At 67.4% G+C, this 53957-nt stretch carries 31 protein-coding genes and 1 pseudogene; 13 read left to right on the plus strand and 19 right to left on the minus strand.

What is annotated here, in order from left to right:
* Positions 1–166: 166 nt before the first annotated feature.
* Positions 167–580, plus strand: coding sequence for a hypothetical protein (locus tag NF4_RS35190; RefSeq protein ID WP_063131716.1), 414 nt, complete (start codon positions 167–169; stop codon positions 578–580).
* Positions 581–1163: 583 nt separating this feature from the next.
* On the opposite strand, the gene NF4_RS35195 is transcribed toward NF4_RS35190, so the two are convergent.
* The 7 genes from NF4_RS35195 to NF4_RS35225 all read right to left on the minus strand — a co-directional run bounded on the left by NF4_RS35195 (position 1164) and on the right by NF4_RS35225 (position 7962).
* Positions 1164–1484 carry an Atu4866 domain-containing protein gene (locus NF4_RS35195; protein ID WP_084533828.1) on the minus strand — a complete coding sequence of 107 codons (321 nt, stop codon included), beginning with the start codon at positions 1482–1484 and terminating at the stop codon, positions 1164–1166.
* A 169-nt stretch (positions 1485–1653) separates the two neighbouring features.
* Positions 1654–3021 carry an amidohydrolase family protein gene (locus tag NF4_RS35200; protein WP_157120773.1) on the minus strand — a complete coding sequence of 456 codons (1368 nt, stop codon included), beginning with the start codon at positions 3019–3021 and terminating at the stop codon, positions 1654–1656.
* A gap of 24 nt (positions 3022–3045) precedes the next feature.
* Positions 3046–3744, minus strand: coding sequence for a flavin reductase family protein (locus tag NF4_RS35205; RefSeq protein WP_198165596.1), 699 nt, complete (start codon positions 3742–3744; stop codon positions 3046–3048).
* A gap of 95 nt (positions 3745–3839) precedes the next feature.
* Positions 3840–4718 (minus strand): SDR family oxidoreductase, encoded by an 879-nt coding sequence (locus tag NF4_RS35210; protein WP_232330801.1) that lies wholly within the window; start codon positions 4716–4718, stop codon positions 3840–3842.
* 773 nt (positions 4719–5491) lie between these two features.
* Complete coding sequence (locus tag NF4_RS35215) at positions 5492–5800, minus strand: putative quinol monooxygenase (protein WP_063131720.1); 309 nt, start codon at positions 5798–5800, stop codon at positions 5492–5494.
* Between the two features lie 754 nt (positions 5801–6554).
* Positions 6555–7265 (minus strand): hypothetical protein, encoded by a 711-nt coding sequence (locus NF4_RS39695; protein WP_232330802.1) that lies wholly within the window; start codon positions 7263–7265, stop codon positions 6555–6557.
* Between the two features lie 112 nt (positions 7266–7377).
* Positions 7378–7962 carry a TetR family transcriptional regulator gene (locus NF4_RS35225; RefSeq protein ID WP_063131746.1) on the minus strand — a complete coding sequence of 195 codons (585 nt, stop codon included), beginning with the start codon at positions 7960–7962 and terminating at the stop codon, positions 7378–7380.
* A gap of 186 nt (positions 7963–8148) precedes the next feature.
* Between NF4_RS35225 and NF4_RS35230 the strand changes: the two genes are divergently transcribed.
* The 5 genes from NF4_RS35230 (at position 8149) to NF4_RS35250 (ending at position 12826) form a co-directional block, all read left to right on the plus strand.
* The gene (locus NF4_RS35230; RefSeq protein WP_063131721.1) at positions 8149–8979 is read left to right on the plus strand and encodes a mycofactocin-coupled SDR family oxidoreductase; all 831 of its coding nucleotides are present in this window, start codon (positions 8149–8151) and stop codon (positions 8977–8979) included.
* Positions 8980–8986: 7 nt separating this feature from the next.
* The gene (locus NF4_RS35235) at positions 8987–9808 is read left to right on the plus strand and encodes a mycofactocin-coupled SDR family oxidoreductase (RefSeq protein WP_063131722.1); all 822 of its coding nucleotides are present in this window, start codon (positions 8987–8989) and stop codon (positions 9806–9808) included.
* A gap of 11 nt (positions 9809–9819) precedes the next feature.
* Positions 9820–10641 (plus strand): carboxymuconolactone decarboxylase family protein, encoded by an 822-nt coding sequence (locus NF4_RS35240; protein WP_063131723.1) that lies wholly within the window; start codon positions 9820–9822, stop codon positions 10639–10641.
* Between the two features lie 8 nt (positions 10642–10649).
* Entirely contained in the window at positions 10650–12125 is a 1476-nt protein-coding gene (locus tag NF4_RS35245) for an aldehyde dehydrogenase family protein (RefSeq protein ID WP_063131724.1), read from the plus strand.
* A 110-nt stretch (positions 12126–12235) separates the two neighbouring features.
* Entirely contained in the window at positions 12236–12826 is a 591-nt protein-coding gene (locus tag NF4_RS35250; RefSeq protein ID WP_157120774.1) for a hypothetical protein, read from the plus strand.
* Positions 12827–13090: 264 nt separating this feature from the next.
* On the opposite strand, the pseudogene NF4_RS37335 reads toward NF4_RS35250, so the two are convergent.
* Positions 13091–13473 (minus strand): annotated as a pseudogene (locus NF4_RS37335) (NAD(P)-binding domain-containing protein); the annotation flags it as partial.
* A gap of 644 nt (positions 13474–14117) precedes the next feature.
* Between NF4_RS37335 and NF4_RS35260 the strand changes: the two are divergent.
* The 4 genes from NF4_RS35260 (at position 14118) to NF4_RS39900 (ending at position 16713) form a co-directional block, all read left to right on the plus strand.
* Positions 14118–15398 carry a cytochrome P450 gene (locus NF4_RS35260; protein ID WP_063131726.1) on the plus strand — a complete coding sequence of 427 codons (1281 nt, stop codon included), beginning with the start codon at positions 14118–14120 and terminating at the stop codon, positions 15396–15398.
* A 35-nt stretch (positions 15399–15433) separates the two neighbouring features.
* Entirely contained in the window at positions 15434–15622 is a 189-nt protein-coding gene (locus tag NF4_RS35265; protein ID WP_063131727.1) for a ferredoxin, read from the plus strand.
* A 113-nt stretch (positions 15623–15735) separates the two neighbouring features.
* On the plus strand, positions 15736–16554 hold the full coding sequence (locus NF4_RS35270) for a mycofactocin-coupled SDR family oxidoreductase (RefSeq protein ID WP_063131728.1): 819 nt from the start codon (positions 15736–15738) through the stop codon (positions 16552–16554).
* A 33-nt stretch (positions 16555–16587) separates the two neighbouring features.
* Positions 16588–16713, plus strand: a complete 126-nt coding sequence (locus tag NF4_RS39900; RefSeq protein WP_269749679.1) for a hypothetical protein — start codon at positions 16588–16590, stop codon at positions 16711–16713.
* 285 nt (positions 16714–16998) lie between these two features.
* Here NF4_RS39900 and NF4_RS35275 read toward each other — a convergent pair whose 3' ends face one another.
* The 4 genes from NF4_RS35275 to NF4_RS35290 all read right to left on the minus strand — a co-directional run bounded on the left by NF4_RS35275 (position 16999) and on the right by NF4_RS35290 (position 19026).
* The gene (locus tag NF4_RS35275; RefSeq protein WP_063131729.1) at positions 16999–17319 is read right to left on the minus strand and encodes a DUF1048 domain-containing protein; all 321 of its coding nucleotides are present in this window, start codon (positions 17317–17319) and stop codon (positions 16999–17001) included.
* A 1-nt stretch (position 17320) separates the two neighbouring features.
* Entirely contained in the window at positions 17321–17677 is a 357-nt protein-coding gene (locus tag NF4_RS35280) for a DUF1048 domain-containing protein (RefSeq protein ID WP_063131730.1), read from the minus strand.
* Positions 17674–17982, minus strand: coding sequence for a PadR family transcriptional regulator (locus tag NF4_RS35285; protein WP_063131731.1), 309 nt, complete (start codon positions 17980–17982; stop codon positions 17674–17676). The genes NF4_RS35280 and NF4_RS35285 overlap by 4 nt, the downstream gene beginning before the upstream one ends.
* A 243-nt stretch (positions 17983–18225) precedes the next feature.
* The gene (locus tag NF4_RS35290; RefSeq protein ID WP_063131732.1) at positions 18226–19026 is read right to left on the minus strand and encodes an alpha/beta fold hydrolase; all 801 of its coding nucleotides are present in this window, start codon (positions 19024–19026) and stop codon (positions 18226–18228) included.
* Between the two features lie 368 nt (positions 19027–19394).
* Here NF4_RS35290 and NF4_RS35295 point away from each other — a divergent pair, with 368 nt between their 5' ends.
* A complete protein-coding gene (locus NF4_RS35295) occupies positions 19395–20459 on the plus strand; it encodes a magnesium and cobalt transport protein CorA (RefSeq protein WP_232330803.1) in 1065 nt (354 codons plus the stop codon).
* 226 nt (positions 20460–20685) lie between these two features.
* Positions 20686–21078: a DUF3558 domain-containing protein gene (locus NF4_RS35300; RefSeq protein WP_063131734.1), complete on the plus strand. Its 393-nt coding sequence runs from the start codon at positions 20686–20688 to the stop codon at positions 21076–21078.
* 60 nt (positions 21079–21138) lie between these two features.
* On the opposite strand, the gene NF4_RS35305 is transcribed toward NF4_RS35300, so the two are convergent.
* From NF4_RS35305 to NF4_RS35345, 7 genes are all read right to left on the minus strand, one after another.
* Entirely contained in the window at positions 21139–21939 is an 801-nt protein-coding gene (locus tag NF4_RS35305; protein WP_198165597.1) for an alpha/beta fold hydrolase, read from the minus strand.
* Entirely contained in the window at positions 21936–22532 is a 597-nt protein-coding gene (locus NF4_RS35310) for a TetR/AcrR family transcriptional regulator (RefSeq protein WP_063131736.1), read from the minus strand. The genes NF4_RS35305 and NF4_RS35310 overlap by 4 nt, the downstream gene beginning before the upstream one ends.
* Before the next feature lie 38 nt (positions 22533–22570).
* On the minus strand, positions 22571–22951 hold the full coding sequence (locus tag NF4_RS38940; RefSeq protein ID WP_063131737.1) for a zinc-binding dehydrogenase: 381 nt from the start codon (positions 22949–22951) through the stop codon (positions 22571–22573).
* Positions 22952–23510: 559 nt separating this feature from the next.
* Entirely contained in the window at positions 23511–24464 is a 954-nt protein-coding gene (locus NF4_RS35325; protein WP_063131739.1) for an oxygenase MpaB family protein, read from the minus strand.
* Between the two features lie 423 nt (positions 24465–24887).
* Entirely contained in the window at positions 24888–35750 is a 10863-nt protein-coding gene (locus tag NF4_RS35330) for a type I polyketide synthase (RefSeq protein ID WP_063131740.1), read from the minus strand.
* 23 nt (positions 35751–35773) lie between these two features.
* Positions 35774–50485, minus strand: coding sequence for a type I polyketide synthase (locus NF4_RS35335; RefSeq protein ID WP_198165598.1), 14712 nt, complete (start codon positions 50483–50485; stop codon positions 35774–35776).
* 1165 nt (positions 50486–51650) lie between these two features.
* On the minus strand, positions 51651–52454 hold the full coding sequence (locus NF4_RS35345) for an alpha/beta fold hydrolase (RefSeq protein WP_063131743.1): 804 nt from the start codon (positions 52452–52454) through the stop codon (positions 51651–51653).
* Between the two features lie 199 nt (positions 52455–52653).
* Between NF4_RS35345 and NF4_RS35350 the strand changes: the two genes are divergently transcribed.
* Positions 52654–53904, plus strand: coding sequence for a helix-turn-helix domain-containing protein (locus tag NF4_RS35350; protein ID WP_157120776.1), 1251 nt, complete (start codon positions 52654–52656; stop codon positions 53902–53904).
* Positions 53905–53957 lie beyond the last annotated feature (53 nt).

Genomic DNA, 53957 nt, shown 5'->3' on the forward strand with positions numbered 1-53957 from the left:
TTTCCCGTTGTGCCGGGGCGTATAGGGAGTGATCCGCTGGTGGCAGGCCCCGAGAAGTGGTTCTGATCGTGGATTCGGGCACCGCTTGATCGTGAATCTCAGCACCGGCCGCTGGCGACGGATGTTGTGGTCGCGAATTTCGACACCGCCGGATACCTTCGCACTTGTGACAGAGCTCCGTGCCTTCCGTCAAGCGTGCTACCAAGCTGCTCGGCGCACCGGTGGCACGGTGATCGAGTTCCGCCTGGCTGATGGCAGGACTCCGAACTTCCACCAAGGAGTCATCACCTACCGCGGCCGGCACGTCACAGTGGTTGCGTTGCGCGACTCCGCGGTCCTCGCGATCGCCGAACCACGGGTGATCGAGACCGACGGCGTGATCGAGTCCGGCCCTCTCACCTTCGTAGAGGCTCCCGACCTGGTGACTGCCCTGTCCGAGCAAGCCGGGTTCGAAATACTCACTGCGGCCGAGCTCACTCGGCCTTTCGACGCAGCGGCGTGGCCGGAGCTGGACGAAGCCGACATCCGGTACTGGACACCAGAGACTGTCGGTGACGCTCTTTTCAACTACTGGGACTGAATCGGCCCACTCACCGGAGGCTCCCGGGTTGGTCGAGACGGTTCGCAAGACAGCGACCAGGCGCGCTGGAGATCCGTACTCACACGGCTTGTGAAGAGACGACTACGACACCGGTGTCGAGATTCTCGACCAGACTCCAGTGCGGAGTCCATCCGATCGACGCCCGAATTCGCGATCAACTGACTCCCGATTTCACGACCGAAGCCGCTCCCTCGATCGCTGGATATCGGGCACGCATATTTCCGGACAGCACCCTCTGTTCCGATTTTTGCTTTCGCGCCGTTCGATGGGGTCGATGCGGTGATTCGACAACTTGCCGACTACGGCCCCGCAGCGTCTCTCTTCCAGGAGTTCTGCGCGATCTGGGAGGTTTCGCTTTCACGGCTACATCGACCGAATCCCTGGATAGCCCGAAGCGCAGGAGAGTCCTGCTGTCTAGCGGGTAGCCCATGGCCTGTGGGAGTTCAGGCATGTGGCCGAAGCTCGTGCCGAAGACCTTGCCACTAGGTTGGTGACCAGTGTGTGTGGGGGGTGGGGGAGCTGGCCTGTCCTTTCGCCCGGTGGTGCCGCCCGGCGGGCGCGGTCAGCATTCGCGGTAGAGCACCAAGTGCTCGTGGTAGAGCACACCGTCTCGAACATCGCCGGTCGCGGTGAAGCCCAGATCGTCGTGATAGTCGAGATGGCTGCCGGTCACGGTGTAGCGGCCGGTGTAGGCGCGTTTGCGGCCGTCGCGTTCCTCTTCGTAGCGACCGCTCGCAAGGAGTTCCTGGCGGATGCGGCCGTCGGCGGTGACCCACATGCCGACGTACGAGTGGGGGGCGGGTGCCGATCGGCTGCCACCGATGGCGGCGAAGGCGAGCAGCGTAGTGAGCAATCCGAGAAGGCGCCGGGTGCTTGGGTACATGGGAGGGTCCTTCGAGCGGTGGTGAGGGGATGACGGACCGGTCGATCCAGGTTGCCGACCGGTCCGCAGGGTGGATGGGTGTCAGCCGTAGCCGACGGGCGGACGCCGATTCAGCGGGCGCGCCGGTCCCCGGCGCTGGTGTGGCCGGGCATGACGCTGGTGTGGCCGGTCATGAGGTGGCGTTCAGGATACGGTCGCGGGAGGCGTGCACGTCTTCGCGCAGAGCGGCCAGGTCGAGGTCGAGCACGGTCCCGGCCCACTTGCGGACCTGGCCGGCGATGAAGACAGCCTCGACATTGCGTGCGTCGGAGCCGAGGACGAGGGTGCCGATGGGGTCGTTGAGCGGCATGTTGTTGAGGTCCTCGGCGCGCACGACCAGCACGTCGGCCTGCTTTCCCGGGGTGAGGGAGCCGGTCACGTCGCCGAGGCCGATGCTCTTGGCGCCCTGCAGGGTGGCGAAGTCGAGCACGTCGTGTACGCCGATCCGGGCGGCGGGCTGATCGCCGGTGCCGTAGGCGGCGTGGACGGCGCGCATGCGCTGGATGGCGTGCAGGGCGCGCATCTGTGTGAACATGTCGCTGGCCAGCGCGACTTCGACATCGATGCTCAGGCCTGGCCGGATGCCGACGGCGAGCGCTTCGTCGATGGCCGGGATCGCGCTTTCCAAGCCGATCTGCGCGTCCGAAGTCGGAGCGAGCGCGACATTGGTGCCCGTGTCGGCCATCGCCTGCCAGGCCTGTGGGGTCAGGCCGGTGCAGTGGATGAGGGAGACGTCCGGGCCGAGCAGGTCCTGCTCGGCCCAGCCGAGGATGGCCGCGGAGGAGGGCAGGCCGAAGACGGCGTCGATGCTGACTCCGATGCCGAAGTCCCGGGCGATGCGTGCGAGGCGTTCGCCGTAGGCGAGGTCGGGGCCGGCGACCTCGTCGGTGGCCAGAGCGGCCAGGCGCAGGGTGAGCAGCCCGCCGGGAGCAAAGTAGGTGTCGTGTAGGCGGGTCAGGTCGGCCGGCCATTGGCCGTCCCAGTTTCCGAAGTGTGGCCGCATGGAGGCGTGCACGCCGCGGATGCCGGTCTCGGCCAGTGCGCGGATTGCGGCGTCGGAGTGGGCGGCGGTGCGGGAGTTGTGGGAGAAGTCGAGCATGGTGGTGATGCCGCTGTCGATGGCGGTCAGTGCGGCCAGGCGGGTGCCGATGTACATGTCGTGTGGCTGGTAAGCGGGGGCGATACCGGCCAGGGTGGAGGTGACGTACTGGCCGAGGTCGTTGACGTCCGGCATGATTCGGCGTAGTTGCGCCTCCCAGGCGTGGCGGTGGGTGTCGACGAAGCCGGGGGCCAGGATGGCGCCGGTGACGTCGAGGACCAGGGCGTCGTCGGCCGCGAGGTCCGGGCCGACGGCGGCGATCCGGTCGTCCTCGATGAGCAGGTCGGCGCCGGGGAGGACGCCCGACTCCGGGTCCATGCTGACGACAGCGGCGGCTCCGGTGAGCAGGATTCGTCGGCCGGGGGTGCGGCGGCGCAGGTCATCCAGGGTGGCGTTCATGGTGCTTCCTTCAGCGTGCAGGGGTCAGGCGTGGGTGAGGTACTGCCACTTGGTCATGCGATGTCGCAGGTCCACGGTGGCGGCGTTGGCGGAGAAGGTGCCGTTGCCGCGGTGGTGGAATTCGCCGGCGCCGCGCTTGCCCGGATCGATCCAGGCCTGCTCGGCTTTGAGGATCCACAGGTGGTGGTCGTCGGCGAGCCGGTCATCGGCCACCGTGCATTCGATGTTGGCGAAGCATTCGGCGACGAGCGGCGCCTCCACGGTGGCGGCGGGCACGGGCGTGAAGCCGAAGCGGCGCCATTTGTCGGTGTCGCGACCGGAGATGTTGCCGGTGTCGACCACTTTCTCGGCCAGTTCGATGGACGGGATCGCCAGCACGCATTGCCCGCGCTCGCGCAGGGCGGAGTGGCTGTGGTCCCAGGGGCCGATGATGAGCCCGATGAGCGGGGGCTCATGGGCGATGGGCATGTTGAAGCCGTTGGTCATCAGGTTGGCCTGGCGGCCGTCGAAGGTGGAAACGAGCAGTACGGGCCCGGGTTCGATGAGCCGGTGCACGTGCTGCAGGGGGTATGGCGAGAATCCGGTTGGGTTCATGGTGCGCTCCTTGGGGTGGGGGTCTGCCCGGCTCCGCGCGGGCCTGGGCAAGGCCAGACCGGTCGTGTCAGGTTGCGTCAGACGGCCTGCCGTGGCGGCCTCGATGCCTCCGGAGAGGCCCGCGACCACGGCGATGCGACATGTCAGCGAGTTCCGGTGAGCAGAACAGCAGTCATGAGAAAGACCTCTTCTCATGTCTGGGTTGAGCTGCCGGAAGCCGCTGGTCAGGCCGCGGCGTCGTCATGCAGGGTGGCGGCGGACTGGGCCCGCCATGGGGCCAGATCCTGCTCGATCTGCTCCAGCTTGACCTGTAGCCGCTCCAGGGTGTCGGGCCCCAGGTAGAGGTGCGTGGGCAGGCTGGCCTGACAGGTGACCTCGTAGATGAGGGCGGCGCCCTTGACCGGGTCGCCCAGCTGGGTGTGGTTGGCCGTGCTGACCCAATCGAGGGTCATGTGGGCCGGGGTGCCGTCGTAGGCGGCGATGCGGCCGGTGGGCATCGATAGGGAGCTGGCGTCCAGGAAGTCCGTGCGCAGCACACCCGGCTCGACCACCATCGACTGGATGCCGAATGGTTCCAGCTCTTTCGACAACGCCTCGCTGATGCCCGCGACCGCGAACTTCGAGGCGCAGTACATGCTCACCCCGGGTTCGCCCTCGAATCCCGACCGCGACCCGATGTGCACAAGCTTGCCCGAGCCCTGCCGACGCATGACGGGCAGCATCGCGCGGGTCATATCGATAAGCCCGAAGACGTTGAGGTCGAACAGGGACCGGGCCTCGACGTCGCTGATCTCCTCCAGGGCGCCGAGCAGGCCCCGGCCGGCGTTGTTGACCAACACGTCGATGGTGCCGAACCGGTCCACGGCGGCCTGGACGGCGGCGGGAATGGCCGCGCTGTCGGTGACGTCCAGGGCGACGGTGAGCACCTTGTCGGCCTTGTCGAGATCGTCCGGCACGCGGGCCGGGTTGCGGACCGCGATGACGACGTTGTCGCCCTGGGCGAGGGCGGTGCGGGCGATCTCAGCGCCCAGCCCACGGGAGGCTCCGGTGATGAACCAGGTGGCCATGATGGTGTCCTTCGTTCTGTCTCGCTTGACTGACATCTACGAGTTTTCCCAGTTCAGAGAGGCGAAAGAAGGTCATAACCTTCCTGGGAGTGATGTACCTAGGAACCGGCCGGAGCGGCGGGTAGCGCGCACAAGAAGAGCCGAGCACGGCCCGGCGTCCTTTGAACTCGCACAGCGGCAGTGCATTCTCAACGGGGAGCGACGCATCACCGCTCCCCGTTGAGCAGGCGTAGCCCCGCTCTTCACCGGTCCTGAGGCGGGATTCGCCCGGTCGTGTTGTCGACCGCGATCACGCGGCGGCCGGGTCGGTGACCGAATGTTTCGAGGAGGCAGCCAACCGGATGTATGGGTCGATCAGGAGTGGAGTCGCGGACGCATAGCGGCAGATAGCCCGTCGGGCCCCGAGCTGAGCCGGCTCTGCCTCGATATCGACCTCGACCTCGATCGCGCCGAAGAAGTTGCCGTTCTAACTGCGTTCTGGGGGTGTACGAGTCGGGCTGCGGGGAGACGGCAGCGCCGCAAATGCCGGATACCCGGCCGCCCCTGAGATGTCGAAGTACTCGCTCCTCACCGTCCCGAAGGCAGCCTGCAGTTCCTGGACAAGGCCCCGGTCCGCTTGGCCAGCACCAGTGGACGAACCCAAGAGTTCCGGCTCACTGTCAACGGAATTCTCCTCGCATGCCCTGCAGAGGGTGCGGATAGCCGTGAGGCGGGAGCGGGCGGCGGACGCCGGTGGAGCGGACGTGCCTGCGCCGCGGTATTGCGGTGGGACTCACTTGCTCCCCGGCTCGGTGGGGCTGCGGGGATTCTCAGGCAGTGTCGGCGTCGCGTACGCGGTGAAAGCGGATATCGATGTCCTGGGTGCTGGCTTCCGGAATCCAGGCCAGGAATTCGCGCACGTAGGGCGTCTGCATGTGAAAGTCGAACGCCTCCTTCGATTTCCACGTCTCAAAGATGAACCAGTCATTGTCGTTGTCGGTGGACTGGTAGACCTCGTAGCGGACGCAGCCTTCTTCCTTGCGGGTGGGCTGGACCAGGGCGAGCAGGCGCTGGCCGACGGTCTCCGCGAGGCCGTCCCTGGCCTGGACGAAGGCGGCATTGACCACGTACGAATCCATGGCTGCTTCCTCTCTGTTCGGTAGACTTTCGGGCCAGTGACGCGTGGGTGCGCCCGGACTGACTCGACCCTGTGGTGAGTAGAGCAGCACAGTCCAAACACTCGTGTCTTGTTTTCACCGGCAAGGTCGCGGTCACCACTGGTGGCGTTTTCGGTGTCGTGCGCCGCTCCCCGGCCCGGCACATACGAGTGTTCCCGCTCCTGCCTGGTGCATCAAGGCTGCGTTTCCTGAAGTGCCACACCAAGGCAGGCACTAACCAGGCCAGCGCGAAAAAGCGCGAACCGGCACAAAGATGGGCTGAGCACAGGGCGGCATGGTGGAACGGCACCGGAATTACCTCGGCCCCCGGCACGGCAAAGTCCAGCTCGAACATATCCAGGGGGCGACGAGAAACAGACGGGTTAATCGAACGCGGTCCATCGAACATGCGCTTGGCCCGCAGCTTCGGGAAGGCTAAGACTGTCGAGGGCGCCGGGTTCGGTCCGGGCGTCACACGGTAACAAAATCGGCCGGAGACCGGTATTAGGAGCTAATGGGGCTGCGGAAACGCAGCCGACTTTCGCGCGGGGTGACTTTCCCGAGGCCGCTGCTGGCCCCAGTAATCACTGTTATCTTGCTCTGCGTCATGGTTACCGGCCCCCTCGATGCAGACGACGCATGTCATCGGCGTAGTCCCGGGCAGGCGCATGCGCTGGTCGACGGAGCCGGGCAAGGATCGGATTGTCGATCAATGGCTGCGTTCGGCCACGCTCGATCAACTGATCCTGTCGAGGACTCCCCGGAGAGTGCGGGCGAAAGCCTCCGGTTGGCCCGGGTAGCCGGACTCAGGGCCGGTGAATCCGCCGTGATGGCTGGGGAAGAGCACCGCCTTTTGACCGAGGCGGTCGGCGATCGCCGTCGAGGTGCGGTCGGTGACCGTGCCCGCCGACTCCTCGCCGCAGCCGATGACGATCCGGGTCGGTGCCGCGGTGAGCGCGGCGATGTCGACGCGGTAATCGAGGACCGGCTGGCAACGCTCCGACAGCAGCGGGTGGTCGCGGGAACCGTCGTCATCGGCTCGTAGCGCGGGATCGAATGCATCTCGAATGTCATGCGGAAATAGACGTTCCGGCCGCGCAACTGGTTCCGCAAGCTCATACTGAAATGTCGTACCGGGGCGATGTTGGCGCCCCGGTACGGCTCCGAGGACCGGGGCGCCAGTGCGCGCCGGTCCTTCCTTACGCGCTCGCCCCGCCGGCGGCGACCCTCCTCCCAACTGCTCGTCACCCGGCGAGGTCTTCTCGCTATGCCAGGTGAGTGGTGCGAATCCGCTTTCGGCACGACGCTGCACACTCTCGGTACCGTTGACGATGATGCCGCTGTCGTCGCCGTAGCCGGAGTAGGCCACAGCGATGCGCATGATCATCGTCTTCGCTGAGTTCCAGGTGATCTCGACCCGGGCGTTTCCGGCTTCGACGCCACGCATTAGGTAGTGTCCGGCGGGCAAGAACAGACTGCCCGGGATAAGCGGGTCGCCGGTGGGTCGCAGGTTCGAGCGAAATCCGGAGAGTTGCGGTGATTCTGTCCGGCGCTCGGGGTTACGGCCGAGATCCGTGCGTCGCCTCGTAACCGGTGGTCAACCAGTACACGGCGCGGTCGATGGCGGGCACGATTGTCGCTGCCTCGATTTCGCCGCGCGCGACGCGTCCCGAAAGCCCGTAGACCAGGCTGGTGAGGATCATGTCCAGGTCCTGGATGAATTCCGCGTCGATATCGACCAGTACCGCCATCGCGGCGGGAACGACGGCGTCGAGTCCATGGCTGGCGAGCGTCTCCCCGCTTGCGGAGGAACGTGCGCGAAAGTAGGCGACGAGCAGGCCGGGGTGCCGCTCCCAGGGTTCGAAGATCGGGCGTAACACGTGCATGAGCGCGTTGTGGAGCGAGTCTCCGGGCCGCGGGCGCGATGTCGGTATTCCCGCGTAGCGGTTCTCCTTCATCCACCAGTCCAGTGCGGCGAGAATGAGTTCGTCGCGCGTGCTGTACAGCTTGTAGATCTTGGCCAGTGACACACGAGCACGCCGCGCGACCACCCGCACCTGCACTGCGTCGTACCCCTCGGCCTCGAGGATATCGATGACCGTTTCGCGGATGCGCTGCTCACCGTCGCCGACGGCTGATTCCATCACCACATCGTAGTGTTCGCTCAATTCTCGCGATTCCTTCCCTCTCGGCAGCGGAACTGCTATTCTCCATAAGTGGTATCCACGATACCACAGTTCAGGCGCATATTTGCGCTTCGCAGATCGTCGCGTCTGCCTCGTGAAGTAACCGGGGTGGAGCGAATTTACTCGGCACCGAAGCGAGGATCGATGGGTTCGTTAGATGGCAAAGTCGCCTTCATCACCGGAGTGGCACGAGGACAGGGCCGCAGTCACGCGGTCCGCCTCGCAGGTGCGGGTGCCGACATCATCGGCGTGGACATCTGCGCTGATATCGCGTCCAATCGTTACCCCCTGGCAAGCCGGGACGAGCTCGACGAAACGATCGCGCTCGTCGAGGCGACAGGGCGCCGGATGATCGGCTCGGTCGCCGATGTCCGCGACTTCCTCCAGCTCCGCGACGCGTTGAATAGCGGAGTGGCCGAGCTCGGCCGCCTGGATATCGTCTGCGCGAACGCGGGCATCGCGCCGTTGTCGCTGGAGGAGGTCCCGATCGAGACCGAACTCGAGCAGTGGGCCGATGTGATCGGTGTGAACATGTCCGGCGCGTTCCACACCGCTCGTGCCGCCATCCCGCACCTGATCACCGGTGGGCGCGGCGGTTCCATCATTTTCACCAGCTCCACCGCTGGTCTGGTGGGTATGGGTGGCATGGATGGTGGTGGGCTCGGCTACGCCGCGTCCAAACACGCCATCGTGGGAATCATGCGTTGTCTGGCGAATAACCTGGCCGCACACAGTATTCGCGTCAACACTGTGCACCCGACCGCGGTGAACACCATGATGGCGGTCAATCCCCAGATGATGGAGTGGGCGGCGAACAACCCCGACGGCGGCCCGCACCTGATGAACCCGATGCCCATCGCAATGCTCGAACCCCAGGACATCAGTGCGGCGATCGCCTTCCTGGCCTCGGACGAAGCCAAATACATCACGGGCGTGACGTTGCCCGTCGATGCCGGCTTCACCAACAAGCTGTGAGGACGGGATGGCCGAGCACATACGACCGCCCGGACGGGCGGCCGGTAAACGCGTACTGATCACCGGTGCCGCCCGCGGAATGGGCCGCAGCCATGCCGTGCGCCTCGCCGAAGAGGGAGCCGACGTCATCCTGGTCGACATCTGCCGGTCGCTGTCAGAACTCGAATACCCGCTCGCTACGCCCGACGATCTCGCCCGAACAGCTCAGCTGGTCGAGAAGCACGGCCGGCGCGCGATTGCCGCGGTAGTCGACGTTCGTGATGCGGAGGCGCTGGTCGACGCCGTCGAGGAAGGGGTTGTTCAACTCGGCGGGTTGGACGCGGTCGTGTCCAACGCGGGAGTCCTGACCGCTGCGACCTGGGATACGACGACATCTCAACAATGGCGCACGGTGGTGGACATCAATCTCATCGGCACGTGGAATACCTGCTTCGCCGCGCTTCCGCATCTCGTCGAGCGCGGCGGCAGCATCGTCAACGTCAGTTCGGCGGCGGGTCTGAAAGGCACACCGTTGCACACCCCGTACACCGCATCCAAGCACGGTGTCGTCGGCCTGAGCCGGGCGTTGGCCAACGAGCTCGCCGCGCAGAATGTCCGGGTCAACACCGTCCATCCGACCGGGGTGGCGACGGGTATGTCGCCGGAATCGCTGTTCGGCCTGCTCTCCGAGGTCCGTCCGGATCTGGCGCCGCTGTTCGGCAATGCGCTACCGGTTGTGATGACCGAGGCCATCGATATCAGCAACGCGGTGCTGTATCTGATCTCCGACGAGGCACGGCATGTGACCGGAATGGAGTTCAAGGTCGATGCCGGTGTCACGCTCAAATGAAAGCTGAAGATATGGGGACCACCGATACCTCCACGGCGCGTTCGGAACGTGGCAGGAGCGCATTCACCGACGTCATGACCTTCGAACCGCCGGCGGATTCGAGTCCCACGATGACCGGCGGCCTGATCGACTTCGTATTCGCCGAAGTATGGACCCGGCCGGTGCTCAGCCGCCGCGACCGCCGGTTCATCACCCTGTCGTGCGTGGCCGACTCCGATGTCGAACAGCCCTTGGTCGACCACGTATATGCCGCGCTGAACAGCGGTGACATTTCGATCACCGAGATGCGGGAAGCCGTATTGCATTTCGCCGTCTACGCGGGATGGCCCAAAGCATCCCGGTTCAACATCATCGTCGATATGCAATGGGAACGGATCCACCGCGAACGTGATCTGCCGACGCCTGCTCCCGAACCGCTGCTGCCGCTGGTCACACCGAGTGACCCCGAGGAGCGCCTGGTGCAGGGAACGGCGACCTTCAAGGATGTCAACTGCTTGCCGTTCGCTCCTGACCGAGACAACCCCTATCAAGGGGCGGGCATCCTCAATTTCGTCTTCGGTGAAATGTGGGTTCGGCCGGGCCTGAGTATGAGAGCGCGCAGATTGATCACCGTGGCGTGCGTGGGATTTCAAGATGCGCCGATTCCGATCCTGTCGCACGTCTACGCAGCGCTCAAGAGCCGCGACATTTCCTTCGAGGAGATGGACGAACTGGCCCTGCAGTTCGGCGCCTACTCCGGACTGCCGAAGGCAGCACACCTGAGTCAGGTGATCAGTGAGCAGAAGGCCCGCGTACTCGACGAGTGGCGTGCCGAAGCCGAAACGAACTCGTAGGAGCAACCGTGACATCCGACACTGACAATCCCCGGTCCGGCGCAACTCTCTCCGGAGACCTGTTCATCGCCGGCGATCGGGTAGGTGGGTCCTCCGGCGGCACGTACGAGCACATCTTCCCGGGCAACGGCCGCTCGAACGGGACGATCCAACTGGCCGGACCCGAGGAGATCGATCGCTCGGTCGAGACCGGTAAACAGGCGCAACGGGAATGGATGTCGTTCACCGCCGACCGCCGACGTGACCTGTTGATAGACCTCGCCGATGCGGTGCGGGACCGTTTGAGTGAATTCTCCCAGCTCAATGTTCACGATTACGGGGTCCCGGTATCGCTGGCGATCAATACCGTGCTCGTCGAACGCTTTCTGCGTCACTTCGCTGGTTACGTCGACAAACCGCACGGTCTGAGCAGTCCGGTGGCGGGGTCGAACGATCTCGATCTGATCGAACGCGAACCCTACGGTGTCGTCGGTGTCATCGCCCCATGGAACGGTGCGATGGTCGTCGCCGCGGCCTGCGTTGTACCCGCGCTGGCGGCCGGCAATGCCGTCGTCTTCAAACCGTCGGCCTTGGCGCCCTTCGCGGCATTGCGCTTCGGTGAGCTGTGCACCGAAGTGGGATTGCCCGCAGGTCTGGTGAATGTGGTGCCGGCCCGCGCCGAGGGCGGCGACGCACTCGTGCGCCACAGGGGGGTCGGCAAGATCCACTTCACCGGCGGGGGCGAGACCGCGCGGAAGATCCTGACGGCCGCCGCCCAGAACCTCACTCCGGTCGTCGCCGAGCTCGGGGGCAAGTCCGCCAATATCGTATTCGCCGACGCGGATCTCGATGCCGCCGCCCAGTTGTCGGCCTACCAGGGACCCATCGTCCAGTCCGGGCAGAGCTGCGCATGTGCGAGCCGAATCCTGGTCCAAGAATCGATCTACGATGCCTTCCTGGAGAAATTCATCGGGGCAGTCGAAGCCGCGAGGATCGGTGATCCCTTCGACCCGGGCGTCGTGTTCGGTCCGGTCGTGAGCGGGCCCGATGCCGACCGCATCCTGGGTGTGATCGACGAGGCGGTCGCCACCCGGGCCGGAAAACTGATCACAGGCGGCAACCGAATCGGCGGTGATCTGGCCGAGGGCTATTACATCGAGCCCACGGTATTCGCGGACGTCGACAACCGATCGACATTGGCACGGGACGAAACCTTCGGACCGGTGGTGTCGGTCATGAGCTTCACCGACGAGGCGGAAGCGATACGGCTGGCCAACGACAGCAGCTACGGCCTGAATGCCTTCGTCCAGACCACGAACCTCACTCGTGCCCATCGCGTCTCACGGCAGCTGAAAGCCGGGTCGGTCTGGATCAACCAGATCAGCGATATATCGCCTCAGGGGCCCTACGGGGGCTACAAACAAAGCGGCTTCGGACGGACCGGCGGTATCGACGGGCTATACGAATTCCTGCAGGTGAAGAATATTCGGATCGCAATGGGCTGACCTCCGCTGCCGGCTCCGGGCCCGCCGAGTCGCTTTCCGGGCGCGTTGGCTCGCACGTAGGCGGCCGGTGGAGCCTTCATCCCCATCGGCTCGACGGGAACGGAAACCCCATGATCTTGCACTCCCGACCGGATGCCCGCACACATCCCTTGGCATTCGCCGCCGCGCAGGCGAGAAGAACCCGGACCGGCCACCGATTGGTTGTAGCGACCTCCGGGGTCACCGCCGTGGTCACGCATGCCGGCGGCTGGCTGTTCGACAGAGTGATGGCGGGCTGGGAGGTCGTCGTCCTGGTCGATGAACGCGAGGACCGGCGACCGCTGGATATCCTCGGGGCCCACGTCGTCGACCTCGAATCGGCCTTGATGTCCCAGACTCGGGTTCCGCTACCTCAGGCGATCGCGGTCGACCCGCAGCTGTACAGTGCCGACTCCCGGGTCCGCGACGGAATCACCGAAGTCTTCGAGTACCGGCTCATCGAGGAGGTCACGATGTGGGGCCGGCCATTCGCGGATGCTGTGCGGGTGCCCTTCGTTCCGGTACAGCATCAACTGAGCACGGCCGCCCGAACGTTCAAACAGGCCGCGTTGTCGGCGGCGGGTTCCCGCGCTACTCCGGCCGGTGCGGCCGAGCTCTTCCTCACCCGCGCCGGAAATTCCCGGCCGCGGGCCATCCGCGATCTGGCCCCGGTGAGCCCGTGAAACCATCCCGCTTTCGACCGTCTTGTGCGGCGAAATAACGGCCCGTAGTCCCCCTCTGGAGACTCTGAAAGGGGCTGGTATGCCCGCTCGCCGGCTCGATCTGCTCGACTGCCCGGAACTGCGTACCGCGGCTGAGTCCGCGCCGGAACCCGGGGACGGCAGCGCGGTCATCGAAGCCGACAGCCAGGATTCGGAACGCGACCGGCTCTTCGGGGGTCAGGTTCCGGCACAATCTATTCGGATCGGCCCCCGGAAGTCTGTGCCGGCCGCTGCCTGGCCACCGCCGCTCACCGGTGCGTCGACGATCTGAACACCCTGTTGGGCAGCGAGCAAAGCGATCTCGCGGCAGGTGTCGGGGTGAACCGTGCTGTGTATCGCGATGATCCCGCCGGATGTCAGTCCACTGAGGACGCCCTTCGCGCCCTCGGCAACCTGTGCGACGTCGGCATCGCCGACCACGCACAGGCAGACCAGATTGCTGGCGGCGGCGAGCGCAGCCGGGACTCGGCGACTGCCGCTCCGGTATCGGCGAGCGCCGCCAGCGTCTCGGAACGACGTGCCCACAACGTAGTCGGGTGTCCCGCGGCGGCTATGCGCCGCGCCATGGGAGCGCCCCGGCTGCCGAGCCCGATAAAACCTACACGCACGTTTCTTCTCCCGCATTGACTGGTAGTGACGGTTTTTCAGGTCGCGCAGCGCATCGGATTGCGGCTCGACCGGCATCCGGGCCGCCGCTCGAGATTTCGGTCCGGGCCGATACCGACGTCGACCGCATTCGTCGCGCGATTGCCGCCGGACACCGTAAGCTGCCCATCCTGCAAAAGTGCTGATCACTCGATCAAATTTGACTCTCCGTTCCCGGCCTTGTCAATGGTTGGCCGCCGAGTGCCAGGTGGTTGTCGAGTCCGGAAGTCTCGGTTCCGAATTTGCCTTCCTGTTCGCGACCCTACCGCAATAACGGCGACTGGTACTGGGTGTTCGCGGATTCCGGCCAGTCCGGTCCGGGTGGGCGTCACGCTCGTCGCCGGTCTCGTACGGGGGTCATTGGCTTGACCGCTCACCGAGATGCGTGATAGTGATATCGAGTCGCAAGTGTTGATCGGATGATAAAATACTGATGGACCACCGGAGGAGTGCGCGATGGCGACCATCGACGAAGCGATGTCGACAGTGGTCCATTCGATATGCGAAGGGCTTCTCCCGTTTCCCGATCGACGTTGCCCACCCGATCGATCGTTCGACCGGCGACAGCCTTCGGTCGATGACTGCTGTCCTCCTCGAAAGGCCGACAATGACCGACTTGTCCTCTGTCAACTACTTCACCGATGCGCAGGTTGCCCAGGACCCCTACGAATACCTGGCCTACCTGCGTAGTCGGAACCCGGTCTACCGTGAACCGCACTACGGTGTCGTCGCTGTCACCGGGTATCAGGAAGCCAACGAGGCATTCCGCAACACCGACGTCTTCTCGGCGTGCGTCTCCATCGGCGGACCTTTCCCACCGCTTCCGTTCGTGCCCGACGGTGACGACATCACCGCGCAGATCGAAGAACATCGCCACCAGTTCCCGATCTTCGAGCACATGGTCACCATGGACCCCCCGGAGCACACCCGCGCACGGATGTTGTTGAGCCGGCTGCTGACACCGAAGCGGCTCAAAGAGAACGAGGAATACATGTGGCGGTTGGCCGACCGCCAGCTGGACGAGATCGTCGCGCGTGGCCGCTGCGACTTCCTCGACGCCTACGCCAAGCCGTTCGCAACCTTGGTCATCGCGGACCTGCTGGGTGTCCCCGACTCCGATCGCGACGAATTCCGCGCACGCCTGGCCGGTCACAAGGAGCCCGGCAGCAGGGTGGGGGCGTTGGACAGTGAACCCGTGGGATCCAACCCATTGCAGTGGCTGGAAGAAACATTCGGCGAGTACATCGCCGACCGCAGGGCCAACCCGCGCGACGATATCCTCGGAGTGCTCGCGTCCACCAAATACCCCGACGGAGCGGAACCCGAGATCATCGACGTCGTGCGACCAGCGACCTTCCTGTTCGCCGCGGGACAGGAAACCGTCACGAAACTGCTCAGCGCGGCTGTCCGAGTGCTCGCGGAACGGCCGGAGTTGCAGCGGCTTGTGCGCGAGGATCGCAGCCTGATCGGCTCGTTCATCGAAGAATCGCTCCGTGTCGAGAGCCCGACCAAGGTAGATTTCCGGCTGGCGCGCAAGACCACGGAACTGGGCGGGGTCGAAATCAAAGCCGGCACCGTCGTGATGTTGTGCATCGGTGCGGCCAACCGTGACCCTCGTAAATTCGACAACCCCGACGAGTTCGTCATCGACCGCCGCAATGCGCGCGAGCACATCGCCTTCGGGCGAGGTATCCATACGTGTGCCGGCGCACCGCTGGCCCGGACCGAAGGCCAGGTCACTCTCAATCGGATGCTCGACCGTGTCGCCGATATCGCCATCGACGAGAGCGTCCACGGCGCTTCCGGTGACCGCCGGTACGGCTACGAACCGACATTTCTGCTGCGCGGGTTGCGTAACCTCAATATCACCTACACGCAGGCGAAATGAACCACAACATTCGCTCTGTAGGTGGGTGAAACGTCATGAAAGTATCCGTCGACTCCGACCGTTGCCGTGGCCACGGCGTCTGCGCGGCGCTGTGCCCCGATACCTTCGAGCTCACTGACAACGGCTACACCGAGGCGCGAAATCCTGCAGTGCCCGTCGACCGTGTGGATGCCGTCGTCGATGCGGCCGCTGCTTGCCCGGAACACGCCATCGTGGTGACGTAGCCGACCACGTCTCCCGTGTGAAGCCGGGAATCGCTGGGGGACAGCAAGTTCTGCGTAGGGTCGGCCCCGGCCACCCGTAGCTGTCGCAGGTGCATGATGATCAAGGAGACATAATGGGAAAGCTGGACGGCAAGATCGCGTTCATCACCGGCGCCGCTCGCGGGCAGGGCCGCAGTCACGCGGTTCGCCTGGCGACGGAAGGCGCCGATATCATCGCCGTGGATATCTGTGCCCAGTTGGCGACGGTGCAGTACCCGATGGGTACCACCGAAGAGCTCGAGCAGACCGTCGCCGAGGTCGAGAAACTGGGCAGGCGTATCGTCGCCCGGCAAGCCGACGTTCGTGACGTGTCGGCGCTGAAAACGGCGTTCGCGGAAGGTGTAACGGAGCTGGGGCCGGTCGACATCGTGCTGGCGAACGCGGGGATAGGGGCCGGCGGTGCAGCGGCGCCGGAAGACCAGGAGTGGGAAGAGGTGATCGGCGTCAACCTGACTGGAGTATGGAACACCGGTCGCGTGGCGATTCCATCCATGGTGGAGCGTGGCAAGGGTGGGGCGATCGTGCTGACCAGCTCCACCGGTGGATTGATCGGAGTCGGCATCCCGACGGCCGGGTTCCTCGGCTACACCGCGGCAAAACACGGTGTTGTCGGACTGATGCGGTCGTGGGCGAATTACCTCGCACCACATAGTATCCGGGTGAACAGTATCGCCCCGACCGCCGTGCGCACGCCGATGGCCGCCGACGGCAACCTGGACGGGATAATGGAACGCAATCCGGCACTGGCGCAGGCGCTGTCCAACGCCATGCCTGTCGGCCTGGTGGAACCAGTCGACGTCTCCAACGCCATTGCTTGGCTGGTATCCGACGAGGCGCGTTATGTTACTGGCTCGGTAGTTGCCGTCGATGCGGGCCAACTGAACAAGCGATAGTCAGGGACGGGCTTGTCAGGTTTCGGTGTCCGGATGTGCGGGGCTGATGACCAGCGTCATGAACGGCTGTTCATCGCCACCGCCTTCATCACCTCCGACGCCACCGACCACTTCGGTCTGCCGCGTGAGCGGACCGTGATCATGGGCTCACAGGTCTAAGTCCGACCCTGCGGCAGCCACGGCTCGTCGGCTGAAGTCATCGACAGTCGACGAGGCGTGTGCATCGCCTCGTCGCTACCTCGGCACAGAACCTCGTGCGATACCCGGTACCCGATCGACGCCGCCCCCCGCCCGAGGCCACTGAGCAGTGCCCACAAAGAGCGATTTACGAACATCGAGGACGGATCCTCGCCGACCAGCGAGGATTGCACCCGCCGCTGTCCAATGTCCTCTCGGTCCGGTCCGGAAGGAGGCGTCTCTGCTGGATCGGGTGAAGCGGGCTGGTCAGCGATTGCCGATGTCCTTGCCGACGGACTCCTGGTAGATATCGGCGTAGGTCGGTGAGTCCTTGATGAGGTCATCACAGAAGGCGGCGACATCGTTGCCGATCAGTTCTATGACCCCTTTACCGGCCGCGGCTCCTTCCTCGAAGAACTCGACAAGCCCCGACAGCAGGTTCCCGTCGGCAAGATCGACCGGGCCGACCTTGAACAAATATTTCTGGCTTTCCTCGTAGACGATCCGGTAATCGGGGGGAAGCGCCTCGACCCGTGCCCGGTGCGCCCGCCACTGCTTCTTGCCTTCGACGATGTCGCGAATTCCCATATCAGTCTCCCAGCCTGCTCAATTTCTTGGCGACGTTGTTGTTCAGCTGTTCGCGCCATCTGTCGCGATAGGTCTTGGCACCTTCTTCACCGGCGATCGCCGCGCAGAAGCCCTTGACATCGGCACCCAGCACTTCATCGATCCGTTGACCGTCCGACGCTGCTTCCTCGAGCAATCCCAGGGCGCCGTCGAGGATCGGCATCAGGTTGCGGCCCGTGCCACCCGAGTGAGCGAACAGGTGGGTCTTGATTTCTTCCCATGCCGCTCGATATTCGGCCGGAAGGGCACCTGCCCGGGCCTCGAAGGCTTTGTATTCCCTGGTGAGATCGCTTCCTGTGATTGTCTCCCAGAAGTTCATGTGTCACTTTCCCTGAGCTCGTTGATGCGTGCTGAAACGTATTCCCATTTCGCCCAGAACTTCGCGAGCTCTTCACGTCCCGCGTCGTTGAGTGCGAAGAACTTGCGTGCCGGCCCGACTTCCGAGGGCCGCTTCGACACCGCGACCAGCCCGTTCTTTTCCAGTCGCAGCAGGATGGCGTAGACCGTGCCTTCGATGACGTCGGTGAAACCGAGTTCGTTCAGCCGGCGCGTGATGGCGTATCCGTAGGTTTCCTCGGTGCCGATGATCTCGAGGACGCAGCCCTCGAGGGTTCCCTTCAGCATCTCCGTCAAGTTGTCCGTAGCAGGCCCCTTCCCTCGAACACTTCTATTCAGTGTTACTGAGTAGAGCTAGACTGTAACACAGAGTAGTGGTGGGCGGCGCCGGCGCGGTAGTCCTTGCGCAGGCTCTCGCCGTGATCGCCGGGCTGGATCGATCGACGAGCAGTGACCGGCCGCTACACGGGGGTCCGAGAAAATTGCGTGAGGCGGGTTCGGCGGGTGTGCCGAGGTGGCGGTGGGTCGTGGTCAGACCGATACGGTCTCGCGGACAGCATCGGCGACTGCGGGGGAATCCTTGCGCAGGATCTTGGAGTGGTTGCTGGCGACCTTCGCGCTGATCGTGACGTTCGGGTTGTGCGCGATGATCGGGTCGAGTATCTTCCGGCCCTGTTCCATCTCGTCCTTCTCGCTGCCGAGGCTATCTCCGGTGGCCAGGACGAACCGCACCGGGCGGGTCGCGCGTTCGAGAACCGGGACACTGGCTGCGGCGATCTCGTTGAGTTCGATATTGGACTCGGCATGCTGGGCGGCGCTCATCCGCGCGGCCATCCCGAACGGGCGCGCCAGCGGCAGCAGGAACCGCATCTTCTGGAACAGCTTGCGGATCCGCTCGGCGCCTTCCTCGCCGGTCAGGCCGTGCGGAAAGGCATCCACGGTCACCACTCCCAGGACGCGGTCGGGGTTGCGGTCGGCCCAGTGCCAGCTCAGCACCCCGCCGTAGGACCAGCCCACCAGGATGATCGGCCCGGCCACGCCCCTGGCCGCGAGCACGGCATCGATGTCTCGCAGGCACGCCTCGAACGAGTAATCCGCGGATTGCTTCGATTTGCCGCGGGCCCGCTCGTCGAAGGTGATGTGCCGGTAGCCGGGGCCCAGATCGGCGATCACTTTCTTCCAGTGCGACCGGTCGGCGTAGGCGCCGTTCAGGTAGACGACCGGCCGTCCGGAGCCGCCGGTGTCGCTCACCGCCAGCGCAGTGTCCTCGACCGGCACCATGCCGGTCCAAGTCGAAGTGGTCGAGTTGGTGGTCGTTGCTGCGTTGCTCATGTGAATACCGTCGTCGCTCCGGCTGACATCGGCCTGACACCGACCTGACACACCACCTGACATAGGTGTGACGCACTCACAGCGACCGATACCCGGCACCCGAGCCGAACACGGACACATACAGCGTCGCGCATGCCCGGATTCCCTTCTCGAAACCTCGGTATCGAGAAAGGAATCCGAGACCGCAAGAGGGTCACGGTGTGTGGCCGCCGCGCCCGTATCGACACCACCTGTCCGGCGCGGTGACCTCGGAGGCTCGCTCCTCATGAAGTTGAACATCAACCCGACATGGTTGCCGCTTCAACTCGTTTCGTTCCTGGACAGTCGTTCACGGTGTGGGTTCCTGGGGCCGTGGTTAGGCTCTGAGGGTGTCGAGTGAGGACGGACGCCAGGTGGTGGCGGATAAACGGGTGTCGTTGCGGCGTGTTCCGGTGCCCACAGCGCGGGCGATCGTGGATTGCGCGGTCTACCGCGACGGGCGGCGCCTGCCGGGCCGGTTCACCCACGCCGAGGCGCTGGCACAGGTTCGTGGCCCCGAGGGCGGGTTCGTGTGGGTGGGATTGCTGGAGCCCGACCCGGTGCAGATGAGCGATATCGCCGAGGTCTTCGGACTGCATCCGCTGGCGGTCGAAGATGCCGTGGACGCCGCACAACGCCCCAAACTCGAACGCTACGACGACGTGTGGCTGCTGGTGCTGCGCACGGTCGCCTACGTCGAGCACGACCTGCACAGTGTCAGCGAGATCGTGCACACCGGTGAACTGCTCGTCTTCACCGGCCCCGATTTCGTCGTAGTGGTCCGCCACGGCGCACACTCCGAACTCAAAACCCTGCGTTGTGGATTGGAAGCCGACCCGCAGCGGTTGCGGCTGGGCCCCGGTGCGGTGATGCACGCGATCGCCGACCACGTCGTCGACACCTATCTGGAGGTGGCGATATCGGTGGAGCGGGACGTGGAGGCGATGGAGGAGGAGGTGTTCACACCGCGGTCGCGGATGCGGGTGGAGTCGATCTATCAGCTCAAACGCGAAGTGGTGGAGTTGCGGCGGGCGGTGCTGCCGCTGGCGGGACCGCTGGCGTTGCTGACGAAACCGGACTCCCCGCTGTCCAAGGAAGTACGCCGCTACCTACGTGACGTCGCCGACCACCATGCGGCGGCCTCCGAACGCATCAGCGATTTCGACGAAGCGCTCTCGGCGTTGATCAACGCCACCCTGGCCAAGATCAGCGTCCAGCAGAACACCGACATGCGCAAGATCTCGGCCCTGGTCGCGATCGCCGCCGTACCGACGATGATCGCCGGTATCTACGGCATGAACTTCGACCACATGCCCGAACTCAAAACCAGCTGGGGTTACCCGGCCGTGCTGATCTTTATGATCTCGGTCTGCACCGGACTGGCGGTCTCCTTCCGCCGCAACGGCTGGCTGTGACCACCCCGGCACCGGCCGGCGCAGCGCCTCCGGCAATAGCCTGCACGCAAAGTCCGAACTCCTCGAACCCCGACACCACCGGAGAGGCCATGACCACCTTCTCGGCCCGGCGCGCCGTACTGGCGTCGTCACCGCCGCAGCCGCCGCGCTGACCGGCTGTTCTGCGCAACCCGCACCGGGACCAGCCACTCCTGTCACGGTCGACCCCTTCGACCAGTGCGAACCATTGACCCACGAACAGATCCTGAAAGCCGCGGACGCCGACACCCTCACTCCTCACCTGGTGCCACCGGCGCGCACATGGAACGCCCAACGCGCCGACAGCGAAACCGACCCCACCTTCACCTTCACCGACACCGATTCCCTGCAACAGATCTGGGACCAAGCCCGCGCACAGGGCCTTCACACCGAACACATGACCGTCGTACGCGAAGCACTCGGCACCACCATCACCGCCACCGGCCTCTACGTCCGCGACCCGGGCGGCCCCGGCTTCTGCCAAGTCTCCGCGGCAGTCAACGGATCCATCACCTGGCGTGTCCACAACCCCACCCACACACCCGACCCCTGCGCCATCGCACTCGACCTCGCCACCCAAACCATCGATCTCGCCCCCTGACCCCGCACCATCGGGCCCTTCGCTACTCCGACAATCGGGGGCCGAGTTGGTGAGTGCCTTTCATCCGGCGCCGGGCGGGACGAGGAAGTCGATGACGTCTTCGCTGAATCGGCGGTCGGACATCACTGTGTGGTGCCGGCGCCCCTCGTACACTCTGAGCTTGCCATCACGTACTCCGCCGGCTACTCGCTGGGCGAGTTCGGGCGGGTAGAGGGCATCCCGCGCACCGGCGATCATCAGGGTGGGTGCGGTGATCTCGCCCAGACGGTCTTCGATATCGAACGCATCCTCGGCCGCCAGCATCGCCACCATGCCGTCCGGATCCGCTGGGCGTCCGGCAGTCAGGCCCAGCAGAGCGGCCATCAAGGCTCGCCCGGGCCGGGAGTCCGCGGCCGTCGGCGCCAGTGCTGCTGCCGCGGCCCGGTATCGCCCAGCGGCCAGCAGTTCCGTGTACTCGCGCTGGATGCGCCGGCCTTCCGAGCCGAGGCGTGGGCCCGCGGCTGCGACCACCAACCGGCGTACCCGGCCGGGGTGGTCGACAGCGAACTGCAGCGCGAGGCAACCAGCCGTGGACAGGCCGAATACGTCCACCGCGCAGTCGAAACGCGCATGTAGCTCCTCGGCGTGGTGAGCGGCGAGCTCGGCCATGGTGACACCGGGCTCGAGCCCGGGCCGGCGGCCGACTGTCAGCACGGTGAATCGCGCGGCCAGCGATCTGAGGGAGCGCAACTCCGCCCATCGGGCGGCACCTGTGGGGTTGGCCGAGTCCGGCAGCACCGTGCGAAACACCACGAGCGGGCTTCCCGTTCCGAACTCCAGGTACGGGGCACCACCTGTCAGTACACCTTCGCGCATGGTCATTGCTCGGTCAGTCCGGTTGCGACGATGTCGATGAGCCGGTCGAGCACGGCGGGGTACCGCTGCTCGCCGATGTCGCGGCGATGTATGGGCAGCAAAAGTACGGCTTGGAGCACTCCGATCAGTTCGTCGGCGTCGGCTTCGATGAGCTGTCCCTTGGCCTCGGCAGCCTCCAGGAACTCGGTCAGCGGCATCACCTGCCGCGCCCTGGCCAGCTCGCCTGGGCCCATACGGCGGACCACCGCCCGCATCTCCTCGGGATGGGTGATCAGCCGGTGATAGAGCGGGTTGTCCTCCAGCATCCGCACCGCGGCGCGCAGGAACCCGGCGAGGGCGCCGCGCGCGCTCTCGGCCTCGCCCAACACCATGGCCAGCTCGTTGTGCAGCTGAGGTGCCTGGCGCAGCATCAGCTCCAGGTACAGCGCCTCCTTGCAGTCGAAGAAGGCATAGAAGCTGGTCTTGGCGATCCCGGCCGGGGCCACGAGCTCGTCCAGGGAGGTCTTGCGCAGGCCCTGGGTGGTGAACAAGCTACGTCCGGCTTCCAGGAGTTGCTCGGTGATCCGGGCTCGGTCCTCAGCGCTGAACGGGGGCGGCATACCAACTCCTGAATACATATGAACAATTCAGACTTTGTTCACTGGGGACAGTACCGCATCCTGCGAGGGCTGGCGGGATACGAGCGAAGGGGCAATACCCGTACCGCTGCCGGTCCTAGCATCGCGTACGCCTGCTGCGTCGTGCTGCTCAATCCCACGACCTCGAATGCGTAGTCCACTCCCCCACCGGTCAAGTCGAACACGGCTTGGACAGGATCGTCCTGGGATGCATCGATAACGTCGGTGGCTCCGAATTGTCGGGCGATATCGAGCGCACCGATTGTGCGCAGTCCGGCAGCGGCCACCTGCTCGGTGTCTTCGGCCAGGCAGTAGTCCAGCGCTTCGCGCAGGTTCGGGAGTTCACGCTCCAGCCGTGCGATCCAGCGCGGTTGTCGATCGCTGATCCATTCGGCCTCCACGGCCGACGCCAACTGCTGGTACCGGTCGCGGTGCCAACGCCCTCGACTTGTCCACCAGCGATGAAAGCACCTCGGCCGCCAACGCTTCTGCCGACAGCGGCCCCGCCCCTGCCTCGGCGAGAGCGGAAACGACCATCCCGGCACCGATCCAGTCTTCGATGGCCGGCCGCGCAGCCCCCTGGCCGGGCCACTGTTCGCCGGCGGGAATGATCGCGGTTCGCCGGCGGGAATGATCGCGATCGGCTGGTCGGCTGCACCCCACCCCGGCCGGGTCAGCCGCCGCGGCGCCGGCGCACCCCTCAGGGCGGTCACCCTCTCCCGGACGGTGAACCGCAACGACGCCGCGGTCACCGCCGTCTACCTCGGCGGCCGTTATCTTCTCGGCGGCGGGACCGCCGAGCCGGTCCCCTGCACTGCGCGGATGGGCCGGTTCCTCCGAGCCGGGTCAGCGCTGACCTGTAGGGCCCGTGAGTGCCGGCGTCCGCGGTAGTTGGGCGCAGCAGGGCCGTCACCGGCACCGCGGGCCCGGTATCCGATGGTCACGACCTCGCCCGCCCGCTCAGCGCCGGTCTTCGGGAACCGCGAACGAATCCAGCCCGAACCCGCGCAAGGTATGCACGAGTTTCTCGTACTGAAAGCGGTTGTAGGCCAGCGGTTGCAGCAGCAACCGGTCGGGCAGGTTGTGCCATGCCCACCGCAGCAGCCGCACATAGATCGCGAATTCCCGATCGTGTCGCGGCTTCAGCTCGAAACCGGTCAGCTCCTGCACCGCCGGATGCATGGCCTTGGACGAACACACCTGGATCACGTGCCCGATCACCGGCCGGATCACCAGCCACAGCGGGGTCAGAGCCCGTCGCGCCAACGGCGACAACCTCGAGGTCGGCAACGGCAACTTGGTCAGGGCCGCGAATTTCTCGACCAGAAATGGATTCTCGGCCAGTTCCTCGGTCGCCATGGTGTCGTAGTATTGCCGTGCCGTGGCCAGATCCGCGGGGAACTTGCCGGCCGCGCTGGGCAGTTCGAGATCCACGAAGGTCCCGCGCAGCAGCTGATAGGCGGCTTCCTCTTCCTCTGGCCGCAATTCCGTGCCGGTGCAGTAGGTGAAGGTATTGAGCACCATGAAGATTCCGCTGACCGCGACCCATTTCCAGGTATAAGGAGTCAGCGCACTGTATTCCACCCCGCCGAATTCCGCCGAACCGGTACCACGCACATCACGATGCCGCAGTTTCAGCCATTCCGATTCGGCCCGGCGGTCGTCGGAATCACCCCACAGCGCGATCATCGCGGACGCACCACCGCGGACAGTGCGATCGGTGAAGTTCTCCTCGAACCGGCCGGTCCGGTCCACCGCGGCGGCGACCGGAGCCAACGCCACCTCGTCGAAAGCGGCACCGGCGAAAGCACCGGCCAGGACACTGCCGGAATGTTTGCGAAACTCCCGCAGCACTTCGGGCCGGACACGGGGGTCGGCGGACTCGGCGGTGTGCGCAGTCGCGTGGGTCGTCATTTCGTCACCTCGTCATCTCGGACAGGAAGAAGAAATGATTCTCATCTGCAGTTTATCACCGCAGTTCCCGCAGTACTACGCCCGCGGCCGCCGAGCACGCTCGGATCCGGCGGCGAGCCGACGAGCCGGCCCGGACTGCCGCGACTCGGGTACCGGGGCCGCGGGGGTCGCCGACGCCGGCGCACCCCTGACCGATCATCGCCCGGGATTCCGGACCGGCGCCTCCCTGTCTCCGGCCCGAGATCTCCGGCGCGGGCGCACCCGCGGAACCGGCCCTTCCGCAACTCCGGTTCGTCAGCGCCGGAGGCGAACGTCCCCGGCACCCGCCGGCGGGTACCTGACCTCGGCGACAGCGACCAGGGCGCTCCGGTGATATCGCGCGCCTCCCGACTGCCAATGCAGCGTCGTGTCGTGGCTCGTTGCTCATGCAGGGCCGAACTCCTCCTCGACCAAGGCCAAGAGCTCGCTACTTGAATGCGCGGCGAGATCGTCGTACTCGTCGGTCTGCCCGCGCTCGCCCAGCTGGGCGCGGAGCCGGTCGCCGATACCGAGCAGGGCGGCAACGGTCGTCTCGTCGTCGCCCGCCACGGCCAGCACGCGGTCCACCAGCTCCTCGAGACGGGCGAGGTCGCCGGGTGCGGCCCCCGGCGCGGACCGGTCGGCCGCGGGGGTCTGCGCAGTACCGGCCGAGGCCAGCCGGTCGTGCAGATATCGGGCCAACTCGGTCACCGCCGGATAGTCGAATACGAGCGTCGAGGGCAACCGGAGGCCGGTGGCTTCGGAAAGCCGGTTCCGCAATTCCACACCACCCAGCGAGTCGAAGCCCATATCGTCGAACCCCTTGTCGGGCCGGATATCGCGCGCCGACGCGTAACCGAGGACCGCTGCGGCGTGCTCGAGAACCAGGTCGGCAACGGCCTGCTCTCGTTCGGCTTCCGGTATTCGGTCCAGGTCGAAACCGCGTGATCGCGTCCCGCTCGCCGCGTTGCGCTCCGAACGGGCTACCAACCCGCGCAGCAGAGCGGGGACCGCGCCGGCGTGGACCTCCCGTCGCAGGGAGTTCATATCGAGGCGGACGGCAACCAGCGCCGAAACGCCCGTCGGGCCCGATCCGAAGCCGGCCGCGGTATCGAACAATCGAAGGCCGCCGGCCCGGGTCAGTGGACGCATACCCAGCCGGGCCAGTCGTGCGACTCCGGCTTCGTTCACGGCATCCGCCATACCACCGGATCCCGCTCCGGGCCGCTCCCACAGACCCCAGTCCAGCGCCACCGCGGGCAGACCTTCGGCACGACGCCGCGCGGCCAATGCGTCCAGGAAGCTGTTCGCGGCGGCATAGTTGGCCTGGCCCGCGGACCCGAAGACACCGGCGATCGACGAGAACAGCACGAACGCCGAAAGATCCGCGCCCCGCGTCTCCTCGTGCAGATTCCACGCCGCGTCGACCTTCGGTTCGAGCACCCGAGCCAGCTGGTCGTCAGTGAGCGTTCGAATCGTCGCGTCGTCGAGCGTGCCCGCCGCATGAACCACAGCCGTCAAGGGTTTCTCGGGCTCGATCGAGTCGAGCAGTGCGCGCAGGGCCCGCCGGTCCGCGAGATCACCGGCCGCAATGCGCACCTCGGCCCCGCGCTCGGTCAGTTCCGCGGCCAATTCCGCCGCACCCTCGGCAGCGGCGCCGCTACGGGACACCAGGAGCAGATGCCGGACATCGTGTTCGGTAACCAGGTGCCGGGCCAGCTGCCCACCGAGCGCGCCGGTACCTCCGGTGATCAGCACGGTGCCGGAACCGAAGGACGGCCTCGTCGCGGCGGACGCCTGCCGCCGCACCAGTTCCGGCACCAGCACCGTGTCCCCCCGGACAGCCAGCTGGGGCTCATCGGTGGCGAGGACCGTCCGCACGGTGTCGCTCGGCAGCGGCGGGGTGTCGGGCGAGGACTGCCAGTCGAGCAGCACGATCCGGCCGGGGTATTCGGTTTGCGCACTGCGAACCAGCCCCCATACCGCAGCCCCGGCGAGATCCGGCGTCTCGCCCGGCAGTCCCGCGGCGTTGTGGGTCACGACGACCAGCCGGGTTCGCGCCAGGACATCCTGGTCGAGCCACCCCCGGAGCATATGGAGCGTCGAGCGCGCTACGGCGTGCGTGACGGCCGTGATGTCATCGTTTCGGGCAGCCGCGGCATCGACTACGGACCACACCACCGCCTCCGGTATCGCGGCGACAGTCGTTGCCAGGGCACCGAGGTCCGGATATCGCTCCCGTACACCGGCAACCGAGATCGGGCCGAGAGCGGCGATCCCCTCGGAGACAGGACCGGCGAAGACGGTGTCCACCTGCCGCCACCGGAGCTCGTATGCCCCGATATCACCGGTCGGCCGGGAGTCACGCAACCGGGCGACATCGTATGGCCGGACAACGACCTCGTCGACGGAGACGACCGGGTTCCCGTTATAGTCCATCGCCGCAATGGCGATACTGTCCGCCCCCTTCGACGTGATGATCGCCCGCACCGCCGCGGGCCGGGCGACATCGTGGAAGCGCGCACCGCCCCAGCGAAACACCAGCATCCCCCGGTCCGGATCGTGCCCGCGCTCCGGCCACATCAGCCGGGCGAGACCGGCGTGCCCGATAGCGTCGAACAGGCCCGGGTGCAGCACGAAACCCGCCGAGTCGGCGGCCGGAATGATCTCGGCGAAAACGGTGTCGCCGCGCTGCCACGCCCGCTCGGTGCCGCGGAAAGCCGGCCCATATTCAAGGCCCGCGGCCACCTCGATCTGCGCGTGGATCCGTTCCGGATCGATCGGGTCGGCGGCGCGCGGCGGCCACGGTTCGGCCCGCAGCCGCTCCATCAGCGGCTCCGTCGCCGGCCGGGTACCGGCCAGGACTCCGCTGGCGTTGCGTACCCACTCATCGGCACCGGCGGCCCGATGGTGGAAACGGAAGTGCCGCCGTCCTGTCTCGTCCGGCTCGTCGACCAGCACTTGAAGTTCGATATCCCCGTCCTCGGGCGCGAGGATCGGGGCCTCCAAGGTGAGTTCGTCCACGCCGCAGGAGCCGAACCGGGGTCCGGTCGCCAACAGTGCCTCCAGCATCGAGGTGCTCGGCACGACCATGACGCCATAGCTCCGGTGGTCCGCGAGCCAGGGATGGGCCCGCCGGGAGAGCCGGCCCATGAGCATCCACTCGTCCTTGCCGGCAATCCGCACGATCTCCGTCACCACCGGGTGCCCGGATGCGTTCGGCGCCGCCTGGGCTGCCGGTTCCAGCCAATACCGCTGATGCTGGAACGCGTAGGTGGGCAACGGCACCCGCGATATCGCGCGACCCGCGTACAGCGTCACCCAGTCCACCCGGATCCCCGCTACGTGGGCCTGCGCCAGCGCGGACACGAACCGGGTCGGCTCGTCGGTCGAACGTCGAGCCGTCGTGACCACCGTCGAGCGGCTCTCGACCTCGGGAGTCCCGGCCAGGCACTGCCGGGTCATCGCGGACAGCACAGCATCCGGTCCGATCTCGATAAATCGCCGCACGCCCACGTCGACCGCGGTGTCGATGCCCGGCGCGAACCGGACACACGCTCGCACCTGCTCGACCCAGTAGCCCGGGTCGGTCATCCCGGTATCGACGAGGGCCGCCGAAATGTTCGACACGATCGGCAGCGACGGCTCCCGATAGGTCAACCCTTCGGCGATCGTCCGGAACTCGTCGAGCATCGGCTCCATCAAGCCCGAATGGAATGCATGACCGACCCGCAGTCGGTTGGTCCGTACACCCTCCACCGCAAGCTTGTCCGCGATCGTGTCGATCGCCGACTGCTCCCCGGACACCACCATCGCCGAGGGACCGTTCACCGCGGCCAGCGAAACCTGGCCGGAGAACTCCGCGAGCACCGTCGTCACTCGGTCCTCGGACGCGGCGACCGCCAGCATCGCCCCACCGCCGGGCAGGGCTCCCATCAACCGCCCACGCGCCACCACCAGGGCGCACGCGTCGGGTAACGACCACACGCCCGCGACATAGGCCGCCGCCAATTCCCCGATCGAATGCCCGATCAGCACATCCGGTAGCACACCGAACGATTCCAGCAGCCGGAACAAGGCCACCTCGAATGCGAACAATGCCGGTTGGGTGAATTCGGTGCGATCCAGCAGCGCCGCGTGACGCTGCTCGAACACCACCTCCTTCAGCGAACAGTCGAGCAGTGGATCGATTCGGCCGCACACCTCGTCGAACGCCGCCGCGAATACGCCGAAGGCCGCGTACAGACCGGCCCCCATCCCGGACCGCTGCGCACCCTGACCGGTGAACAGGAACGCCGCCTTGCCCGACCCCGCCGTCGCCTCGATCGTGCCCGGCGAACCCGCCGCCACCGCCGCCAGTCCGGTCAACAGCTCTTCGCGTGCTCGGCCGACGACGGCCGCACGCCGATCCAAGTGGGCCCGCGAGGTCACCAGCGAATGCGCGATATCCCACATGTCCAGCTCGGGATGAGCGAGCACCCACTCCCGCAGCCGATCCGCCTGTGCCCGCACACCCGACTCCGAACTCGCCGAAATCACCCAGGGCACCGGCACGGCAGTGCCGGTCCGGTCCGCGGCTGCCGCCGACGACACCGGAACTCGACGAGGCGGCGCTTCTTCCAGGACGGCATGTGCATTGGTGCCGCCGAGGCTGAACGAGGACACCCCGGCGCGGCGGATTCGACCGGCGCGCGGCCACGGCTGCGCCTCGGTGAGCAACTGGACCTCACCCGCCGACCAGTCCACGTGCGGGCTCGGCGCATCGGCATGCAGCGTCTTCGGAAGAGTTTCGTGCCGCATCGCCTGAACCATCTTGATGACACCGGCGACACCCGCGGCAGCCACCGTATGTCCGATATTCGATTTGACAGAGCCGATCCGCAGCGGTGCCCCGGACCGGTTCTGCCCGTAGGTGTTGAGCAACGCCTGCGCCTCGATCGGGTCGCCCAGGGTCGTCCCGGTCCCGTGACCGTCCACGGCATCCACGTCCGACGGGGCCAGCCCCGCATTCGCCAGCGCTGCCGCGATCACCCGCTCCTGCGCGGGACCGTTCGGCGCGGTCAACCCATTGCTCGCACCGTCCTGGTTCACCGCCGTACCACGCACGAGAGCGAGGATGTCGTGCCCCAGGCGCTGGGCGTCGGAGACCCGTTCCAGCACCAGTACGCCGATGCCCTCGGCGAATGCGACGCCGTCGGCGTCGGCGGAGAACGATTTGCACCGTCCGTCGGGCGCCAGGCCACGCTGGCGCGCGAAATCGATGTGGAGATACGGACTGCCGTACACGGTCACCCCGCCGGCCAGCGCCAGCGAGCTCTCCCCCTGACGCAGCGCCTGACAGGCCAGATGCAGCGTGACCAGCGACGACGAGCACGCGGTATCCACGGTTACCGCCGGTCCCTCCAGACCGAAGGTATAAGCCACCCGGCCCGAGATCACACTGTTCGTATTGCCGGTGAGCCGATAGCCCTCCAGCTCACCGGTAACCCGGCGGTCGTAATCCGAGGAGCTGGCGCCGGCGTACACACCGGTATCGCTGCCGCGCAGTGAAACAGGATCGATGCCCGCGTTCTCCAATGCCTCCCAGGAGACCTCCAGCAGCATCCGCTGCTGCGGGTCCATGGCCGACGCCTCGCGCGGGCCGATCCGGAAGAACCCCGGATCGAACTCCGCCGCATCGTCGAGGAACCCGCCGCGGCGGGTGTAGACCGTACCGGGCTTGTCCGGGTCCGGATCGAACAGTCGCCGCAGATCCCACCCGCGATCCGACGGGAACGCACCGGTGGCATCGACTCCGGCGGCCACCAGCTCCCACAGCTCGTCCGGCGAGGTGACCCCACCCGGGAACCGGCATGCCATACCCACGATCGCGATCGGCTCGTCGACTCGCACCCGCCGTTGCGCCTGCTCGGGTGCGCTGTGCGTGTTCGGCTCGATCCGCGAGTGCACCACCGCCGCCACCGCTGCGGGAGTCGGGTGGTCGAACACCAGCGTGGAGGGCAGCGACAACCCGGTGGCCTTACCCAATCGGTTACGGAACTCCACCGCGCCCAGCGAATCGAAGCCGATTTCGTCGAAGCGCTGTTCCGGCCCGATGTCATCGACCGAGTCGAAGCCGAGCGTCGCGGCGGCCTGTTCCCGGACCAGATCGAGCACGATCGCACCATGGCGGGCCGCCGGCACACCTGCCAGCCGCCCGCCCAGCAGGCCGGACGCCGAGCGGCTCGCCGAGGAATCGGCTACACCGGTGCTCCGCGGCTGCCGCGGAGCACCACGCAGAACCGCCGGAATCGTGTCGATATCAGCGGTACGGCGCACCGCGTTCGCATCGAACCGCATTGCCGTCGATGCGGCGTCCGAGCGGAGCACGGCTTCGTCGAACAGCCGGACACCCTCGGCGTCGGCAAGCCGACCCAGCCCCCACCGCGCGAATCGGGCCAGGGCCACCCGATCCAGACCGCCGGTCATCCCGGCGCCCTGGTGCCAGGGTCCCCACGCCACCGCGGTTCCCGGCAAACCCGCGGCCCGCCGCTGCCGCACCAGGGCATCCAACGCCATGTTCGCGGCGGCGTAATTGCCCTGTCCGGCTGTTCCCAACAGACCCGCTACCGACGAAAAACCTACGAACGCCACGACGTTTCGATCCCGGGTAGACCGATCCAGGTGCCAGGCTCCCGCTACCTTCGGCGCCAGCACCCGATCCACCTGCGCATCGCTCAGAGACGCGATGGTCCCGTCGTCCACCACCCCGGCCGCGTGCACGATGATCAAGTCGCCGGCCGGATCGATGGTGTCCAGCAGACGCCGCACAGCGTCGCGGTCGGTCACATCGCATGCGGCGATCTCGGCCCGGCCGCCCGCCCGCGCCAACTCGGCAACCAATTCGGCAGCACCCGGCGCCGCTGATCCCTGCCGTGAGGTCAGCACCAGCCGCCGCACGCCGTGCTCGAGCACGAGATGGCGCGCGAACAGCGCGCCCAGACCGCCCGTACCGCCGGTGATGAGCGCTGTCGCATCCTGGAAGGACGGCGATTCGCCGGTGTCCCGCGCAGGCTCCGCCCGCACCAGCCGCGGTACCCGGATCACCCGATCGCGCACAGCGACCTGTGGTTCACCGGTGTACACGGCGGCGATGATCCCCTCGGCGTCCAGCACTTCGGCCGGGTCCTCGTCGATCAGAACGAATCGTTGCGGATTCTCCGATTGAGCACTACGCACCAGACCCCACACGCCTGCCGCGGCGAGATTCGGCACCTCACCGGGCAAACCCGCGCCACCGGTCGTGACCACCACCAACCGCGCCTCGGACAGCTTCGGTTCGGCGAGCCAGGATTTCAGCACCGCCAAGGTCGCATGTACCCGCGTTCGCACTGCTTCGGGATCGTCATGCGAATTATCGGCCCGCTCGGTGGCTCGCCACACCACGACATCCGGAACCCGACCGGCTGCCACCACATCGGCAACCGGCGCGAAGCTCACATCGATCCGGCTCTCGGGGTCGGCCGCCGGCACTGCCGGTTCGGGGATGGGACGGTCGAGTGCCGTCGGTGCGGAGGGCTGCCACCGGACTTCGTACAAGCCCGCCGTATCCCTGGACACGGTGCTGCCGATCTCGTCGAGCCGGTACGGTCGCGCCGCCATCGCGTCCACCGAAACAATCGGGTTACCGTCCCGGTCGACAGCGGCGACCGAAATGGTGTGCACCCCGTTGGGCACAGCCATCACCCGGAGCTCGGTCAGTTCCGCTGGCCAATTGCCGTCGGCGGACCGGTGAAAGCGGGCATTTCCCCACCGGAACAAGAGCCAGCCGATGTCCGGATCGGGCTCCAACTCACGGCAGATCAACCAGGAAACGCCGGCGTGCAGAACGATATCCAAGAGCGCCGGATGCACATCGAATTGTTCGGACCGCGCCGCCGCCTCGGTGTTCAGGGCGACCTCCGAGTAGACCGCGTCACCGCGGCGCCACGCAGAGCGGACTCCGATGAACGCCGGGCCGTACTGGAGCCCGGTGTCGGTGGACATCCGTTCGACCAGCCCGGAGACGTCCAACGGTTCGGCGTCGCTGGGCGGCCACTGCTCATCCTGCAATCTCGTCAGCAAACCCGAATCACCGCCCGCCCGGCCGGCGAGGGCGCCGGTGGCGCTGTGTGTCCACGCGCGGTCGGCCGAAGTTCGGACGTGGATCTCGAACCGGCGCAGCCCGAGATCGTCCGGGGCCTGGACCAGAACCTGCATTTCGACCTCGTCGTCGAAGGCCGGCGATACCGGTGCCAGCAAGGTCAGTTCGGCGACCGCGGCACAACCGATCCGACGGCCCGCGACGAGCAGTAGCTCGATCAGCGTCGCACTCGGCAGCACCACCGCCCCGTGGGACATGTGATCGGCGATCCACGGATGGGTACGCACGGAGAAGCGGCCGGTGAACAGCCATTCATCGGTGCCCGCCAACCCGACCACGCCCGTCAGGATCGGATGATCCATGGCGTTGCGCTGCGTATCGACTGTCTGTTGATCGACCCAGAAGCGGCGGTGCTGGAAGGCATACAGCGGCAACGGCACTCGCCGAGCTCGGCGACCGGAGAATACCGGCGTCCAATCCACCCGCACGCCCGCGACGTGCGCCTGTGCCAGCAATGTGACGAACTGCGCGACTTCCCCGGTCGAGCGACGGGCGGCCGCCACCACGGTCGACGCCGACTCGATATCCGGTGTTCCGGCCACACAGCTCCGCGTCATCGCGGCCAGCACCGCATCCGGCCCCACCTCGACGAACCGTCGGACACCGGCCGCGACGAGCGTGTCCACACCAGGCGCGAACCGGACACAACCCCGGATCTGGCGCACCCAGTATTCCGGATCGGTCACCGCGTCTCCGGTGACAGCACCGGACACGTTCGACACGATGGGTAGCCGCGGCGACCGATACGCGATGCCCTCGGCAACCGCTCGGAACTCCGCCGATATCGGATCCATCCGCGCCGAATGGAAGGCGTGGCCGACCCGCAGCCGATTCGTCCGCACGCCCTCGGCCCGAAGGCCTCGTTCGATCTCCTCGATGGCATCGGTGTCACCGGACAGCACAGTCGCGGACGGACCGTTCACGGCGGCGATCGACACCCGGCCGTCGAACCGGGCGGCGATTTGCGCGGCAGCACTTTCCGCGACCGCCACCGCCAGCATCGCCCCGCCCGCCGGCAACGCACCCATCAACCGGCCGCGCGCCGCGACCAGGGCACAGGCGTCGGACAGCGACCACACGCCCACCACATAGGCGGCTGCCAACTCCCCGATCGAATGGCCGATCAGCAGATCCGGCGTCACACCGAAGGATTCGAGCAACCGGGACAGCGCGACTTCGAACGCGAACAATGCCGGCTGCGTGAATTCCGTCCGGTCCAGCACATTCCCGGGGCCGGCGAACATCACCTCACGTAACGACCGCCCGAGCAAGGGGTCGAACTGGGCACACACCTCGTCCAATGCCGCCGCGAACACCGGGAAGGCACCGTACAGGCCGGCGCCCATACCGACCCGCTGCGAACCCTGGCCGGTGAACAGGAACGCCGTCTTGGCAGAATCGGCACGGGCCTCGATCACACCGGGAGAACCGGCCGCCAGATCGGCCAGACCGGACAGAAGCTCGGCGCGGTCCCGTCCCACGACCGCGCCGCGCCGGTCCAACAGTGCCCGCGAGGTCACCAGCGAGTGCGCGATATCCCACACATTCGCGTCGGGATCGCCGACCATCCACTGCCGCAGTCGATCCGCCTGTGCGCGCAGAGCCGCTTCCGACTTGGCCGACAGCACCAGCGGAATGGCCTCCGCTGCGCTGGGTCCTGCGATCACGACCTGCTCGGACTCCGCGTCGACCGGGTCGGCCGGTGCTTCCTCGACAATGACGTGCGCGTTGGTGCCGCTGGCACCGAACGACGAGACGCCGGCCCGCCGGATCCGGTCCCCCGCGGGCCACGGCTCGTTGTCCTGGAGCAGGCGCACCGTGCCCGCCGACCAATCCACATGAGGTGTGGGCGCATCCACATGCAACGTCTTCGGCAACAACCCGTGGCGCAGAGCCTGAACCATCTTGATCACGCCACCGACACCCGCCGCGGCCGACGTGTGACCGATGTTCGACTTGAGCGAACCCAGCCACAACGGTGTCCCGCCGTCCCGCGCGCCGTAGGCACCGATCAGTGCCCGGGCCTCGATCGGATCCCCCAGCATCGTGCCGGTACCGTGCGCCTCCACCGCGTCGATATCGGCCGGGGTCAACCCGGCGTTCGCCAATGCCTGCGCGATCACCTGCTCCTGTGACGGACCGTTCGGCGCGGTCAGCCCATTGCTCGCGCCGTCCTGGTTCACCGCGCTGCCCCGGATCACCGCCAGCACGGGGTGGCCGAGCCGTTGCGCGTCGGACAACCGTTCCAGCACCAGCACCCCGAGGCCTTCGGAAAAACCGGTCCCATCCGCAGCTGCCGCAAACGCCTTACACCGGCCGTCGACGCTCATGGCGCGCTGGCGGGCAAAAGCAATCGGCAGCGACGGATCGGACATGATGGTCACCCCGCCTGCCAAGGCGAGCTCCGTATCGCCGTGACGCAAGGCCTGACAAGCCAGATGCAGCGCCACCAACGACGACGAACACGCCGTATCGATCGTTATCGCCGGGCCTTTGAATCCGAAGGTATAGGCGATGCGACCGGACAACACACTGTCCGAACCACCGAGATAGTGGTGACCTTCCGCTTCGGCGCTCATACCGGGCGAACCGATACGGGGACCGTAGTACTGGTGAATCGCTCCCGCGAAGACACCGGTCTTGCTGTCGTGCAGTGACGCCGGGTCGATACCCGCGTCCTCCAAAGCCTCCCAGGAGGCCTCCAGCATCAGTCGCTGTTGCGGATCCATCGCGGTCGCCTCTCGCGGACCGATCCCGAAGAAGGCCGCGTCGAAGTCCCTGATGGAGTCCAGAAATCCGCCGTGTCGCGTGTAGACCGTGCCGGGCACGCCCGGGTCGGGGTTGTACAGCCGAGCCAGATCCCACCCCCGGTCTGCCGGGTAGTCCCCCATGGCGTCGACACCGCCGGCAACCGTCCGCCACAGCTCGGCGGGGGTTCGCACGCCACCGGGATACCGGCAGGCCATACCGACGATGGCGATACGCTCGGCCGACCCATCGGTGAGCTCGCGCAATTGCTGCTTGGTCTCGTACAGCTCTTGCGCGGTCTTCTTCAGATACCGGCGTAGCACGTCGTTGTCGACCATGATGGAACTCCTGCTCTGAGCGTTCAGCCGAGACGATCGATGAAGTCGAGAAGCTGATCGTCGTCCGCGGTTTCGAGGCCGGTGTGGTTCTCCACGACTTCGCCGGCGGCCTTTCTCTCGAGTTCGCGCCACAGCGCGAGAACCTTCTCCGCGATATCCGAACGCTGCTCGGGTGTCAGATCCGACTCCGCACACTCGCGGGTCAGCGACCCGATCTCGGCCGTTATCCGCGCCGCGGGATCTTCGTCGGGAGCGATCTCTCGCCGCAGGTACGCAGCGAGAGCTTTCGGCGTCGGATAGTCGAACATCGCTGTCGCGGGCAACTGCACACCGACAGCGGATTTCAGTCGGTTGCGGAACTCCATGACGCCGATCGAATCGAATCCGATATCGGTGAACGGCCGATCCGCGCGGACCGCGCCGGCCACCGCATGTCCGAGCACAGCCGCGGCCTGCACCCGGATCACGTCCAGAATCATGCCTTCCTGCACGTCGACCGATCGGCCGGCCAATTGCCCTGCGAGGCCGGAGGCCTGACCCTTCTCCGCGGCGACTCGCCGACGCACCGGCCCGGTCAGGCCGCGCATTATCGCGCGCAGACCGGAGCCCTGCGCCTCGGCCAGGGTCGCCCAGTCGATCCGTGCAGCCACGAACGTCGGGTCACCGGCCGCCAGTGCCGCGTCGAACAGCGCCGTTCCGTCGGCGTCGCTCAGCGCGAGGATGCCCTCCCGCCGCAACCTGGCGAGGTCGGTCGCACCCAGGGTCCCCGTCATGCCGGTGCTCTGCTCCCATAGTCCCCAGGCCACCGAGGTCGCGGGCAGGCCGTGCACGTGTCGATGCTGGGCCAGCGCGTCGAGGAACACATTCCCGGCCGCGTAGTTCGCCTGCCCGGGGGTACCGATCACGCCCGTCAGCGAGGAGTAGAGCACGAACAGCGACAGATCCAGGTCCTTGGTCGCTTCGTGCAGATTCCACGCCGCGTCCACCTTCGGCCGCAGGACGTCCGTGATCTGCTCCGCGGTCATCGCGGTGAACACACCGTCGGCGAGCACCCCCGCCGTGTGGACGACGCCGGTCAGCGGGTGATCCGGCGGGATCACCGCCAGCATCGCGTCCAGGGCCGCCCGGTCGGCGGCATCACAGGCGACGATGTCGACGTGCGCACCGAGCGCGGTGAGTTCGGCCCGCAATTCGGCCGCCCCGGGCGCGTCCGGGCCGCGGCGACTCGCCAGAACCAGCCGCCGCAGGCCGTACTCGGTGATCAGATGCCGCGCGGCCAGCGCGCCCAGAACCCCGGTGCCGCCGGTGATCAGGACGGTGCCGTCGGGCCGCACCGGTGTGGGCACGGTGAGCACATTCTTGCCGATATGCCGGGCCTGGCCGAGATGCCGGAACACCTCCGGTGCCTGCCGCAGGTCCCAGGCGGTGGTCGGGGAAGGTGCCAGCGATCCGGTATCGAACAGGGCGACCAGCGTCGTCAGGATCTCGTGCAGCCGATCCGGGTCCACGTCCAGCAGCACGAAACTCCGGTAATCCACGCCGGGATGTGCCGCGGCGACCTCGGCCGGATCCCGGCGGTCGAGCACCCCCATCTCGATGAACCGGCCGCCGCGCGGCAGCAATCGCAGCGAGGCGTCCACGAACTCCCCGGCCAACGAGTCCAGCACTATATCCACACCGCGACCGGCGGTTGCCTCGCGGAACTTCCGCTCGAACTCCAGCGTGCGCGAGTCACCGATATCGGAGTCGTCGAACCCCATCTCGCGCAGCGTGCCCCACTTGGGGGTGCCGGCGGTGACCAGCAACCGCAAACCCAGATGTCGTGCGAGCTGGACGGCTGCCATCCCGACACCACCGGTAGCCGCGTGCAGCAGCAGGGTCTGGCCCGGTTGTGCGCCGCCGAGGTCGACCAGCCCGTAGTAGGCGGTCGCGTACACCACCGGCACCGCGGCGGCCTGCGTGAACGACCAGCCGCGCGGCATTCTCGCGAGCAACCTGCGGTCGGCGACGGCCACCGAGTCGACACCCCAGCAGAACCCGAAAACGCGGTCGCCCGGAGCGAATTCGGTGACGTCGGGGGCGACCTCCAGCACGATTCCGGCCGCTTCCCCGCCGATTCGAGCATTCGGAAAGGGATAGGTACCGAGCGCGACGAGCACATCACGGAAGTTGAGACCGACGGCCCGCACAGCCACCCGGACCTGTCCGGCCCGCAGTGGTTCCGCCGCGCGCGGGTCCTCGGCCAGCCCGAAATTGTCCTCGGCGAGTGTGCCCTTCCCCATATCGCGGAATGTCCAGGCCGCACCCTGCCGAAGCGCGGCGGCGCCGGGCAGGCCCGCACCGGCCCGCCGCAACCGCGGTACGTAGGCCGTGCCCCGCCGCATCGCCAGCTCCGGCTCATCGTCCAGTGTCAGAGCCAGTGCCACGCAGCGGCGGTAGTCGGTCCACTCATCGACATCGACGAGGTGTATCCGGTCCGGGTTCTCACTCTGCGCGGTGCGTAGCAAACCCCATACCGCGGCCGTGGCCAGGTCTGCGGGTTCAACGGAGTGCACCGCCATCGCCCGCCGGGTCACGACCACGACACGCTTGTCCGCCGCCAGCAGTCGCTGTACCCGCGCGGCCGACGCGGTCACCGAATCTCGCACCACTGCCGGGAGATCACCATCATCGGGCGCTTCGTCCAGGCGTAACACGGTAGCCACCACCTCCGCGACGGTGACGGTTTCTCCCTCGTCCGCGGATGTCCAGGACGCGTCCGCGGGATTCTCGCTCGCGGGTGTGGCCGGCACGAGCCACTCGACGGTGTAGCCGATGCCGTCGGCGCGGCCGTGCGCCGCGGCGAGGGCGTGGATCGGCATCGGCCGCAGGGTCAATGCCCGTATCTCGGCCACCGGGAGGCCCGCCGGGTCGGCGAGCGTGAGTTCGATCCGGTCGGCACCGGTTACGACCGCGCGCACCCGTAGTGCTGTTGCGCCGGTCGCGTGCAGGGTCACGCCTTCCCATGAGAACGGGACCGCGACCGCGCCTTCCGGTACGGCCGGAGCCAGCCCGCCGAGCAGGATCGCGTGCAGCGCGGCATCCAGCAGCGCTGGATGTATGCCGAACTCCGCGACCTCCGACCGGGCGGCTTCCGGCAGTACGACCTCCGCGAACACCTCGTCGGCGCGCCGCCACAGCGCAGTCAGTCCGCGGAAGAGCGGTCCGTACTCGTAGCCCTGGCCGGCCAGTTCCTCATACCCGTCCGCGACCGATATCGCCGCCGCGCCCGCCGGCGGCCAGTCGGCCGGCACGTCGGTGACCGGCGTCATCGCCGAGTCGCCGGTCACCGACCCGACCGCGTGCCGCACCCACGCTTCCGCGTCATCGTGGCTCGGCCGGGAATACACCGACACTGTCCGCGCGCCCGTCTCCTCCGGGCCGGCCGCGACTACCCGCAGGTCGACCGATCCGGCGGTCGAGATCGGCAGCGGCGCCTCGAGCGCCAACTCCGAGACCCGCGGACACCCCAGCATGGTCCCCGATTGCAGAGCCAGCTCCAGCATGGCAGCACCCGGCAGCAATGCCGTTCCGGCTATCGCGTGGTCGGCCGCCCAGGGCTGATCGGCCGCCGATAGCCGGCCGGTGAACACCACGTCCCGCGAATCGGGCAACTGCACCATCGCGCCGAGCAGCGCGTGCCCGGTCTCCGCCAGACCGGACCGCCGCCCGACCGGTCGCAACCAATAGCGCTGCCGCTGGAACGCATAGGTCGGCAGGTCCACCCGAGCGGCCGCTGGAGCCAACGCCCGGTCCGCCACGTCGATGCCGGCACAGTAGGCACCCGACAGCGCGGTGACGAACTGTTCCGCCCCGCCGTGGTCGCGCTTCAGCGTGCCCAGGACCGCTACCGTACCGGCGAGATCGAGCGCCGCGGCGGTCAGCTCGATCCCCATGGTGAGCACCGGGTGCGGGCTCACCTCGATGAAAGCATTCACGCCCGCACGCTGGAGCGCTTCGATCGACTCCGCGAACCGCACCTGCTCGCGGAGGCCGCGATACCAGTACCCGGCATCCAACGTCGCCGTGTCGGCGTACTCGGCGGACACGGTCGAGAAGAACGGCACCGAACCCGATACCGGTGCGACGGAGGCCAGTTCCGTCAGCACTCGCGCCCGGATCGACTCCACGGCCGCGGAGTGCGAGGCGTAGTCCACCGGAATCCGCTTCGCCCACACCCCCTCGGCCGCACACCCGTCCAGGAACTCGGTGACCGCCGACGCCTCTCCCGACACCACGAGCTGTCCCGGCCCGTTCACCGCCGCGACGGACAGCCGCGCCCCGAACCGCGCCAACCGCTCCTCGACCGCCTCGGCCGAAGCGTTCACCGAAACCATTCCGCCGGCGCCCGCCAATTCCTCGGCGACGATCAGAGATCGACGGGCCACCACCCGTGCACCATCGGCCAGTGAGAGTCCGCCCGCGACCACAGCCGCCGCGATCTCGCCCTGCGAGTGTCCCACCACAACGGCAGGTTCCACCCCGCTCGCCCGCCACGCCCGCGCCAGTGAAACCATCACCGCGAACAACGCCGGCTGGACCACATCCACCCGCTCCAGTGACGCCGCGCCCGGGTCACCACGGAGCACCGCCGTCAGAGACCAGTCCACAAACGGCGCCAACGCCGATTCGCATTCCGCGATCGCCTCGGCGAAAATGCCACCTGCGGCCAATAACTCGGCGGCCATACCCGACCACTGGCTCCCCTGGCCGGGGAACACGAACGCCACGCGGCGTCCCGCCACCGAACGCCGCCCCGACACGACATACTCCGAACCGGAGACAGGCTGCTCCACAGACTCCGCCAGCCCGGCCAAACCGGCCAACAGACCGGCCCGCTCCCGGCCCACCACCGCAGCACGCCACTCCAACCGCGAACGATGGCGCAGCAACGTGGACGCCACCTCCGCGGCCTTCGCTTCCGGATGCGTATCCAGCCAGTTCTCGAGCCGAACCGCCTGCCCCCGCAACCCGTCCGGACTATCCGCCGAGAGCGTCCAGGCCAGCACGGCCCCGCCCCGATCATCCGCATCCCCGGCGACCAGCGTGGACCCGGTCGTCGTCGAGGGGGTCGCGGGTGGGGCCTCCTCCAGGATCACGTGCGCATTCGTGCCGCTGATACCGAATGACGACACACCCGCCCGCCGGACCCTGTCGCGAGCAGGCCAGGGCTCCGCCTCGGTCAATACCCGCACCGACCCTGCCGACCAATCCACGTGCGGCGACAACTCGTCCGCGTGCAACGTCTTCGGCAGTACCTCGTGCCGGAGTGCCTGCACCATCTTGATCACGCCGCCGACTCCGGCCGCCGCCTGCGAATGCCCGATATTCGACTTCAGCGACCCGATCCGCAGCGGCGCCGCCCGGTCCTGCCCATAAGTGACCAGTAACGCCTGCGCCTCGATCGGATCACCCAGCGCCGTGCCGGTGCCGTGCGCCTCCACCGCGTCCACATCCGCCGGCCGCAGCCCGGCGTCCGCCAATGCCGCCGCGATCACCCGCTCCTGCGACGGACCGTTCGGCGCCGTCAAACCATTGCTCGCACCGTCCTGATTCACCGCCGTCCCGCGCACCACCGCCAAGACATCGTGACCCAGCCGGCGTGCATCCGACAGCCGCTCCACCACCAGTACAGCCGCACCCTCGGCCCAGGCCACGCCATCAGCGGACGCCGAGAACGACTTGCACCGACCGTCCCGGGCGAGCCCGCGTTGGCGGGAGAAGTCCACGAACACGGTCGGCGTCGCCATCACCGTCGCACCACCGACCAACGCCAGCGAACTCTCCCCCTGACGCAACGCCCGGCAGGCGACGTGCAGGGCGACCAGCGACGACGAACACGCGGTGTCCATTGTCAGCGCCGGGCCCTCCAGGCCCAGTGCGTACGCCACCCGGCCCGATACGACACTTCCCAGCGCCCCGGTCAGGGCGTACCCCTCGACTTCGGGCCCGCTCCGGCGTGTCACCGTCTCGTAGTCCTGATACATCACACCCGTGTAGACACCGGTGTCACTGCCCCGCAGCGCGGCCGGATCGATGCCGGCGTGCTCCAACGCCTCCCAGGACACTTCGAGCAGCAACCGCTGCTGCGGATCCATAGCCGCGGCCTCGCGCGGGCCGATCCCGAAGAATTCGGCATCGAAATCGGCGGCGCGAGTGAGGAATCCACCCTCACGGACATAGGAGGTCCCCGAGTGCGCGGGATCCGGATCGAACAACCCCGCCAGGTCCCAACCACGGTCGGCCGGGAACTCGCTGATCGCGTCGGTTCCCGTAGCAACCAGATCCCACAGCGCCTCCGGTGAGGCCACTCCGCCGGGATACCGGCAGGCCATACCCACGATCGCGATGGGTTCATCGGTCCGTGTGCGGCGCACGACCTTCCCGGCCTCCTCCGCCGGCGCCGGCGCGAGTTTCGCCAGCACCAGTTTCGCCACCGCCGCCGGTGTCGGATGGTCGAACACCAGTGTCGAGGGCAGCGGCACACCGGTCGCCTTGCTCAACCGGTTCCGCAACTCCACCCCGCCCAGCGAATCGAAACCCATATCGCTGAAGGGCTTCTCCACCTCGACCAGATCGCGTCCGGAATGACCCAGCACGGCGGCCACCTGCTCACGCACCACCTCGAGCACCACGGAGTCGCGGTGGGCCTCCGGTGTCCCGGCCAGCCGGGCACCCAGCGAGCTCACCGCCGCCACCCGCTTCGCGGGCGTGGAGCGCGGCGCGAATCCACGCAGTACAGCGGGAAGCGCGTCGATCGCCGGTGCACGACGCAGTGCGTCCGCGTCGAACCGAATCGCGGCCGGGCGCGCATCCGGCCCGGCGACGGCCGCATCGAACAGGCGTACACCCTCCGCAGTGCCGAGTTGGCCCAGACCCAACCGCTCCCACCGGGCGAGGGCCACTCGGTCCAGGTCGCCGGTCATGCCGCTGCCCTGATTCCACGGCCCCCACGCGACCGAGGTGGCCGGCAACCCCGCCGCCCGCCGTCGTTGCGCCAGCGCATCCAGGGCGCTGTTCGCTGCGGCGTAATTCGCTTGCCCGGCCGATCCGATCACCCCGGCGATCGACGAGAACAGGACGAATGCCGACAAGTCGTGGTGCCGGGTCAACTCGTCCAGATGCCACGCCCCGTCGACCTTCGGCGCGAATACTCGATCCACCTGCGCACCGGTCAGGGTCTCGACAGTGCCGTCGTCGAGTACGCCCGCCGCGTGCACGACAGCGCTCGAGCCGCCGCGGGCTTCGATGGTGTCCACCAGGTTTCGCACCGCGGCACGGTCGGCGATATCGCAGGCCACGACCTGGACGTCGGCGCCGGCCTGGGTCAACTCGGCGACCAGCTCAGCAGCCCCGGGCGCCCGGAGCCCGCGCCGGGAGGTCAGCACCAGACTGCGGACATCGTGTTCGACAACCAGGTGCCGGGCGAACAGAGCACCCAAGCCACCCGTACCGCCGGTGATCAACACGGACTTGTTCCCGAAGGACGGCATACCGGGGTCCCCGGACGCGGATGCGCGCACCAGCCGGGGCACCAGCAGTTCGCGGCCGCGTACCGCGACCTGCGGTTCGTCCGATCCCAGCACCATCGCGACGCGCTCGGCGTCCAGCGGATCTGCGCGCTCCTCGTCGACCAGAACGAAACGACCGGGACTCTCGGACTGCGCGCTGCGGACCAGCCCGATTACCGCGGCCGCAGCCGGGTCAGGGGTCTCGCCGGGCAGCCCCGCACCGCCCGATGTGATCAGCGCCAGTCGAGTATCGGCACTGTGCGCACCGGCAAGCCACGATTTCAGCATCGCCAATGCGGCGTGCACAGCTTCCCGCACACCTTCCGGACCGTCCGCGTCCGGCTCGGCCGCCCGCCACACCACGACATCCGGGGTATCTTCGGCTGCCACGACATCGGCGATCGAGGCGAAGCTCAGGTCGATCCCGGCCACCGTGGTGCCCGCGAGCGTGGCGACAGTCGGGACGGACCCGTCGCCCACGCCACCCATGGCCCGCTCCCACCGCACCTGGAACAGCTGTGCCGCGTCGACCGGCGATCCGGCTGCCGCACCGAGCGAACCGATGGCGACGGGACGCAGGGTCACGCCGGCGACCTCGACTACCGGCTCACCCTGAGGATCACTGATTCTCAGGGTGATTCGCTGGTCATGCCCCTCGCCCGGTGCCGGTGTCAACCGCACCCGGACCGACGCGGACCCGACCGCGTGCAGGTCGACGTTCTCCCACGAATAAGGCACCAGGATCTCCCCTGGCCCGGGCGGCTCGGTCATACCGCCGAGCAGGATCGCGTGCAGTGCCGCGTCGAGCAATGCCGGGTGCACTCCGAACTGCACCGCCGACGATTCCCGCTGAACGGCCGGACTGAGCTCCGCGAAGATCTCCTCGCCACGCCGCCACAGTGCTGTCAGCCTGCGGAAAGTGGGCCCGTAGTCGTAGCCGCGCTCGCCCAATTCTCGGTAGCCACTGCCTATATCGACCGGCTCCGCGCCCGAAGGCGGCCACTCGCCCGTCGACTCGTATCGCCCCGGAGACGCCGGTGACGGTACGGCCAGGGCTCCCGTCGCATGGCGAATCCACTTCCCGTGTTCCGCCGCAGCCTCGCGCTGCCGACGCGAATACACCGACACCGCTCGGGATCCCGCCGCGTCGGGCTCGTCCACCATGACACGCAGTTCGACGGCTCCCTCCGCCGGGAGGATCAAGGGCGCGATCACCACCAGCTCGGCCAGTCGGGGACAGTCGACCATCGCCCCGGCTCGCAGCGCCATCTCCACGAACGCCGTACCCGGTACCAGTACCGCGCCACCGATGACGTGATCGGCCAGCCACCGGTGGCTCGACAGCGACAGCAGGCCGGTCGCCACCACCCCCTCGGATTCCGGCAGCCACACCGCGGCACCGAGTAGCGGATGCTCCACCTCGGCGAGACCCGTATGCCGGACATCACCTGTCGCCGTGGCGGTCAACCAATACCGTTGATGCTGGAACGCATACGTCGGCAACTCCACTCGCCCGGCCGGTCGGTCCGCGAAAAGATCGGTCCAGTTCACCTCGATACCCGCGATATGAGCCTCGGCCAGCGCCGACACGAACCGGGCCGACTCCGCCGCGGAACGCCGCGCGGCCGCAATCACCGCTGAGCCGGCCTCGATGTCCGGGGTCTCGGCAAGACATTGCCGGACCATGACCGCCAGTGCGGCGTCCGGCCCGACCTCCACGAATCGTCGTGCGCCCGCCGCGACGAGAGCATCCACGCCCGCGGCGAACCGGACCCGATCGCGCACCTGCCGCACCCAGTACTCCGGGTCGGTCAGATCGTGTCCGGCGAGTTCGCCGGACACGGTCGACACGATCGCGATATTAGGTGCGCGGTAGTCGATCGCCTCGGCCACCGACCGGAACTCGGCCAGCATCACGTCCATATGCGCCGAATGGAACGCATGGCCGACCCGCAGGCGATTGGTCACGAGACCCTCGCTCGCCAGGCGTTGCTCGAGCTCGCCGATGACATCGGCGTCACCGGACAGCACCGTCGAGCCCGGGCCGTTCACCGCCGCGATCGACACCCGACCGGGGAAATCGGCGAGGACGCGGGCCGCTCGTTCTTCGCCGCACGCCACCGCCAGCATCGCACCGTCCCCGGGCACCCCGCCCATCAGCCGTCCCCGGGCAGCCACCAGGGCGCACGCGTCCGGCAGCGACCATACGCCCGCCACATACGCAGCGGCCAGCTCGCCGATGGAGTGCCCGATCAGCAGATCTGCGGTGACACCGAACGAATCGAGTAATCGACACAAGGCCACCTCGAATGCGAACAACGCGGGCTGGGTGAATTCGGTCCGATCGAGCAACCCGTCGACATCGTCGAACATCAGCCCTCGCAACGACAGCGCGGAGTACCGTGGCCGGTCGGACGAGGGGTGGGCCCGACCCAACTGGGTATCGAATTCCGCACACACCTCGTCCAGTGCGCTCGCGAAGACCGGAAACGCACGGTACAGGTCCGCGCCCATCGCGGAGCGCTGGGCGCCCTGACCGGTGAACAGGAATGCGGTCTTTCCGGCCACCATCCGGCCCTCGACGGCACCGGCTGATTCGGACCCGCCGGCGAGCTCCGCCAAGCCCGCCAGCAGCTCCGCTCGATCGGTGCCCACGACCGCGCCGCGCCGCGCGAAGTGTGCCCGCGTTCCGATCAGAGCGCCGGCGGCACCGCGTATATCGAGTTCCGGCCGGTCGGCTATCCACTGCCGCAGGCGCTCCGCCTGGGCGCGTAGGGCGTTGTCCGTCTTCGCCGAGAGGAGCAGGGGAACCGCATCGGTCGCCGCCGCGGGCCGACCGGTGCCGCCGGTGCCCTCGAACGCGACGGCGGCCGGTGCCTCTTCGAGGATCACATGCGCATTGGTTCCGCTGATCCCGAACGACGAGACGCCCGCCCGCCGCGCCCGGTCGGCGGCGGGCCACGGCTCGGGCTCGGTGAGCAACCGCACCGAGCCCGCCGACCAGTCCACATGTGGTGTCGGAGCGTCCACGTGCAGTGTTCTGGGCAATATTTCGTGCCGCAGGGCGTACACCATCTTGATCACACCGCCGATACCGGCCGCGGCTACCGCGTGCCCGATGTTCGACTTCACCGATCCGATGCGCAACGGCTGGCCCCGATCGGTTCCGTAAGCGGCGATCAGCGCCTGCGCCTCGATCGGATCGCCCAGGGTGGTGCCGGTACCGTGCGCCTCGACAGCATCGATATCTGCGGGCTCCAGCCCGCTGTCGGCCAGCGCCGCGGCGATCACCCGCTCCTGGGACGGACCGTTGGGCGCAGTCAGGCCGTTGCTGGCACCGTCCTGGTTGATCGCGCTGCCACGGACCACCGCAAGGACATCGTGGCCGCGCCGACGGGCATCCGACAGACGTTCGAGCACCACGACGCCGACGCCCTCAGCCCAGGTGACACCGTCCGCGGCGGCGGCAAATGCCTTGGAGCGTCCGTCCGGTGCCAATCCGCGCTGGCGGGCGAAGTCGACGAACAGATCCGGGCTCGCCGACACACTCACCCCACCCGCGAGTACCAGCGACGTCTCGCCCCGGTGCAACGCCTGGCAGGCGAGATGGAGCGCGACGAGCGACGAAGAGCACGCGGTGTCGACCGTGACGGCGGGACCTTCCAGGCCGAGAACGTAAGCGACTCGGCCGGATATCACACTGTGTGAAGTTCCGGTCAGCCGATAGCCCTCGTACCCTCCGGTCACCCCGCGTACGTAACCGGAGGAGCAGGCACCGACGTAAACGCCGGTGTCGGTGCCGCGCAGCACCGTGGGGTCGATGCCCGCGTGCTCCAGGGCTTCCCAGGACACCTCCAGCATCAGTCGCTGCTGCGGATCCATCGCAGCCGCCTCCCGCGGGCCGATACCGAAGAATTCCGCATCGAATACGTCTGCCTCGGTGAGGAATCCGCCCTCCCGGGTATAAACGGTGCCCGGCTTGTCCGGGTCGGGATCGACCAACCGCTCCAGATCCCAGCCGCGGTCGGACGGGAACGGCGAGATCACGTCCCGGCCCGCCGCCACGAGTTCCCACAAGTCCTCGGCCGAGGCGACACCGCCGGGAAACCGGCAGCCGATGCCGACGATGGCGATCGGCTCCGCGGTGTGGGTGCGACGAGTCACCCGCCGCGCACCGAGGTCCACGCCTTCCAGCCGCGCGCGCACCAACCCGGCCACCGCGGCCGGTGTGGGGTGGTCGAATATCAGTGTCGCCGGCAACGCCACGCCGGTCGCCGCCACCAGCCGGTTCCGCAGCTGTTGACCGCTCAGCGAATCGAACCCGGAGGCAGTGAACGGAAGTTCGGCATGCACGGCATCCGGCGAATCGTGGCCGAGTATCGCCGCTGCCTGTTCGGCAACGACAGCGAGCACCAGCGCGTCGCGGTCACGCTCGGGGGCAGCAAACAACCGCGGGGCCAGCGGACCCGCCACGACAGCGTTGCCGCGGGTTGTGCGGACGGTGTGCTCCAGGCCGGACCGAGTGGCCGTGGGTGCCCGGCGCATCTCGGCCGATGCTGTGCCCGGCCCGGTTGCTCCGACCGTCGGCACCCAGCACCGACGCCGTTGGAACGCGTAGGTCGGCAGGTCCACCCGCGCGGCGCTCGGCGCCAACATCTCCGGCGCCACCGCGAGCCCCGCGCAATGGGCACGTGCCAGCGCGGCAGTGACGTGTTCCGGACCACCCTGGTCGCGTCGCAGGGTACCGAAAACGGCTACTCGGCCTGATCTACCGAGTGCGTCGGCCGTCGCCTCGATCGCGCTGGACAGCGCGGGGTGCGGGCTGGTCTCGATGAAGGCGTTCATCCCGGCGCGCAGCAAGGCCTCGACCGCATCGGCGAACCGCACCGGTTGACGAAGGCCTCGATACCAGTACGCGGCATCGAGGTCCGCCGTGTCGATGAAGTCGGCGGCAACCGTCGAGAAAAACGGCACTGTACCGGATTTCGGCTTTATGGGCGCCCACCCCGCCAGCAGGCGATCCCGGATTCGCTCGACCGCCGGTGAATGCGACGCGTAATCGATCGGGACGTTTCTCGCCCACACCCCATCCGCGGCACACCCGGCGAGGAACTCGGCCAGCGCGTCCGAGTCGCCTGTCACCACCGTCTGCCCGGGCCCGTTCACCGCCCCGATCGACAACCGGTCACCGTATTCCGTCAGGCGATCGGCCACCGCATCCGCCGCCGATCCGACGGCTGCCATACCCCCTGATCCCGCCAGCTCCTCGGTGAGGGCTCGCGAGCGCACCGCCACGACTCGGGCACCGTCGGCCACAGACAATCCGCCGGCTACCACTGCCGCCGCGATCTCCCCCTGAGAATGGCCGATCACCGCGGCCGGCTCCACCCCGCAGGCCCGCCACAGCTGCGCCAACGCCACCGATACCGCGAACAGAACCGGCTGGACAACATCCTCACGCTCCAGCGACGCGGCCCCGTCGGTCCCCCGCAACACCCCGGTCAACGACCAATCCACGTACGGCGCCAATGCCGCCTCGCACTCCGAGATCGTGGCCGCGAACGCCCCACCGGACGCCAGCAGCTGCGCACCCATCCCCACCCATTGACTGCCATGGCCCGGAAACACGAAGACCGCCCGCCGGGGCGCGGCGCGACCGGTCACCGTGCGGTGATCATCCGCGATCGCATCGGCCAACGCCGCCAGCCCGGCCTCCATCGCCTCGATATCGTCCCCGACAACCGCGCCCCGCCACTCCAACGGCGTCCGCGAACGCAGCAGCGAATGAGCCACCGCACCGGCATCGACCCGCGGATGCTCGACCAGCCACTCCCGCAACCGGTCGGCCTGCGCCCGCAGCGCCGCCGGGCTCTGTCCCGACAGCACCCAGGCCACCGGTCGCGGGTCGTCCGACGAAGTGTTCGTTTCGTCCACCACGTGCGCGGGAGCTTCCTCCAGAATCACGTGTGCGTTCGTACCGCCCATACCGAACGACGAGACCCCAGCACGACACAGTGCGGTAGCCGACCAGGGCTCGGTCGCGGTCTGCACCCGCAAACCCAGCGTCTCCAGTGGGATCCGCGGATTCGGCGTGTGAAAGTTCAGGCTGGGCACGTACTCCCGATGCCGCAGGCTCAAGGCGGTCTTGATAAGACCCGCGATTCCCGCGGCGCCTTCCAGATGTCCGATATTCGTCTTGACAGACCCGACGACCAGCGCCGCCGCACCGGTACGTCCCACGCCGTAGGTTTCGCCGAGAGCCGCCGCCTCCACCGGATCGCCCGCGGGGGTGCCGGTGCCGTGCAGCTCCACATACTGCACCGATTCCGGTGCCACCGCCGCAGCAGCCAGCGCGTCCCGAACAACCGCGGCCTGCGCCGACACACTGGGCGCGCTCAGAACCTGTCGCTCGTTGCCGTTGTTGACCGCGCTGCCCCGGATCACCGCGTAGATGCGATCGCCCGCGGCGGCAGCCAGCGCAAGTGGTTTCAGCACGACCATGCCGCCGCCCTCACCGCGGACCGTGCCGTCCGCGCATTCGTCGAAGGTGTGGCATTTCCCGGTCGGCGAATGCGCGCCGAACTGTTCGTAACGCGCGCCGCCCAACGGGGAGAGAATGAGATTCGATCCGCCCGCCAGCGCCACCTCGCATTCCCCGGTGCGCAGCGATTCACAGGCCAGATGCACCGCGACCAGCGAGGAGGATTGCCCGCTGTCGATCACCAGACTCGGACCGGTGAACCCGAAGTGATTGGAGATCCGGTTGGCAGCGACTCCCCGGCCGACCGCCCCCAGCGAATGCCTGCCGATACCAGGTTTGCCCTGTGCGGCCGATATTTCGGCGAAATCTGTTCCCGTGATTCCCAGGAACACTCCCGCCCGCGCACCACGCAGGTCCCGGTAGCCCGCGTCTTCCAATGCCTCCCAGCTCAGCTCCAGGCCGAGCAGCTGATGCGGATCGATCGACCGCGCCTCATTGGGCGGTACCCCGAAGAAGTCGGCATCGAATTCCGAGGCCGAATCGAGGAATCCGGCCCGCTCATCGATTTCCGGACGGTCGGCGGGAGCGGTGCCGATGGCATCGCGGCCATCGCGCAGCAGCCGCCAGAACTTCTCGAGGTCGGCGGCGCCCGGCATCCGGCACGACATTCCGACAATGGCGACTACATGCCCGGGTTCGACCACGGAAATCCTCAAATCTCGAGTGAGAGCTGTACAGCGATATGCGGAAGAAGTCCGTCACCAGGTCGGTCATCGCGAGCATGCGGTCGGACGAATCGCCGGTGCTTGTGTCCACGTTCCTATCCAGCCTTCAGGGTCGCCGAAGAAGCCCGGCGGCGCGCACAGAGCCGCCGAGTCCAGAGAAGAGTGCCGAATCGAGTCCGGGGCGAGGTCCCGGATGCCCGGAACGGTGGGTGTGGTTGCCGGCCACTTCGCCGACTCGTTGTACCGGTCGATGAGTGGACAGGTCCTGCGCCACTGTTCGACCCGCACCCGACCACCGGCAGTGGCGATCGCGCCGAGCCGCCGAACCGTCGGCGGCTGACTGCCGTCCAGTTGTGCAGCAGCATCGACAGCTTCGGCACCCACTCGGAGTGTGGCCGTGCCCGGTGGTGGCCCTGGACACGCGGTGCGAAGCCGACGTGACGCCACACGAGATGTTCAACGGCTCAGGACATAACTCTCATCAACTTTCCTGGTCAGCGTGAGCCGAGTTTAACCAGCGAATAGCGGGCCGAGATAGGTGCCGAGTGGACATATTCGCCGAAGGTCCCCGTGCAGATTGCACAAATGGGATCTGGTGGCGCCCGCAGGCGGCCCCGAGTTCCTGTCCCGACCTGCCCTCTTCTCCAGCGCCTCGGCCGGCACGCCCCCGGGATTCATTCCTGCAGCCGAACCCCGACCACGGGCACGGCGGTATCTTCCAGTTCCACGACGAGTTCATGCCCGCCGTCGCAAGTTCCTCGCCCGCTGATAGGCACCCCACAAACCTCGACCGGCTCGGTCGTGACTGCCCGGGCGAACACCGCGTCCTGACCTACACCGACCGCCCAGCGTTTGTATCGCACCCAGACCGAGAGCGCCGCCACGGGCTGACTACACCGTCTCGATGCCGCTGTTCTCAGCCGCACCTGTCGGGGTCGGCGCCGCCGTCACGGGACTGTGGATTTATCGGCTCCTCTCCGCTCGTCGAGGCTTGACACAGAGAGGAGCCTTCAGCGAGATGGTCCCGGCCCTGGAAGCCGGGACCGAGGCCGCATCCACGAGGTGGAACATCGGCAGGCTGCCAGGTCGAGTAAACCGTGCAGCCGGGGTCGGTTGCGGTTTCGCCGACGCGCCCGCGATCGGGTCACAGGAATTCGGCGAGCACCTGGTTGAACCGTTCGGGCTCCTCGGAGAACGGGGCGTGACCACTGTCCGCGAAGCGCGTAACGGTTGCGTCGGGCAGTTGCGCGGCGATCCACTCGTCGAGCGGGCCGGGGAAGATCTTGCTCTGGGCGCCGTACACCAGCAGGGCCGGCACCGTGACCTCCGGCAGGACCGCCCGGAGATCGGCGAAGGCCATGTCATACCAGATGGCACAGGCGGCAGCGGTGGACATCTTCATCGTTTCCGCGTAGATCACGTCGATCACATCCTCGGGCGGTGTCTGCGCGAAACACGCGGCGATGAACGGCTTGATCACCAGCGGGCGGGCATGCCGGACGGCTTGGACGAACAGCGCCAGGTCATTGTCCGAATAGCCGCCCTGCAACGGGAATTCCCAGTCCGGACCGTCCAGGAAACGCGGCGACTGGTCGATGAACACCACCGAGCGCAGGTTCGCGCAACCGAACTGCTGCACATACGCGAGCGCGACGGCGACCCCCATCGACCATCCGGCCAGCGAGACCTGCTCCAGCCCCAGGTGTGTGATCAGGCCCTGCACGTCCCGGGCGTACTGGGCGAGCGTATGCCCGTCCTCGGTTTTGCCCGAGGAACCGTGCCCGCGCAGATCGACCGTGATCACCCGGTGCTGCTCGGCCAGGGCGGGCACATTCTGCGCCCAGAAGGTGGAGTTCATGGTCCAGCCGTGGATGAGCACGACGGGTCGGCCGGAGCCGTGGTCCTCGTAGTACAGCGGCACTCCGTCGGGCAGTTCCAGGTACGGCATCGATACCTCCGGTTCGTGGGGTGGGCTCCTACGATGACCGGACCCCGACCTCCGGGCCAGCCCCGGCCGCACGGTTGCAGCAACGCTGCAACGCCGTTCCGGAAGTTTGTCTACCTTCCCGCTCCGTGCTATTCCTCGTGGGACGCCCCGGCAACGCGATCACCGCCGGGCGCGGATCGCACTATCCCGAGGCAGGCGCATGGTGGGGACAGGAAAGAGTCGGACGGTGCGCCCGGACGTGCGGGCTTCGTGGGACCGGGCCCGGCATCACGGTCTGCATCCGGACCGACATCTACCCGAAGTGCGGCTCAGCACCGACGAACTCAGATCCGGGCCGCGCGACCGGCGGCTGGCCGCGGCATGGCCGGTGTTGTTCGCGAGCCTGGAGGCGGTGGCCACCGAACCGGGCCATGTCCTGTTCGGCGGCGACGCGGAGGGGCATCTGCTCTGGGTGCACGGTGACCCCACGGCCCGCCGGACCGCCGAACGCGCCAATCTCGTACCAGGTGCGCGCTGGCACGAAGCCGAGGCGGGCACCAACGGAGTAGGTACCGCGCTGGCGCTCGGCCGGGCGTTCCAGGTACGCGGACCCGAGCATTACCTCTCGGTCGCCGCCGATTTCACCTGTACGGCCGCGCCGATTCGCGATCCGCGCAGCGGCGCGGTGATCGGTGTCGTCGATGTGACCTGCCGGACGACCAGTACGAACACATTGGCCCTGCCGCTGGTGACCGCCGCCGCGCGGCTGGCCGAGGCCCATCTGCGCGAGCTGGCCGGACGCCGCGACGCCGAACTGCGGACCCGCTATCTCGATCGAGTACTACAGCGGTCGGGTGATCTCGGGGCGCTGATATCGCCGGACGGCCATGTCCTCTACGCCGCTCCCCCGGGCTGGCTGCCGTCGGTGTGGCCCGGACCGGTCCGGGACGGTGAGACGGTGCTGCCCGGTGGTCGCCGGGTCGCGGTGGAACGGCTGGCGCCGGACGGACCGTACGCGGTCCACGCACTGTCCGAGGACGCCACCGAGCAGGTGCCGCGGGTGGTCGCGCTGGGCCGCAACCGGGTCGCGCTGTGGATGGACGGCGCAGTACACGAACTCAGTCCGCGGCACAGCGAGTTGCTGGTGTTGCTGCTGGCGCACCCGGCGGGTTCGACCGCGGCGGACCTCGCCGAGGGTCTGTACGACGACAACAGCAAGACGGTGACCGTACGCGCCGAACTCGCGCGCCTGCGCCGAATTCTCGGCTATCGCCTGTCCTCCGATCCCTACCGGCTGGACCCGCGGATCTACTGCGATCTACTTGCAGCGGTACACGACAACGGTTCCGCCGAACCGTCCCGAGGCGGCACCGAAATGCTCCTGGGCTCCACCGCACCCGGTATCCAGCGGCTACGGCAGCGGATCCAGCGCCGGGCCCCGGCCCCCGACAGGACGGCACCAACGAACTGAGCAGCTCGAACTGAGTTGCCGAGCGGGGCGAATGCATCGACCCCGGCGCTCCG

Origin of the sequence: Nocardia fusca NBRC 14340 (genome assembly GCF_001618425.1) — a bacterium.
Lineage (GTDB): Bacteria > Actinomycetota > Actinomycetes > Mycobacteriales > Mycobacteriaceae > Nocardia > Nocardia fusca.

Coding starts and splice junctions, on each gene's coding strand:
- NF4_RS35195 (WP_084533828.1), bottom strand. CDS start 1,484: ATGTACCCAAGCACCCGGCGCCTTCTCGGATTGCTCACTACGCTGCTC.
- NF4_RS35200 (WP_157120773.1), bottom strand. CDS start 3,021: ATGAACGCCACCCTGGATGACCTGCGCCGCCGCACCCCCGGCCGACGA.
- NF4_RS35210 (WP_232330801.1), bottom strand. CDS start 4,718: ATGTCAGTCAAGCGAGACAGAACGAAGGACACCATCATGGCCACCTGG.
- NF4_RS35215 (WP_063131720.1), bottom strand. CDS start 5,800: ATGGATTCGTACGTGGTCAATGCCGCCTTCGTCCAGGCCAGGGACGGC.
- NF4_RS39695 (WP_232330802.1), bottom strand. CDS start 7,265: ATGCGTGGCGTCGAAGCCGGAAACGCCCGGGTCGAGATCACCTGGAAC.
- NF4_RS35225 (WP_063131746.1), bottom strand. CDS start 7,962: ATGGAATCAGCCGTCGGCGACGGTGAGCAGCGCATCCGCGAAACGGTC.
- NF4_RS35230 (WP_063131721.1), top strand. CDS start 8,149: ATGGGTTCGTTAGATGGCAAAGTCGCCTTCATCACCGGAGTGGCACGA.
- NF4_RS35235 (WP_063131722.1), top strand. CDS start 8,987: ATGGCCGAGCACATACGACCGCCCGGACGGGCGGCCGGTAAACGCGTA.
- NF4_RS35240 (WP_063131723.1), top strand. CDS start 9,820: ATGGGGACCACCGATACCTCCACGGCGCGTTCGGAACGTGGCAGGAGC.
- NF4_RS35250 (WP_157120774.1), top strand. CDS start 12,236: ATGATCTTGCACTCCCGACCGGATGCCCGCACACATCCCTTGGCATTC.
- NF4_RS35260 (WP_063131726.1), top strand. CDS start 14,118: ATGACCGACTTGTCCTCTGTCAACTACTTCACCGATGCGCAGGTTGCC.
- NF4_RS35265 (WP_063131727.1), top strand. CDS start 15,434: ATGAAAGTATCCGTCGACTCCGACCGTTGCCGTGGCCACGGCGTCTGC.
- NF4_RS35270 (WP_063131728.1), top strand. CDS start 15,736: ATGGGAAAGCTGGACGGCAAGATCGCGTTCATCACCGGCGCCGCTCGC.
- NF4_RS39900 (WP_269749679.1), top strand. CDS start 16,588: ATGTGCGGGGCTGATGACCAGCGTCATGAACGGCTGTTCATCGCCACC.
- NF4_RS35275 (WP_063131729.1), bottom strand. CDS start 17,319: ATGGGAATTCGCGACATCGTCGAAGGCAAGAAGCAGTGGCGGGCGCAC.
- NF4_RS35280 (WP_063131730.1), bottom strand. CDS start 17,677: ATGAACTTCTGGGAGACAATCACAGGAAGCGATCTCACCAGGGAATAC.
- NF4_RS35285 (WP_063131731.1), bottom strand. CDS start 17,982: ATGCTGAAGGGAACCCTCGAGGGCTGCGTCCTCGAGATCATCGGCACC.
- NF4_RS35290 (WP_063131732.1), bottom strand. CDS start 19,026: ATGAGCAACGCAGCAACGACCACCAACTCGACCACTTCGACTTGGACC.
- NF4_RS35305 (WP_198165597.1), bottom strand. CDS start 21,939: ATGACCATGCGCGAAGGTGTACTGACAGGTGGTGCCCCGTACCTGGAG.
- NF4_RS35310 (WP_063131736.1), bottom strand. CDS start 22,532: ATGCCGCCCCCGTTCAGCGCTGAGGACCGAGCCCGGATCACCGAGCAA.
- NF4_RS35325 (WP_063131739.1), bottom strand. CDS start 24,464: ATGACGACCCACGCGACTGCGCACACCGCCGAGTCCGCCGACCCCCGT.
- NF4_RS35330 (WP_063131740.1), bottom strand. CDS start 35,750: ATGGTCGACAACGACGTGCTACGCCGGTATCTGAAGAAGACCGCGCAA.
- NF4_RS35345 (WP_063131743.1), bottom strand. CDS start 52,454: ATGCCGTACCTGGAACTGCCCGACGGAGTGCCGCTGTACTACGAGGAC.
- NF4_RS35350 (WP_157120776.1), top strand. CDS start 52,654: ATGGTGGGGACAGGAAAGAGTCGGACGGTGCGCCCGGACGTGCGGGCT.